This window comes from Pseudomonas sp. GW821-FHT05H12 (assembly GCF_059419385.1).
Genome location: NZ_JBWKRS010000041.1, coordinates 1 through 53704, shown reverse-complemented (window position 1 = coordinate 53704; position 53704 = coordinate 1). Strand labels below are relative to the sequence as shown.

Here is a 53704-nt window from a genome sequence, read left to right as displayed (position 1 = left end):
GCCTGCGATGGCGGTGTGTCAGTCCCCGCATGCTTCACTGACTGACCGCCATCGCAGGCAAGCCAGCTCCCACAGTTGATCTATGTCGTTTTCAAGGACGGGGCTTGCCGCAGGCGGCAGTAGTCCGCCGTTTTTTCGACTCTCGTTCGTCCATCAGATCTTCACACCCGCCCGCAAACCCCCGCCCCGCCTGGATTTCTCCGCCTTTTAAAAAGTTGGTTCGCAAATTGCTTAAGCCTCCTCAGTACAGCGGTGGGCGGCAAGCGTCCGTCAGAAAGAGGAAAGAGCGTGGACAAGTACCTTTATGTGGCAATGACCGGCGCCAGCCAGAATGCTCTGGCGCAGAAGGCCCATGCCAACAACCTGGCGAACATTTCCACCAACGGTTTTCAACGCGACCTGGAACAGGCGCGTTCGATGCCGGTGTTCGGTGACAGCTTTCCGGCGCGGGCGTTTGCCATGACCGAACGGCCGGCCACCGACTTTGCTCCTGGCGCGATGATTGAAACCGGCCGCGACCTCGACGTGGCGGTCAACGGCGATGGCTGGATGGCGGTGCAAACCCCCGACGGCGGCGAAGCCTACGTACGCAGCGCCAGCATGAACGTGGATGCACTGGGCGTGCTGCGGGCCGGCAACGGCATGCCGATCATGGGCAACGGTGGCCCGATTGCCGTGCCGCCCCAGCAGAAAATCGAAGTGGGCGCCGACGGCACCGTCAGCATCCGCGCCATGGGCGAAGGCCCACGGGTGATGGCTGAAGTGGACCGCATCAAGCTGGTCCAGCCCGACCCCAAGAATCTGAATAAAGGCCTGGACGGCACCATCCACACCAAGGATGGCCAGCCTGCCCAAGCCGACGCGAACGTGCGGTTGACCTCGGGTTTCCTGCAGGCGAGCAACGTGAACGCGGTTGAAGAGATGACAGCGGTACTGGCGCTTTCCAAGCAATTCGAGCTGCACATCAAGATGATGAACAGCGCTAAAGAAGACGACCAGGCCATGACCCGCGTTCTGTCGATGAGCTGATTGCGGCCTCGTTGAACCACTAATTTTGCAGCGCAGCGCCAACAAACAGGCGCACGAAGGAGAACAGCATGCTTCCGGCTCTATGGGTTGCCAAAACCGGTTTGTCCGCCCAGGACACCAACCTGACCACCATTTCCAACAACTTGGCCAACGTGTCCACCACGGGTTTCAAACGTGACCGTGCCGAGTTCCAGGATTTGCTCTATCAGATCAAGAAGCAGCCGGGCGCCCAATCGACCCAGGACAGCGAACTGCCGTCGGGCCTGCAATTGGGTACCGGTGTGCAGATCGTCGGCACCCAGAAGAACTTCAGCGCCGGTAACCTGCAACAGACCGGCCAGCCGCTGGACATGGCCATCAACGGCAAGGGCTTCTTCCAGATCCTGCAGCCGGACGGCACCACCACTTACACCCGTGACGGCACCTTCCACCTGGACGCCAACGGCCAGGTCGTGACCGCCAACGGTTTTGCCCTGGAACCGGCCATTGTCGTGCCGAACAACGCCCAGACCTTTACCGTCGGCAACGACGGCACCGTGTCCATCACCGTTGCCGGCAACCCGGCTTCGCAAGTGATCGGCAACCTGCAGACCGCCGACTTCATCAACCCGGCCGGCCTGCAAGCCATCGGTAACAACCTGTTCCTCGAAACCGCTTCCAGCGGCGCGCCGCAAATCGGCACCCCGGGCCTGAACGGCTTCGGCACCACGCTGCAAAGCACCCTGGAAACCTCCAACGTGAGCACCGTTGAGGAGATGGTCAACATGATCACCACCCAGCGCGCCTACGAGATGAACTCCAAGGTGATTTCCACCGCCGACCAGATGCTTTCGTTCGTAACGCAGAATCTGTAACCAAGTCTATGGGGCGCTTTTTCTGGCGCCTGCAACACCGTGAGGTAAGGGTCATGAATCGCTATGTTTCTGTTCTGGCATTGAGTGGGATCGCCGTGCTCGCGGGCTGTGTCGCCCCGACGCCGAAACCCAATGACCCGTACTACGCACCGGTGTTGCCACGCACACCGTTGCCGGCGGCGGCCAACAATGGCTCAATCTACCAGGCCGGTTTCGAACAGAACCTGTACAGCGACCGCAAGGCATTCCGGGTCGGTGACATCATCACCATCACCCTGAACGAGAAGACCCAGGCCAGCAAGAACGCCAACTCGCAGATCGACAAGACCAGCAAGACCGGCATCGGCCTGACCTCGCTGTTTGGCGCCGTGCCCAACACCAACAACCCGTTGGGCAGCGGTGACCTGAGCCTGAGCGCCGGCTACAGCGGCGACCGTGCCACCAACGGCAAGAGCGCGGCGGCGCAAGGCAACACCTTGACCGGTTCGATCACCGTGACCGTGGCCGACGTATTGCCCAACGGCATCATCGCGGTGCGCGGTGAAAAGTGGATGACCCTCAACACCGGCGACGAGTTGGTGCGCATCGCCGGCATGGTCCGCGCCGATGACATCGCCACCGACAACACCGTGCCGTCCACGCGGATTGCCGATGCGCGCATTACCTACTCGGGTACGGGTTCGTTTGCTGATGCGAGTCAGCCGGGCTGGTTCGACCGTTTCTTCCTTAGCCCGCTGTTCCCTTTCTAGGTGATCATCTTGAACCTCAAACAGCTGATGGCAGCGGCATTGCTGTTGTCCCTGAGCGCAGTCGCCCAGGCCGAGCGCCTGAAAGACATCGCCAGCATCTCGGGCGTGCGCTCCAACCAGTTGATCGGCTACGGCCTGGTGGTGGGGCTCAACGGTACGGGTGACCAGACCACCCAGACCCCGTTCACCTTGCAGACCTTCAACAACATGCTGTCGCAGTTCGGCATCAAGGTGCCGCCAGGGTCGGGCAACGTGCAGTTGAAAAACGTCGCTGCCGTGTCGATCAGTGCTGATTTGCCGGCATTCTCCAAGCCGGGGCAGGTGGTGGACATTACCGTGTCGTCCATCGGTAACTCCAAGAGCCTGCGTGGCGGCACCTTGCTGATGACGCCGCTCAAGGGTATCGACGGCAACGTCTACGCCATCGCCCAGGGCAACCTGGTGGTGGGCGGCTTTGACGCCGAGGGCCGTGACGGCTCGAAGATCACTGTCAACGTGCCGTCGGCCGGTCGTATTCCGGGCGGCGCCACCGTTGAACGCACCGTGCCGAGCGGTTTCAACCAGGGCAACAGCCTGACCCTGAACCTCAACCGTTCGGACTTCACCACCGCCAAGCGTGTGGTCGACAAGATCAACGACATGCTCGGCCCTGGCGTGGCGCAAGCCATCGACGGCGGTTCGATCCGCGTAACAGCACCGCTGGACCCAAGCCAGCGTGTCGACTACCTGTCGATCCTGGAAAACCTTGAGGTCGACCCGGGCCAGGCAGTGGCCAAGGTCATCATCAATTCGCGCACCGGCACCATCGTGATCGGCCAGAACGTCAAGGTGTCGCCGGCCGCGGTGACCCACGGCAGCCTGACGGTGACCATCACCGAAGACCCGATCGTCAGCCAGCCTGGCCCGTTGTCCAATGGCCAGACCGCCGTGGTACCGCGTTCGCGGGTCAATGCCCAGCAAGAAGCCAAGCCGATGTTCAAGTTCGGCCCCGGCACCACCCTGGATGAGATTGTCCGTGCGGTGAACCAGGTGGGCGCAGCGCCCGGCGACTTGATGGCGATCCTTGAAGCCTTGAAACAGGCCGGCGCCCTGCAAGCCGACCTGATCGTGATCTAAGGCCATGGCTATGGATATGCGCAAAAGCGGGCTGACCAGCACGGCGGACTCGGGGTCTTACTCCGACCTGAACCGGCTGAACCAGCTCAAGGTCGGTGCCGACAAGAACAGCGATGCGAACATGCGCAAGGTGGCGCAGGAGTTCGAATCGTTGTTCTTGAGCGAGATGCTCAAGTCAGCGCGCTCGGCCACCGAAGCGCTGGGCAAGGACAACCCGTTGAACACCCCGGCGGCCAAGCAGTACCAGGAAATGTACGACCAGCAACTGGCGGTCTCCATGTCACGCGAGGGCGGCGGTATCGGCCTGGCTGACGTGTTGATGCGCCAGATGCAGAAGAACAAACCGGTGGACCCTCAGGCCGCCACTTTGCAAGGCCCCGCAACGGCGGAGCCGGCGAAGAAAGTCGACGTGCCGACCGCGATTGCCGCAGGCACCAAAGCTGATGGCCCGTTGGGTCGCTCCAATGGCCAGCGCCCGCTGTGGGCGTACCGCGTGGCGGTGCCCGAGGGGGGCGTGTCCCATACCAACGATGTGGCGCTGATGAACCAGCGGCGTATCTCCTTGCCGAGCAAGCTGACTGATCGGCTGTTGGCCGGCATCGTGCCGAACACCGACGCCACCACGGTCAACAACGCCGTGCCGCTGCGTAACAGCGCGGCGGCAGACAACGTGATCAACAGTGCCGCGCGCGGGTTTGCCGTCGCGCCAAAAGGCCAGATGCAGGTCTACGGCCGTGCCATTGCCCAGCCACCGCTGGCGCCGGCGAAGAAGGCATTCAGCTCGCAGGATGAATTCGTTGCCACCATGTTGCCGATGGCCAAGGCCGCGGCGGCGCGCATCGGCGTCGATCCGAAGTACCTGGTGGCCCAGGCGGCCCTGGAAACCGGTTGGGGCAAATCGGTGATGCGTGCCGAAGATGGCAGCAGCAGCCACAACCTGTTCGGCATCAAGGCCGGGCAGAGCTGGCAGGGCGGCCAGGCCCGCGCGATCACCAGCGAGTTTCGCGATGGGGCGATGGTCAAGGAGACGGCGCAGTTCCGTTCCTACAACTCCTATCAGGACAGCTTCCACGACTTGGTGACGTTGCTGCAAAGCAATGATCGCTATAAAGAAGTTGTGAAATCGGCCGACAACCCGGAACAGTTTGTACGCGAGTTGCAAAAAGCCGGTTATGCAACCGACCCGGACTACGCCAGCAAGATTTCGCAGATCGCAAAAACGATGAACAGCTACCAGAACTACGCTGCCGCGGGCGCATCCACTCATTTATAAGGTCTGAATCATGAGTTTGCTCAATATCGGGATGTCGGGGCTCAACGCCGCTCAAGGATCGCTGTCGGTCCTGAGTAACAACATTGCCAACGTCAACACCCCGGGATACTCGCGCCAGCAGACCACCCAGAACACCAGTGCGTCGAACCAGTACGGCGGTATCTACATCGGCAGCGGTACGACCCTGGCGGATGTGCGCCGCATTTATAACGATTTCCTCGGTGCTGCCTACCAGAGCAGTACCGCGCTCAACAGCGACGCCACCGCCTATGCCGGCCAGGCTGCTGCGGTCGACAAGACCCTGTCGGACAAGTCCACCGGCATGTCCCCGGCCCTCAGTGCGTTTTTCTCAGCGCTGCAAACGTCCGCCGCCAACCCTTCGGACATTTCCGCCCGGCAATTGCTGTTGACCAGCGCGCAGACCTTGAGCAACCGTTTCAACTCGATTTCCACGCAGCTGACCCAGCAGAAAGAAACGATCAACAGCCAGCTCAAGACCATGAGCGATCAGGTCAATTCGCTGACGTCGTCGATTGCCTCGCTGAACAACCAGATCGCCCAGGCGAGCGGTACCTCCAACAGTGCGCCGAACAACCTGCTGGATGCGCGCAACGAAGCGGTGCGCTCGCTCAATGAATTGATCGGCGTGACGGCCACCGAGAAAAACGGCCAACTGAGCATCACCACCGGTACCGGCCAGTCGCTGGTTGAGGGTGGGATCTCCAACCCGATTTCGGCGGTGCCGAGCAAGACCGACAACAGCCAGTACACCATTCAGCTGAACATGGGCGACACCGCGATGGACATCGGTTCGGTGGTCACCGGTGGCAGCATTGGCGGCCTGTTGCGTTATCGCAGCGACGTGCTGATGCCGGCGATCAACGACTTGGGCCGCATCGCCATTGCCACCGCTGACACCGTCAACCGCCAGCTGGGCCAGGGCCTGGACCTGAACAGTGACTTCGGCAGTTCGTTGTTCGGTGATATCAACAGTGCGGCAGCGATCTCCCAGCGCAGCCAGGCGGCCGCGGGTAACAGCGCAGGCTCCGGCAACCTGAACGTGACGATTGCCGACAGCAGCAAGCTGTCGACCTTCGACTACAAGGTCACTTTCACCAGTGGCAACCAGTACAACGTCGTGCGTTCCGACGGCAAGGCCATGGGGTCGTTCGACACCACCACCACGCCGCCACCGGTGATCGACGGTTTCACATTGGCGCTCGATGGCAAAGGCCCAATGGCTGCCGGTGACAGTTTCAAGGTCAGCCCGACGGCCACCGGGGCCAGCAATATCAGCGTTGAGCTCAAGGACCCGAACAAAATCGCGTACGCCGGGGCACTGGCCGGTAACGCCAGCAAGACCAACACCGGCACTGGCACGTTCACGCCGCCGACCTTGACGCTGCCGATCGATATCAACGGCGGCGCCGATACCGCGCAGTTGCGCACCGGGATCGAAAACTCGATGCCGGTAAAAATGGTCTATGGCGCCGTGGCCGCCGATGGTACGCAGTCGTACAAAATCAGCGACGCTCAGGGCAACCCGATCGGCACCGGCAGCATCATCCCGGGGCAGGCCAACAAGATCACCATCAACGTGCCGATGCGTGATGCGTCCGGCGCGCTGATCCCGGGCAAGAGCTTCAGTTTCGATACCTCGGTGGGCGGTTCGCCAGCCAAGGACGACAGCACCACCTTCTCGTTCAACAGCGGCGCCACCTCCGATGGCCGTAACGCCCAGGAACTGCTGGGGCTGCAGACCAAGGCGACCGTGGGTGCGGTGGATGGCAATGCGGGCATGAGCCTGGTCAGCGCCAACAGCCGACTGGTGTCGCAGGTGGGCTCCAAGGCGGCCCAGGCCAACACTGACAGCACAGCCACCGGCGCGTTGCTGGCGGCGAACAAGGCGGCCAGCAACTCCGTGTCCCAGGTCAACCTGGATGAGGAGGCGGGCGACATGATCAAGTTCCAGCAGTACTACACCGCGTCGTCGCAGATCATCAAGGCCGCGCAAGAAACCTTCAGCACACTGATCAACGCCCTTTAAAGGAGTCTGGAACGATGCGTATCTCTACAGAGCAATATTTCAGCACCAGCTCCAGCGATTATCAGAAGAACTATTCTGGCGTGGTCGCGGCCCAGAACCAGGCGACGACCGGCGTGCGTGTACAGACCGCCGCGGACGATCCTGTGGCGGCCGCTCAGTTGCTGTTGCTGCAACAGCAAAAAGACATGCTGGGCCAGTACACCGGCAACATCACCAGCCTGCAAAACTCGCTGACCAACGAAGAAAGCGTGCTGCAAAGCATCAATACCGCCATGCAAACGGCCCAGGGCCTGGCGTTGCAGGCGGGTAACATGCAGCTCAGCAATGATGACCGCAAGGCAATTGCAGCCCAGGTCGGCGCGATTGAGGACCAGGTGTTGGGCTTGCTCAACTCCAAGGATTCCAACGGCAACTACATGTTCTCGGGCACCAAGACCGATACGCCGCCGTACACCCGCAACAATGACGGCACCTACAGCTATCAAGGTGATGAGACGCCGCTGAGCCTGCAAGTGGGCAGCAACCTGTCGATCACCGCAGGTGACACCGGCAAGACGCTGCTGGAGAGTTCCACCAACGCCGGGCGCACCCAGGCGACGGTGATTCCGCCCACGGTCAATGACGGCAAGGTCTCGATCTCAGCGGGCCTGGTCACCTCGGGCACGGCGTACACCAAGAATTTTGCCGATGGCCAGCCTTACAAGCTGACGTTCGCCAGCAGCACCCAATACAGCGTCACCGACAAAGACGGCAACGACGTGACCTCCGAGATCACCGGCAACGGCACGTTCGATGCCACCAAGGAGGGCGCTTCCAGCGTCAACCTGCGCGGGGTCAAGTTCGATATCACCCTGAACCTGGGGTCGAATGTCTCGACGGGCGCGCCTTCCGATGCCTTGGTGGCGGGCAGGGAATTCACGCTGGAAAGCAAGCCGGACAGCTTCAGCGTTTCGCGCACGGCCAGCAATGCGTCGACGGCGCAGTTGACCGGTGGCAGCGTGACGGACCAGGCGGCGTACTCCAGCACCTTCCCGAACTCGGGTGCGGTCATCAAGTTCACCAGCGGCACCGATTACCAGGTGTTCGCCCAGCCCTACAGCGCCAACAGCAAGGCGATTGCCAGCGGCACCATCGCGGCGGGCGCGACGTCGATCACCACGGCCGGCGTCACCTTCGGCATCAGCGGCACGCCGGGGGCGGGCGACCAATTCTCGGTCGGTGCCACCAGCAACAAGAACATGAATGCCCTGGATACCCTGGGCAATTTGCGCAAGGCCCTGCTGACACCGGCCGATGGCGACCAGGTTGCCAAGAACAACCTCAAGGATGTGTTGAACACCTCCGTCGCCAACCTGGGTAACGCCACGGCGCAGATCGACCAGGTACGCGGCTCGATCGGGGCGCGGCAGAACGCCCTGGATGTGCAGAGTCAGGAGAACACCAGCCTGGGCCTGGCCAACACCTCCACCATGTCGTCGCTGGCGAACGTGGACATGGGGCAGGCGGCAATCGACCTGACCTTGCAGCAAACCATGCTGCAAGCCTCGCAACTGGCCTTCGTGAAAATCTCCCAGTTGAGCCTGTTCAGCCGCATGTAAACGGCGCACAACCAAACGGCCCACCCTGGCAACAGGGTGGGCCGTTGTCGTTTCTGGCGCCAGGAATGTTGCAGGGTTTTGCATAAAGCGCACAAAATTGAGTGACCTGTGAGTCATAAAGCGCATCTTCACTGTATCGTGTGAAAAGGATAAGTCGTCACAGGGTCCTTGCGGGGCGGCTTTCAGCGAGATTTTTACGGGGTTATCCCCTTTATTGTCAGCATCCCCGGCGTAGCCCGAGGGGTGTTCTCCAGCTATTTAGTATTGGGAAGCCACAATGATTGGCATAAAAAGCATCGCCAGTTACGTGCCGGCAGACGGGGTCGACAACTACGCCCAGGGTGCCAAATTCGCCAAGGATGAAGAATTCATCATCGGCAAGATCGGTTCGGCGTTCCTGCCGCGCAAGGATGCTGCGCAGGAAACCTCCGATCTGTGCGTCGAGGCGGTCAACGCCTTGTTTGCCAACAACCCCGAGTTGAAGCGCGAGTCCATCGACGCCGTGATCGTCGTGACCCAGAACGGTGATGAAGAAGGCTTGCCGCATACCGCCGCCATCGTTCAGGACAAACTGGGCCTGCCGACCCACGTGGCCGCGTTCGACATCTCCCTGGGCTGCTCCGGCTACGTCTACGGGATCTACGCGATGAAGGGCTTCATGGAAGCCACCGGCCTGAAAAACGGCCTGCTGATCACCGCAGACCCGTACTCCAAGATCGTCGACCCGGAAGACCGCAACACCACCATGCTCTTTGGTGATGCCGCCACGGCCACCTGGATGGGCGAAGACGCGCCGTGGTTGCTTGGCAAGTCGAAGTTCGGCACCGACGGTTCCGGCGCGCCGCACTTGAAGGTCAGTGATGGCGTGTTTTTCATGAACGGCCGTCAGGTGTTCAACTTTGCCTTGCTCAAGGTGCCGGCACATTTGCACGAGCTGCTCAATGAGTCGGACCTCAAGGCTGACCAGATCGACGCGTTCTGCATCCACCAGGGCAGTGCGGCGATTGTCGACGCCGTGGCCCGGCGTTTCGAAGAGGCGCCGGTGGAGAAGTTCATCAAGGACATGGTCGAGACCGGCAACACCGTGTCGTCGAGCATTCCACTGCTGCTGGAAAAGCACATGATGGACGCCGACTGGAAGCGTGTGGCTATCAGCGGATTTGGCGTGGGCCTGTCGTGGGGCTCGGCGATTCTCTATCGTCCGTGATGCCCAAAGAGTGACGCACACAAAAACGCCCATGATTGAAAAATCATGGGCGTTTTTTATTTGGCGCCAGAAAACCCAGCAATTGCGGGGGTTTGGGCTATCGTAAATGCTTGAATTAAAAGGGGTGGCACGGTGCTAGTAAAAATATTCAAAAAAGTCCTCAAGCAACGTGCATTCACGACGATAACTATTACGAAGGTTCTCTAGGCCACACCCGGCGGTTGCCAGGGCCGGAAGCCGCAGTACACCACCCACGAGGATTTCGTCATGGCATTAACAGTAAACACTAACCTTGCTTCGTTGACCGTTCAGAACAACCTGAACAAGGCCTCCGGCGCACTGCAAACTTCCATGCAGCGTCTGTCTTCCGGCCTGCGTATCAACAGCGCCAAAGACGATGCGGCCGGCCTGCAAATCTCCAACCGTCTGACCAGCCAGATCAACGGCCTGGGCGTTGCGATCAAAAACGCCAACGACGGTAGCTCGATTGCTCAGACCGCTGAAGGCGCAATGCAGCAGTCCACCAACATCCTGCAAAGCATGCGTACCCTGGCTCTGCAATCGGCTAACGGCTCGCCAAGCGCTGAAGACCGTAAGTCGAACCAGGCTCAATACGCAGCACTGACTGCTGAATTGACCCGTATCGCTACCACCACCACCTTCGGTGGCAAGAACCTGCTGGACGGTTCTTTCGGTACTACTTCCTTCCAGGTCGGCGCCAACGCCAACCAGACCATCGACATGAGCATCGGTAACGTTGCAGCCAACAACATTGGTTCGCAGCAACTGAAGAGCCAAGGCATTGCTCCAAGCGCAACTGGCGTTGCTGGCGGCGCGATCGCTGTTACCGGTGGCGGCCAGTCGAAAAACCTGACCATCGCTGCTGGCGCTTCGGCCAAGCAAATCGCTGCTCAGATGAACGGCGCTGTAGGCGGCCTGGCTGCGACTGCCAGCACCGTTGCCCAGTTCACTGTTGACTCCGCTGCCATTGCTGGTGCAACCCCTGCCAGCGCCAACTTCACCCTGGCAGTCGGCGGCGGTACCGCTGTGCAGTTCACTGGCGTGACCAGCACTTCCGACCTGGCTGACCAACTGAAGTCCAACGCTGCCAAGCTGGGCATCACCGTTAACTACGATTCGACCACTCAAGCGCTGTCGGTCAAGTCCGACACCGGTGAGAACCTGACCTTCAACGCTGGCGATCCAGGCGCTGTAGCCGGTATCAAGGTTGCTACCCAGGACGGTTCCGGTAACTTCGGTACTGCTGTTGCCCTGGCCAACACCGCGATCATCGCAACTGGTGCAGTGTCCCTGAACTCCTCCAGCAGCTACTCCCTGAGCGGCGCCGGTGTGACTGGCCTGTTCGCAGCGACTGGTACTGCTGCCAACTCCACCAAAACCACCGTTAACAACACCGACATCACCACTGCTGCCAACGCACAGAACTCGATCGACGTGATCACTCAAGCGATCTCCGACATCGACTCCCAGCGTGCTGGTCTGGGTGCTGTTCAAAACCGTTTCGACAACACCGTTGCCAACCTGCAGAGCATTGCAGACAACTCCAGCGCCGCTCGCGGTCAGATCCAGGACGTTGACTACGCTGCTGAAACTGCTCAGCTGACCAAGCAACAAACCCTGCAACAGGCTTCCACTGCGATCCTGTCCCAGGCCAACCAACTGCCGTCCGCTGTACTGAAGCTGCTTCAGTAATAGCCATCGGTAGATGACTGACGGAAGGGCGCGTTTACGTGCCCTTTTGTCTTTTGCGTGATGAGGAGATTGGACATGGACATGAGTGTGAAGTTGAACCTGTCTTATCCTGCAGTAGCGCCGCAGAGCGCACCTGCTCCCGTGAGCAATGATCCGCAGAAGGCCAAGGTCGATCCTGTGCCTGTGGCGGCTCAACCCCAGCAAGACTCGAAACCGTCCGACCTGGAACAGGCGGTCACGGATATTCGCAAATTCGTCCAGGCTGCCCAGCGCAACCTGGATTTTTCGATTGATGACTCCACCCATCAGGTGGTGGTCAAGGTGATTGCGACCGAAAGCGGCGAGGTGATCCGTCAGATCCCTTCGGAAACCGCATTGAAACTCGCACAAAGCCTTCATGATGCCAGCAGCTTGTTATTTGACGCCAAAGTCTGAGCTGGCATGAATTTTGTTGCTGTAGCTGCCTGAGACGTAGTCCGTCAAGAAAGCGCCAGCCCCGATCAGGAGAAGAATCATGGGTGATATATCCGTCAGCGGCCCGGTAACGGGCATCGATACCCAGTCTATCGTTACCGCCTTGGTGAACGCTGAACAGGCGCCCAAGCAGTCGCAGATCAACAAGCAGACGCAGACGCAGACCGCCCAGCTATCCTCGATCGGCAAGATTCAAGCGGCACTCGATGCGTTCCGCGGCGCCATGGACAACATGGCCAAGGACGCCAGTATCGGCGGCCTGACCGCCACGACTTCGGATAACAACGTTTCCACGGTCACCCTGGGCGCTGGCGCTTCGGCCGGTAGCTATCAGTTGATCGTGACTCAGTTGGCGACAGCTTCGAAGATCTCCACGCAGAACTATGCCGCTGGGGCCAAGAGTGTGGTCAACAGCGGTACCACCGCAACGACCCTGGCAATTTCCCAGTCGGGTCAGAGCTATGGTGTCAGTGTTCCACCGGGCGCCACGCTGCAACAAGTGCGTGATTCCATCAACGCGCAGTACAGCAGTGCGGGGCTGAGTGCCAACATCCTGACTGACTCCAATGGTTCGCGCCTGGTTGTGACGTCATCCAATACCGGTGCCGGTACGGACATTACCCTGAGTGGCAACAGCGGCCTGGAAGCCAATACGTCCGTGGTTGGCGGCGCGCCGGTCAATGCCAAATACACCATTGACGGTGCGGCGCAGGAATCCAAGAGCAATACCTTGAGCGATGCGATCTCTGGTGTGAGCATCAAGTTGACGGCGATTTCGCCTCTGCCGTCGGGTGTCACTGACCAAAATGCTCCTCGTACGGCCTCGACCATCACCGTCACCCGCAGCAACGACACCCTCAAGAGCTCGGTAAAAGGGTTTGTCGACACTTACAACGCCTTGATGACGGCGATCGGTACCGAAACCAAAGTCACCACCAACCCGGACGGCAGCACCACGCCTTCCGCGCTGACCGGCGACGCCACCATGCGCTCGTTGCAACAGGCGTTGCGCAGTGAACTGAACGCCCTGGGTGGGTCGGGCACGTTGAAGTCGCTGGCTCAATTTGGTGTGAACACCGACTCGACCACCGGCAAGCTGAGCATCGATGACAAAGTGTTCGGTGCCGCCATTGCCACCAACCCCACCGACATCGGCGGGATCTTCAACGGTGACAAGGGCCTGTTGGCGCGCATGAAGTCGGCGACCGACAGCTACGCGTTGAGCAACACCGGCGTACTGGCTTCGCGTTCGACAACGCTGACCAACAACCTCAAGGATCTGCAAACCCAGCAGAACGACTTGACCGCGCGTATGGCTGCCCTGAAAACCAGCCTGACCGCCAAGTACACCACGATGAACAACCTGGTGGCCCAGCTCACCAACCAGCGCTCCAGTGTCATGAGCACGCTGAACGCGCTGAACAAGAGCAATTCGGACAGTTGATCCGCCATGAAGCCGCCCGGTGATCCTGCGCCGGGCGCGGCCTTCAGCAGATCGACGGGTTAAAGTTTTGTGTGATCCCGTCGACATATTAGTCAGAGCCCATCCAATTTTGCTGTTGCCTGTCACGAGGTAGAAACATGAATCCCATGCGAGCCCTTCGCCAATACCAGAAGGTCAATTCCCATGCCCAGGTCTCTGAGGCGAGCCCACACCGTCTGGTCCAGATGTTGATGGAAGGCGCGCTGGATCGCATGGCGCAGGCCAAGGGTGCCATGGCTCGTGGTGATATCGCGCAAAAGGGCCTGCTGCTGGGCAAGGCGATCGACATCCTGATCGGCCTGCGCGACGGCCTGAACCCGGAAAAAACCGATGATCCGGCAGCGTTGCAGCAGTTGGATAACCTGTATGCCTACATGACCACGCGCTTGCTTGAAGCCAACAGCAAAAGCGATGTTGCCATGATTGACGAAGTTGCCGGCCTGATGATTACGCTCAAGGAAGGTTGGGACGGTATTGCACCACTGTAGGCCTGTCGGCCTGAGGATCATGTTATGAGCCACGCCCTGCAACGGATTGACGAGACCCGCGAAGCGTTGGTCGACGCCTTGGCCCAACGTAACTGGGACGCGATCGGCGAGCTGGATATGGGCTGTCGTGCGGTGATCGACGAAGCACTGGCCAATGCGCCGGTGGACGAGGATGCACTACGGGAAAAACTGGAAAGCCTGCTGGCGGTTTATCAGCAGTTGCTTGAAGTGACGACCGGCGAGCGCCAGGCGATTTTCGAAGAGATGTCGCAGATCAATCGAGCGGAAAGTGCGTCAAAGGTTTACCATCTGTTCGGCTGAACTGGCTCAGTTAATCCGAATGCGCGTCATAAATTTGACTGCGCGCGATTTTTTGACTTAACTAGTGCTGTTTTCAGATTTCAGACGGTTGTAACGCAGAAAATGCCTACGACCTTCTAGATTGCCCCTACTCGAGGGCATTTGAGTTAACTAGGGAAGTTGCTATTGCATGTGGCGTGAAACCAAAATTCTGCTGATTGATGACGATAGCGTCCGCCGCCGCGATTTAGCGGTGATTTTAAATTTTCTCGGTGAAGAAAATTTGCCCTGCGGTAGCCATGATTGGCAGCAGGCGGTCAGCTCATTGTCGTCGAGCCGTGAAATCATTTGTGTGCTGATCGGGACGGTAAACGCTCCTGGCGCAGTTCTGGGCCTGTTAAAGACACTGTCAACCTGGGATGAGTTCCTTCCGGTGTTGCTAATGGGCGATATTTCTTCCATCGACCTGCCGGAAGACCAGCGCCGCCGCGTGCTTTCCACCCTGGAAATGCCGCCCAGCTACAGCAAATTGCTCGACTCCCTGCACCGTGCCCAGGTCTATCGCGAGATGTACGACCAGGCCCGCGAGCGTGGACGTCACCGCGAACCCAACCTGTTCCGCAGCCTCGTCGGCACCAGCCGTGCGATCCAGCACGTGCGCCAGATGATGCAGCAAGTGGCCGACACCGATGCCAGCGTGCTGATCCTCGGCGAGTCCGGCACCGGCAAGGAAGTGGTCGCGCGTAACTTGCACTACCACTCCAAGCGTCGCGACGGGCCTTTTGTGCCGGTCAACTGCGGGGCCATCCCGGCAGAGCTGCTCGAAAGTGAACTGTTCGGCCACGAGAAGGGCGCCTTCACCGGGGCGATCACCAGCCGTGCCGGGCGTTTCGAGTTGGCCAACGGCGGCACCCTGTTCCTTGATGAAATCGGCGACATGCCGCTGCCGATGCAGGTCAAGCTGCTGCGTGTGCTGCAGGAGCGTACCTTTGAGCGCGTGGGCAGCAACAAGACCCAGAGCGTCGACGTGCGCATCATCGCGGCCACCCACAAGAACCTCGAAAGCATGATCGAGGTGGGCAGCTTCCGCGAAGACCTTTACTACCGCCTCAACGTGTTCCCAATCGAGATGGCGCCGCTGCGTGAGCGCGTCGAAGACATCCCGCTGCTGATGAACGAACTGATCTCGCGCATGGAACACGAAAAGCGCGGCTCGATCCGTTTCAACTCCGCCGCCATCATGTCCCTGTGCCGTCACGGCTGGCCGGGCAACGTCCGCGAGCTGGCCAACCTGGTGGAGCGCATGGCGATCATGCACCCCTACGGTGTGATCGGCGTGGTCGAGCTGCCGAAGAAATTCCGCTACGTCGACGACGAAGACGAGCAACTGGTCGACAGCCTGCGCAGCGACATGGAAGAGCGCGTGGCCATCAACGGCCATACGCCGGACTTCGGTTCTACTGCCATGCTGCCGCCCGAAGGCCTGGACCTGAAGGACTACCTCGGCAACCTGGAGCAAGGCCTGATTCAGCAGGCCCTGGACGACGCCAACGGCATCGTCGCCCGTGCCGCCGAGCGCCTGCGCATCCGTCGCACCACCCTGGTGGAGAAGATGCGCAAGTACGGCATGAGCCGCAAAGAAGGTGATGAACAGGCGGATGATTGACGCCTGTTTTCCAAACCGCTGATTCGTCAGCGGTTTTTTTTCGGCACAAGTATTGCTACAGCCCTCGCAACGTTCCGTTTAACTGACGGTCAGCCAAGCGAGAGAGCATGATGCCCCACGCCGCCCAGCAATCTTCCAGCCCCGCTATCCCGGGGCTCGTTCCGTCCGTAGAGCAGCAAAGCCGCCAAGGCCTGGAACAGGCCTTTTCGCTGTTCAATCAGATGTCGAGCCAATTGACTGACTCCTACAGCCTGCTGGAAGCCCGGGTTTCCGAGCTCAAAGGCGAGCTGGCCGTGGTCAGTGCTCAGCGCATGGAAGAGCTGGCCGAGAAAGAGCGCCTGGCTAACCGTCTGCAGAACCTGTTGTCGTTGTTGCCCGGTGGCGTGATTGTCATCGATGACCAGGGCCGCGTGCGCGAAGCCAACCCGGCCGCCTGCGACATGCTCGGCCTGCCGCTGGAAGGCGAGCTGTGGCGCCACGTGATCGCACGCTGCTTTGCCCCGCGTGAAGACGACGGCCATGAAATCTCCCTCAAGGACGGGCGCCGCCTGTCCATCGCCACCCGTTCCCTGGACGCCGAGCCCGGCCAACTGGTGTTGCTCAACGACCTGACTGAAACCCGTCACCTCCAGGACCAGCTGGCGCGCCATGAACGCTTGTCGTCGCTGGGCCGGATGGTCGCTTCTTTGGCGCATCAGATCCGCACGCCGCTGTCGGCCGCGTTGATCTACGCCAGTCATTTGACTGATGAACAATTGCCAGCCGCCACCCACCAGCGCTTTGCCGGTCGCCTCAAGGAGCGCCTGCATGAGTTGGAGCACCAGGTGCGCGACATGCTGGTGTTCGCCCGGGGCGAATTGCCGCTGACCGACCGCGTCACGCCGGCCGAATTGATGCAGTCGCTGCAGGCTGCTGCCGCCACCCACATCCAGGACGTCAGCGTGCGTTGGCAGTGCGACAGCCACCTCGGCGAACTGCTGTGCAACCGCGACACGCTGGTCGGCGCCTTGCTCAACCTGATCGAAAACGCCACCCAGGCCAGCGGCCCGGGCGCGCGCCTCAAGGTGCACCTGTACAGCCGCGAGCAAACCCTGCGCCTGTGCATCAGCGACAGCGGCAGCGGCATCGACCCGGTGGTGTTGCAGCGCCTGGGCGAACCCTTTTTTACCACCAAGACCAACGGTACCGGCCTCGGCCTGACCGTGGTCAAGGCGGTGGCGCGTGCCCATCAGGGAGAATTGCAGCTGCATTCCCGGTTGGGGCGTGGCACCTGTGCATTGATGACCTTGCCGCTGTTTTCCGGCGCGGCAAGCGCGGAGTAAAGGAATATGGCTATCAAGGTTTTGTTGGTGGAAGACGATCGCGCCCTGCGTGAAGCATTGGCTGACACGCTGCTGTTGGCGGGCCATGACTACCGGGCGGTCGGTTCTGCCGAAGAAGCCTTGGAGGCTGTCGAGCAGGAGGCGTTCAGCCTGGTGGTCAGCGACGTGAACATGCCCGGCATGGACGGTCACCAGTTGCTCGGCCTGCTGCGGGCACGTCAGCCTCAACTGCCGGTGTTGCTGATGACCGCCCACGGTGCGGTCGAGCGGGCGGTAGATGCCATGCGCCAAGGCGCCGCCGATTACCTGGTCAAGCCGTTCGAACCCAAGGCCTTGATCGAACTGGTGGCCCGCCATGCCCTTGGCGTGGTGCCGGCCGTCGAGGGCGAAGGCCCGATCGCCTTCGAGCCGGCCAGTGCGCAACTGTTGGAACTGGCCGCTCGCGTTGCGCGCAGTGATTCCACGGTGCTGATCTCCGGCGAGTCCGGCACCGGCAAGGAAGTGCTGGCCCGTTATATCCACCAGCAATCCAGCCGCGCCAAGCAGCCGTTCATCGCGATCAACTGCGCGGCCATCCCCGACAACATGCTCGAAGCCACGCTGTTCGGTCACGAGAAGGGTTCGTTCACCGGCGCCATCGCGGCCCAGGCCGGCAAGTTCGAACAGGCCGACGGCGGCACCATCCTGCTCGACGAAATTTCTGAAATGCCTCTGGGCCTGCAAGCCAAGCTGTTGCGTGTGCTCCAGGAGCGTGAAGTGGAGCGCGTGGGGGCGCGCAAGCCGATCCAGTTGGATATTCGCGTGGTCGCTACCACCAACCGCGATCTGGCGGGTGAAGTGGCGGCGGGGCGCTTCCGTGAAGATTTGTTTTATCGTCTTTCGGTATTTCCTCTGGCCTGGCGGCCGTTGCGCGAGCGGCCGGCCGACATCATTCCGCTGGCCGAGCGCCTGCTGAACAACCACGTCAAAAAAATGAAGCACGCCCAGGCGCGGCTGTCGGCCGAGGCCCAGGCGTGCCTGATCGGCTACCCGTGGCCGGGCAACGTGCGCGAACTGGACAATGCGATCCAGCGCGCACTGATTCTGCAGCAGGGCGGGCTGATCCAGCCCCAGGACTTCTGCCTGGCCATGGGCAGTGGCGCTGCACCGTTGCCGAGCCTCGCGCCTGCACCGGTCGTCGCCGAAGCCGAGTCTGCCGGTGCCTTGGGCGATGACCTGCGTCGCCGCGAATTCCAGATGATCATCGACACCCTGCGCGCCGAACGCGGGCGCCGTAAAGAAGCCGCCGAACGCCTGGGCATCAGCCCGCGCACCTTGCGCTACAAGCTGGCGCAGATGCGCGACGCGGGGATGGATGTGGAAGCCTACCTTTTCGCCACCTGACAAATACTTAAGCCGACAGGGTTTGTCGGCTTTTCTTACGAGTCGCCACGGATCTGGCACCCTTGTTGCTACCACCCCTAGTAACCGCTGCGTAGTGTCAAAAAATTGCGGGTCGTCGGAGAGAGAAGGTCATGAGCCAGGGTATTGAGTTCAATCGGTTGATGTTGGATATGCGCTCCATGCAAATGGATGCCATGGCTCAACCGAAATCCGTCGCGCCAGCGCCGGAATTGGGCCAAAGCAGTTTTGCCGACATGCTCGGTCAGGCAATCAACAAAGTCAGTGACACCCAGCAAGCTTCCAATCAGTTGGCCACCGCCTTCGAGATCGGTAAAAGCGGCGTGGACCTCACCGATGTGATGGTCGCCTCGCAAAAGGCCAGCGTCTCCTTCCAGGCGTTGACGCAAGTGCGTAACAAGCTGGTTCAGGCTTATCAAGACATCATGCAGATGCCGGTTTAAGGACGAGATTTAAGTCATGGCAGAAGCAGTCGTGGACAACGCACCCGCCAAGGCAGACGGCAAACCGCCGCTGTTTGGCCTGTCGTTCCTGGAAAACCTCTCCGAAATGACCATGTTGCGTCAGGTGGGCCTGATGGTCGGCCTGGCTGCCAGCGTGGCGATTGGTTTTGCCGTGGTGTTGTGGTCGCAACAACCTGATTACCGGCCGCTGTACGGCAGCCTGGCGGGCATGGATTCCAAGCAGATCATGGAAACCCTCGCCGCCGCCGACATCGCCTACACCGTAGAACCCAATTCTGGCGCGTTGCTGGTCAAGGCCGACGACGTGGCCCGTGCGCGCATGAAGCTGGCCGCTGCGGGCGTGACGCCGTCCGATGCCAACATCGGCTTTGAAATCCTCGACAAGGACCAAGGCCTGGGCACCAGCCAGTTCATGGAAGCCACCCGCTACCGTCGTGGCCTGGAAGGCGAGCTGGCGCGCACCATCTCCAGCCTGAACAACGTCAAGGGTGCCCGCGTGCACCTGGCCATTCCGAAAAGCTCGGTGTTCGTGCGTGACGAACGCAAGCCAAGCGCCTCGGTGTTGGTTGAGCTGTTTGCCGGCCGCTCCCTGGAGCCTGGCCAGGTCCTGGCGATCATCAACCTGGTCGCCACCAGCGTGCCCGAGTTGAGCAAGTCGCAAATTACCGTGGTGGACCAGAAGGGCAACCTGCTGTCCGACCAGGCCGAGAACTCTGCACTGACCCAGGCCGGCAAACAGTTCGACTACAGCCGCCGCATGGAAAGCATGCTCACCCAGCGCGTGCATAACATCCTGCAACCGGTGTTGGGCAACGACCGCTACAAAGCTGAAGTCTCCGCCGACGTGGACTTCAGCGCCGTAGAGTCGACCTCCGAACAGTTCAACCCCGATCAGCCAGCCCTGCGCAGCGAGCAGTCGACCAACGAACAACGCACCGCCAGCAATGGCCCGCAAGGTGTGCCGGGCGCCCTGAGCAACCAGCCGCCGTCGCCTGCTTCGGCGCCGCAGACTACCGGTGGCGCTACCGCTTCGGCCGGTGCGGTACAGCCTGGCCAGCCACTGTTGGACGCCAACGGCCAGCAGATCATGGACCCGGCTACCGGCCAGCCAATGCTCGCGCCGTACCCGTCGGACAAGCGTAACCAGTCGACCAAGAACTTCGAACTCGACCGTTCCATCAGCCACACCAAGCAGCAACAGGGCAAGATCAATCGCCTGTCGGTGTCGGTGGTGGTGGATGACCAGGTCAAGGTCAACCCGGCTGACGGCGCGGTTACCCGTGCGCCGTGGAGCGCCGATGAATTGGCACGCTTTACTCGCCTGGTGCAGGACGCCGTCGGTTTCGACGCCAGCCGTGGTGACAGCGTCAGCGTGATCAACATGCCGTTCTCCGCCGAGCGTGGCGAAGTGATCGCCGACCCGGCGTTCTACACCCAGCCGTGGTTCTGGGACATCGTCAAGCAAGTGCTGGGCGTGTTGTTCATCCTGGTGCTGGTGTTCGGTGTGCTGCGCCCGGTGCTCAACAACATCACCGGCAATGGCAAGAAACAGCTTGCCCTGGCAGGTGGCGATGTCGAGTTGGGTGGCATGGGCGGCCTGGACGGCGAACTGGCCAACGACCGCGTCAGCCTCGGCGGCCCGCAAAGCATCCTGTTGCCAAGCCCGAGCGAAGGCTATGACGCTCAGCTGAACGCAATCAAGAGTCTGGTGGCAGAAGACCCGGGCCGTGTGGCCCAGGTCGTGAAAGAGTGGATCAACGCAGATGAGTGATAATCGAGCCGCTGTTGCCAAGCTCACCAAGGTCGACAAAGCCGCTGTATTGCTGCTGTCCCTGGGTGAAACCGACGCCGCCCAAGTGCTGCGCCACATGGGCCCCAAAGAGGTTCAACGGGTGGGCGTGGCCATGGCGCAAATGCGCAATGTGCACCGCGAGCAAGTCGAGCAGGTGATGAGCGAGTTCGTCGAGATCGTCGGCGACCAGACCAGCCTGGGCGTCGGCTCCGACAGCTACATCCGCAAGATGCTCACCTCGGCCCTGGGCGAAGACAAGGCCAACGGCCTGATCGACCGCATCCTGCTGGGTGGCAACACCAGCGGCCTGGACAGCCTCAAGTGGATGGAACCGCGCGCCGTGGCCGACGTGATCCGCTACGAGCACCCGCAGATCCAGGCCATCGTGGTGGCGTACCTCGACCCGGACCAGGCCGGCGAAGTGCTCGGCCATTTCGACCACAAGGTGCGCCTGGACATCATCCTGCGCGTCTCGTCGTTGAACACCGTGCAACCGGCGGCGCTGAAAGAATTGAACACCATTCTGGAGAAGCAGTTCTCCGGCAACTCGAACGCATCGCGCACCACCTTGGGCGGTATCAAGCGTGCGGCCGACATCATGAACTTCCTCGACAGTTCGGTCGAAGGCCAGTTGATGGACTCGATCCGCGAGATCGACGACACCCTGTCCACCCAGATCGAAGACCTCATGTTCGTGTTCAACAACCTCTCCGACGTCGACGACCGTGGCATCCAGGCGTTGCTGCGCGAGGTGTCCTCGGACGTGCTGGTGCTGGCCCTCAAGGGGTCGGACGAAAACGTCAAAGAGAAGATCTTCAAGAACATGTCCAAGCGTGCCTCGGAACTGTTGCGCGACGACCTGGAAGCCAAAGGCCCGGTACGCGTCAGCGACGTGGAAACCGCGCAGAAAGAAATCCTCACCATTGCCCGCCGTATGGCCGAAGCCGGAGAAATCGTTCTCGGCGGGAAGGGCGGCGAAGAAATGATCTAAGGCGCCTCTGATGTCGAACAAAGATGAGGCGCCCAGCGATCTGATTCGCGCGCGGGATGTCGGCGGGTTCGACATCTGGTCGTTGCCCAGCTTCGATCCCCATGTGCCGGAGCCCGAGCCGGAACCCGAGCCCGAGCTGCCGGCGGAGTCCGAGGAAGTGCCGCTGGACGAAGTCCAGCCACTGACCCTCGAAGAGGTGGAGGCCATCCGTCAGGAGGCCTACAACGAAGGCTTCGCCGCCGGTGAAAAGGACGGTTTTCGCAGCACCACCCTCAAGGTCCGCCAGGAAGCCGAAGCCGCACTGAGCGTCAAGCTGGCCAGCCTGGAGCGCTTGATGGGCACGCTGTTCGACCCGATTGCCGAGCAGGATTCGCAGATCGAAAAAGCCATGGTCGGCCTGGTGGAGCATATCGCCCGCCAAGTCATCCAGCGCGAGCTGGTGCTGGATTCCAGTCATATCGAAAGCGTGATGCGCGAAGCCCTCAAGCTGCTGCCCCTGGGCGTCGGCAATGTGCGCTTGTACATCAACCCCCAGGATTTCGAACAGGTCAAAGCCTTGCGCGAGCGCCATGAAGAAACCTGGCGCATCGTCGAAGACGCCTCGCTGCAGCCCGGTGGTTGCCGCGTCGAGACCGAACACAGCCGCATCGATGCGACGGTGGAAACCCGCATCAGCCAGATCATGGCCAAGCTGTTCGATCAACTTCACGAACAGGCCCTGCACCCGGCCGAGCCTGACCTGAGCGTTGAACTGGACGCCCCCGATGCGCCTTGATCGCACCAGTTTCGCCAAGCGCCTGAGCGGTTACGCCGAGGCCACCGAGCTGCCCGGTCAGCCGATCCTCGAAGGGCGCCTGTTGCGCATGGTCGGCCTGACCCTCGAAGCCGAAGGCCTGCGCGCCGCCATGGGCAGCCGCTGCATGGTGATCAACGACGACAGCTACCACCCGGTACAGGTCGAGGCCGAGGTGATGGGCTTTTCCGGCAGCAAGATTTTCCTGATGCCCGTGGGCAGCCTGGCGGGCATTGCCCCCGGTGCGCGCGTGGTGCCGTTGGCCGACACCGGCCGTTTGCCGATGGGCATGAGCATGCTCGGCCGCGTGCTCGACGGCGCTGGCCGTGCGCTGGACGGCAAGGGCGGCATGAAGGCCGAAGACTGGGTGCCAATGGACGGCCCCACCATCAACCCGCTCAACCGTAACCCCATCAGCGTGCCGCTGGACGTGGGCATTCGCAGCATCAACGGATTGTTGACGGTCGGCCGTGGCCAGCGTTTGGGCCTGTTCGCCGGTACCGGCGTGGGTAAGTCGGTGTTGCTGGGCATGATGACCCGCTTTACCGAGGCCGACATCATTGTTGTGGGGCTGATCGGCGAGCGGGGCCGCGAGGTGAAGGAATTCATCGAGCACAGCCTGGGTGAAGAAGGCCTCAAGCGCTCGGTGGTCGTGGCCTCGCCAGCGGACGATGCGCCACTGATGCGCCTGCGTGCGGCGATGTATTGCACGCGCATCGCCGAATATTTTCGCGACAAGGGCAAGAACGTCCTGTTGCTGATGGACTCGCTCACCCGCTTCGCCCAGGCCCAGCGGGAAATCGCCCTGGCCATCGGCGAGCCGCCCGCTACCAAGGGTTATCCGCCGTCGGTATTCGCCAAGCTGCCCAAGCTGGTGGAACGTGCCGGTAATGCCGAGGCCGGGGGCGGCTCGATCACCGCGTTCTACACCGTATTGTCTGAAGGCGACGACCAGCAGGACCCGATTGCCGACTCGGCGCGGGGCGTGCTCGACGGCCACATCGTGCTGTCGCGGCGCCTGGCTGAAGAAGGGCACTACCCGGCCATCGATATCGAAGCCTCCATCAGCCGGGTGATGCCGGCCGTGGTGACGCCGGAACACATGACCCGTGCCCAGCACTTCAAGCAATTGTGGTCGCGTTACCAGCAGAGCCGCGACTTGATCAGCGTCGGCGCCTACGTGGCCGGTGGTGACCGCGAGACCGACCTGGCCATTGCCCTGCAACCGCAGTTGGTGACCTACCTGCGCCAGGGCCTCAACGACAAGATCAGCATGGGCGAGAGCGAAGCGCACCTGGGTACGATCTTCGCCCCGGCGCCAGGCGGTTAAGCCATGGCCAGCACTCGTTCGTCGCGTCTGGCCCCAGTGGTGGACATGGCCGAAAAGGCCGAGAAAACCGCGGTGCAACGCCTGGGGTATTTCCAGGGCCAGGTCCGCCTGGCTGAAAGCAAGCTGGGCGACCTGGAGCGCTTTCGCGGCGAGTACCAGCAGCAGTGGATCGAACGCGGCAGCAAAGGCGTGTCCGGCCAGTGGTTGATGGGCTACCAAGGCTTTCTCAATCAGCTGGAAACCGCAGTCGGCCAGCAGCGCCAGAGCCTGGCCTGGCACCAGAACAACCTCGATAAAGCCCGTGAAAGCTGGCAAGCCGCGTTTGCCCGCGTCGAGGGCCTGCGCAAACTGGTACAGCGCTACATCGACGAAGCCCGCGCCATCGAAGACAAGCGCGAGCAAAAGCTGCTCGACGAACTCTCCCAGCGCCTCCCGCGCCAATCCCAGTTCTGACCATCACCTGTGGGAGCTGGCTTGCCGGCGATAAAGGTTTATCAGGCGCTGATGAGCCAGCCGATAGACCGCCATCGCCGGCAAGCCGGCTCCTACAGTTGATTTGTTGTGTTGCTCAGATGCGGTTCGCCTGCTAAACCTTGTGTCATTGCCAATGACAAGGAGCAGTCGCATGTCAGTCGAGTCAGAAGTATCCCTGGACGGGAAGAAGTTGACGATCGCGATCAAGGGCCGGTTCGATTTCGGCAGCCACCAGACGTTTCGCGATTCCTACGAGCGCTTCTACAAAGTGCCGGAGTTGTACGTCGTCGATTTGAAAGAAACCACCTACATGGACAGCTCGGCGCTGGGCATGCTCCTGCTGCTGCGCGACCACGCGGGTGGGGATGAGTCGGAAGTGCGGGTGGTCAACAGCAATTCCGATGTGCGCAAGATCCTCGCCATTTCCAACTTCGACAAACTGTTCGACATCAGTTGAGCGCCCTGGCCCCCGTCCCGGAACCGCTCACGATCCTGATCGCCGAAGACAGCGCGGCGGACCTGCTGTTGCTGTCGACGATTGTGCGGCGCCAGGGCCACCAGGTGCTCACGGCCACCAATGGCCTTGAAGCGGTCGAAGTGTTTACCCGCGAGCGTCCGCAACTTGTGTTGATGGACGCGTTGATGCCGGTGATGGACGGCTTCGAGGCGGCCCGCCGGATCAAGCAGTTGGCAGGCGAAGAGCTGGTGCCGCTGATTTTTCTGACCTCCTTGCGCGAAAGCGAAGCCCTGGCCCGCTGCCTCGATGCGGGCGGCGATGACTTCCTGCCCAAGCCCTACAACCAACTGATCCTGGCGGCGAAGATCAACGCCATGGACCGCCTGCGGCGCTTGCAGGCCACGGTGTTGCAGCAGCGTGACCTGATCGCCAAGCACCATGACTATCTCCTGCACGAGCAGCGCGTGGCCAAGGCAGTGTTCGACAAGGTCGCGCACTCGGGCTGCATCAACGCGGCGCCGAATATCCGCTACCTGCAATCGCCCTATGCGCTGTTCAACGGCGACCTGTTGCTGGCGGCTTATACGCCGTCCGGTGACATGCACGTATTGCTCGGCGACTTCACCGGCCACGGCTTGCCGGCAGCCGTCGGCGCCATGCCTTTGGCGGAAGTGTTCTACGGCATGACCGCCAAGGGCTACGGCCTGGCGCAGACCCTGCGCGAGATGAACGCCAAGCTCAAGCGCATCCTGCCGGTGGACATGTTCTGCTGTGCCACGCTGTTGTGCCTGAGTGCCCAGCGGCGCGTGGTCGAGGTGTGGAACGGCGGCATGCCTGAAGGCTATGTGCATGAAGTTGCCACCGGCAAGCGCACGCCGCTGGAGTCGCGGCATTTGCCGTTGGGGGTGTTGTCGGCGCAAGCGTTTGATGACAGCACCGAGGTGTGGCCCATGGCGTTGGGCGACCGGGTGTTTTTGCTGTCTGACGGCGTGCTGGATACCGCTGACGCCAATGACCAGTTGTTTGGCGTCGAGCGCCTGCAGCAAGTGTTTGCCGCCAACCGCGAGCCCGACCTGCTGTTCGAAGACATCGAGCAGGCATTGGCCGCGTTTCGCGGTGAAGTGCGCGATGACGTCAGCCTGGTCGAGATCACCTTGCAGCCCGGCCAGTCGTTGCGCACGGCGCAACCGCTGTATGCCGACAGCGGCCAGTCGTGCCCGCTGGACTGGTCGGTGAGTTTCGAATTCCGCGGGCAGACCCTCAAAAGCTACAACCCGCTGCCGTACCTGCTGCAACTGTTGCTGGAGATCCATGGCCTGCGGGAGCAGAGCGGGGCGCTCTACAGTGTTATGGCCGAGCTGTATTCCAATGCGCTGGAGCACGGCGTGCTGGGCCTGGACTCCCGGCTCAAACGCGATGCCCAGGGGTTTGCCCACTATTATCGCCAGCGCAATGAGCGCCTGGCGCAACTGGACAGCGGTTATGTGCGGGTGCATGTGCAGGTCGTGCCGACCGCTACGGGCGGCAGGATGTCGCTGCGCATCGAAGACAGCGGACCCGGGTTCGACGTGGAACAGGTACTGGCCCGGCCGCTGGATGTTGACCGTTTGTCAGGCCGGGGCTTGAGCCTGGTGCGTCAACTGAGCAGCGATGTACGCTGGTCCGATGGTGGGCGCAGTGTCTGCGTGGAGTTTTGCTGGGGGGCTCTGGCATAATCCGCCGATTCTTGATCAAGGAGCGAGCAAGTGGCTGAGATTCATCTGGACCCGGACGTGCTTTCGGGTTTGCAGGAAGTCATGGAAGGCGAGTACCCCAAGTTGCTCGATACCTTTCTCGACGATTCGCAAAAACGTATCGAGGCGCTGCGCAAGGCGCGGGATGATGCCAAGGCGTTGGGGCGGATTGCCCATAGCTTCAAGGGCAGCAGTGGCAACCTGGGGGCGGTGCGGTTGGCGCAGTTGTGTCAGCGGTTGGAGGCTGAGTCGGCGGGGGCTGCGGCGGACCTGGGGGATTTGGTGGATCAGATTGATCATGAGTTTGCTTTGGTTCGGCCGCTTTATGAGTCGGAGCGGGGGCGGTTTGGGGTTTGACTCTGTGTACATATCCGTTGCTGCGGTAACGGCTGCTTAGGGTTCCGCTCTTACAGCGGGTCACTTTTGGAAGAGCGCCAAAAGTAACCAAAAACGCTCTGCCCCAACACTCGGCACCTCGCCTAGGCTCGGTGTGCCCTCACTCCGGCTTTGGAGCGTGGGCCGCCGCGATGGGCCATCCTTGGCCCAGCGCGGCTAACCCGGCGTCCTGCCGGGTTACCCACGCTCCAAAGCCTGCGTTCGGCTAGCGTGTTTGACGGGGCGCCCCAGATCAAAGTCAAAAGCAAACGCGGCGGCCTGGTAGCCGACCGGTAGCGTTGTTGATCGCATTCCCCTGTAGGAGCCGGCTTGCCGGCGATGCAGACACCTCGGTGATTCAGGCACACCGAGTAGATGCCATCGCAGGCAAGCCAGCTCCCACAGTGGGTCGCGTTTGCATCTGCCTTTGCCTTTGCTCCACACCACTCAAGCCGGCTGTCAGGCCGCTGTGCTCTTGCTTTTGATCTTGATTTTGATCTTAGGCGGCCCCCCAAATCACTGGCGGATTACGGGCACACCGAGCCTAGGCGAGGTGCCGAGTGTTGGGGCAAGAGCCCTTTTGGTTACTTTTGGCTGGGCCGGCATTCCGGGCTCTTTTCCAAAAGTGACCCGCTGTAAGGGCGGAACCATAAGCCGCCATCACCCCAATAACGGATATGCCCCCCAACAACCCAAAACCTGGCCCGACTCTTGCTCTACCTCCCAATACTGCATCCCCGATCCCCAATGCAGTGGAGACCTTTACCTATGCCAGTCGCCCCGAACACCCTCCTTCAGGCTGCCCCCGCAGCCAAGCCTCAAGCGCCCGCCGCTACACCTCCGGCAGCGGCTACGGCCCCACAGGACAAGGGCCCTGGCTTCGCTCAGGTGTTCGCCAGCCAAGGCACCAAGCCGACGGTAAAGACCGACGACACCCCGTCCAAACCTTCTCGTGACAAGACCTCTGACGCCAGCGCCAAGCCTGCTGACAACAGCAGCAAGCCTGCCGCCAGCACGCCAGCGGTTGCCGATAGCGGCAAACCCTTGCCTGCCACGCCACCGGCCAAGTCCGATGACAGCGCCAGCAGCGACGACGACAAACCCACCGACCCGTCCCTGGTGCAGCAACCTCTGGTTGACCCCGTCGTCGACCCGGCGCTGATTGCTACCGTTACCCCTGTGGCCGTGCCGGTTCCGGTGCCCGCAGTAACCCCGGCGCCGGCCGCTGCACCAGATGAAAAGGCTCAGCCCGTGGTTGCCCCGCCCGTCGCAGCCACCGACGAAACCAAGCAACCTGCTTTCGACCCTTCTGCCGACCCGCTGGACTCAATGCCCGCCGTACGCCTGGCGATGGAGCAGGGCGGTCACGTCTCCGCAAGCAGCCAGACGCCGCAAAAAGCCACGCCTGCGCCGACGCAGGACCAACCGACCGCCGCGCAGAACTTCGCCGCAGGCCTGGCCAACATGGTCGACCAGCAGGCCGCCAAGGACAGCACCGACACCGGTGGCGACAAGACCTTCACCAGCCTGATCGACGGTGGCCTCAAGGACTTGAAGGACGCCAGCAGCGACACCCGTGTCGATGACTTCGCCAACCGCTTGGCGGCGCTGACCCAGGCCGCCACGCCGAAAACCGCGAACGCCTTGCCGCCCGTGGCCAATGCGCCGCTGGCCATGCACCAGAGCGGCTGGACCGAAGAAGTGGTTAACCGCGTGATGTACCTGTCCAGCGCCAACCTCAAGTCGGCCGAGATCCAGTTGCAGCCGGCAGAACTCGGGCGCCTGGACATCAAGGTCAACATGGCGGCCGACCAGCAGGCCCAGGTCACCTTCATGAGTGGCCATGCGGTGGTGCGTGAAGCGCTGGAAAGCCAGTCCGGCCGCCTGCGTGAGATGTTCGCGCAGCAGGGCATGGGGCAAGTGGACGTCAACGTTTCCGACCAGTCCCGTGGCTGGCAAGGTCAGGGCCAAGAGCAACAACAGCAAAACCAGGCCCGTGGCGTGAGCGGCAGCGGTGGCCGTGGTGATGGCGGCGATGCGGCGGACCACGCCGAAGTCGCAGCGGCCGTCGCGCCGGTCACCACCACCGTGATTGGCTCCAGCGCCGTCGACTACTACGCCTGACCCAGGCAACCGCGAACTGTAGGAGCCCGCTTGCGGGCGATAGCGTCCTTAAGGGCCCCATCGCCGGCAAGCCGGCTCCTACAGTTTTGTTGCGCGTACGCTTCCAGACAACTCTGGCATAACACTTGCTCTTGCCTTTCCGTAGATCTATGAATCCCCGAATAGTGACGGATTATTGGCATGGCGAAGAGCGACGACGCAGCAAAACCCCCTGCAGGTAAAGGCAAGCTCAAGCTTATCTTGTTGATAGTGCTGGGCCTGGTCCTGGCCATCGGCGCGTCGGTGGGCGGCACCTGGTACATCATGCACAGCAGTGCCAGCAAACCGGCCCCTGCCGCCGAAACCGCCACCAACGTCAAGCAACCGGCAATCTTCGAGCCGATGCTTCCGGCCTTTGTCGCCAACTTCAATCAGAACGGTCGTCAACGCTACCTGCAGGTGAGCATCACCTTGCTGGCACGTAACCAGGCGGACCTGGATGCGCTCAAAGTGCACATGCCGGTGATCCGCAACAACCTGGTGATGTTGTTCTCCGGGCAGAGCTTCGACAGCCTGGCCACTCCGGTAGGCCAGGAAATGCTGCGCCAGAAGGTCACTGCCAGCGTGCAGGAAGTGGCCCAGAAAGAGCTCGGCAAAGTCGTGGTCGAGCAGGCGCTCTTCACTAACTTCGTATTGCAGTAGGATCACGACATGGCCGTGCAAGACCTGCTGTCCCAGGATGAAATCGACGCGCTGTTGCATGGCGTCGACGATGGTCTGGTACAGACCGAAATGGCTGCCGAGCCCGGCAGCGTCAAAAGTTATGACCTGACCAGCCAGGATCGTATCGTCCGTGGACGCATGCCGACCCTGGAGATGATCAACGAGCGTTTCGCCCGCTACACCCGTATCAGCATGTTCAACATGCTGCGCCGTTCGGCGGACGTGGCGGTGGGCGGCGTGCAGGTGATGAAGTTCGGTGAATACGTGCACTCGCTGTACGTGCCCACCAGCCTCAACCTGGTCAAGATCAAGCCGTTGCGCGGCACTGCGCTGTTCATCCTCGACGCCAAGCTGGTGTTCAAGCTGGTGGACAACTTCTTCGGCGGCGACGGCCGTCATGCCAAGATCGAAGGGCGTGAGTTCACCCCGACCGAACTGCGTGTGGTGCGCATGGTGCTGGAGCAGGCCTTCATCGACTTGAAGGAAGCCTGGCAGGCGATCATGGAAGTCAATTTCGAGTACATCAACTCGGAAGTGAACCCGGCCATGGCCAACATCGTCGGCCCCAGCGAAGCCATTGTGGTGTCGACCTTCCATATCGAGCTCGATGGCGGTGGCGGCGACCTGCACGTGACCATGCCGTACTCGATGATCGAGCCGGTGCGCGAAATGCTCGACGCCGGTTTCCAGTCCGACCTCGACGACCAGGACGAACGCTGGGTCAAGGCCCTGCGCGAAGACCTGTTGGATGTCGACGTACCGCTGAGCGCCACCGTGGCCCGTCGCCAGTTGCGCCTGCGCGACATCCTGCACATGCAGCCGGGTGACGTGATCCCTGTGGAACTGCCGGAAGAACTGATCATGCGCGCCAACGGCGTGCCGTCGTTCAAGGTCAAGCTCGGTTCCCACAAGGGCAACCTGGCGTTGCAAGTGGTCGAGCCGATCAACCGTCGCTGATCCGCCCTAATTTATTGATGAATTTTCGCTGCGCCGAGGACATGTAATGGCTACCGAACACGAAAACACTTCCGCCGAAGACCAGGCCCTGGCTGACGAATGGGCTGCGGCCCTGGAAGAAACCGGCGATGTCGGCCAAGACGACATCGACGCACTGCTGGCTGCCGATGCCGCCACTGCACCGGCTGGCAACCGCCTGGCGATGGAAGAATTCGGCAGCGTGCCGAAGAACAACGACCCGGTGAGCCTCGATGGCCCGAACCTTGACGTGATCCTCGACATTCCGGTGTCAATCTCCATGGAAGTGGGCAGCACCGAAATCAACATCCGCAACCTGCTGCAACTCAACCAGGGTTCGGTGATCGAGCTTGATCGCCTGGCCGGTGAGCCACTGGACGTGCTGGTCAACGGCACCCTGATCGCCCACGGCGAGGTGGTGGTGGTCAACGAGAAGTTCGGCATCCGCCTGACGGACGTGATCAGCCCGAGCGAACGCATCAAGAAGTTGCGCTGATATGAAGTATTCGATGGCGGGACTGTTTCTGGCGCTGCCATTGAGCGCCCTGGCGGCCGAGCCGGTGGCGCAAGCCGCGACGGCAGCGGCACCCGTGGTGAGCAGCGGCATTGGTGGGCAATTGACCCAACTGGTGCTGGGCTTGCTGCTGGTGGTTGGCCTGATCTTCGTGCTGGCCTGGCTGATGCGCCGCGTGCAGCGCATCGGGCCGGGCAACGGCCAGGTCATCGAGATGATCGGCTCGCGCGCCCTCGGCCCGCGGGACCGGTTGGTGCTGGTGCAAGTGGGCGATGAGCAGATCTTGCTTGGCATCACGCCGGGCCGCATCACCCCGTTGCACGTGCTCAAGACGCCGGTGGAAGTGGCCCAGACCCAGGCCGCCACACCCGAATTCGCCCAGCGCCTGATGGAGTTGCTGGGCAAGGATCAGAAGGATAAGAAGTAATGCGCGTTTTATTGACGCTCATGCTGTTGCTGGCTGCGCCGATGGCGATGGCCGCCGACCCGTTGTCGATCCCGGCGATTACCCTGGGCACTAACGCGGCCGGGGCCCAGGAGTATTCGGTCAGCCTGCAGATCCTGCTGATCATGACGGCGCTGAGTTTTATCCCGGCGTTCGTCATGCTGATGACCAGCTTCACGCGGATCATCATCGTGTTCTCGATCCTGCGTCAGGCCCTGGGCCTGCAACAGACGCCGTCGAACCAGATACTCACCGGCATGGCCTTGTTCCTGACGCTGTTCATCATGGCGCCGGTGTTCGACAAGGTGAACCAGCAAGCCCTGCAACCTTACCTGGCGGAAAAACTCACCGCCCAGGACGCCATCGACAAGGCTCAGGGCCCGATCAAGGACTTCATGCTGTCGCAGACCCGTTCCAGCGACCTTGAACTGTTCATGCGCCTCTCCAAGCGCACCGACATCGCCACGCCAGACCAGGCGCCGCTGACGATCCTGGTGCCGGCGTTTGTCACGTCTGAATTGAAGACCGCGTTCCAGATCGGCTTCATGATCTTTATCCCGTTCCTGATCATCGACCTGGTGGTGGCGAGCGTGCTGATGGCCATGGGTATGATGATGCTGTCGCCGCTGATTATTTCGTTGCCGTTCAAGATCATGCTGTTTGTGCTGGTGGACGGCTGGGCGCTGATCATCGGCACCCTGGCCAGCAGTTTCGGCGGGGTATAGCGCGATGACGCCAGAAGTTGCGGTCGACTTGTTCCGTGAAGCGCTGTGGCTGACCACCATGATGGTGGCCGTGCTGGTGGTGCCCAGCCTGTTGGTGGGCCTGCTGGTGGCGATGTTTCAGGCCGCGACCCAGATCAACGAACAGACCTTGAGCTTCCTGCCGCGTCTGCTGGTGATGTTGATCACTCTGATCGTTGCCGGCCCGTGGCTGGTGCAAACCTTTATGGAATACATCCTGCAGCTGTACGGCAGTATTCCGCAGTTGATCGGCTGACCCCATGCAGTCTGTGCTGGCATTGACCGACACCCAGATCAGCACCTGGGTGGCGTCATTCATCTTGCCGATGTTCCGTGTCACGGCCGTGCTGATGACCATGCCGGTGTTCGGCACCACCCTCGTGCCGCGCCGTATCCGCCTGTATTTCGCGTTCGCCATCACCGTGGTGATCGTGCCCGGGTTGCCGCCGATGCCGCCGGTGAATGCCCTGGACCTCAGTGCCTTGTTGCTGATTGCCGAGCAGATTTTGATCGGGGCGCTGCTGGGGTTCTCGCTGACGTTGTTTTTCCAGGCGTTCGTGATTGCCGGGCAGATTATCTCGATCCAGATGGGCATGGGCTTCGCGTCCATGGTCGACCCCACCAACGGCGTGTCGGTGGCGGTGATCGGGCAATTCTTGACCATGCTGGTGACCTTGATTTTCCTGGCCATGAACGGCCACCTGGTGGTGTTCGAGGTGATGACCGAGAGCTTCACCACCTTGCCGGTGGGGTCCGGACTGGTGGTCAGCCACTTCTGGGAGCTGGTCGGCCGGCTCAGTTGGGTGCTGGGCGCATCGTTGCTGCTGGTGCTGCCGGCAATCACTGCGTTGCTGGTGGTCAACATCGCGTTCGGTGTCATGACCCGTGCGGCGCCGCAGTTGAACATCTTCTCTATCGGTTTCCCGTTGACCCTGGTGCTGGGCATGGGGATTTTCTGGATCGGCATGGCCGACATTCTCAATCAGTATCAACCGCTGGCGACCGACGCCTTGCAGTTCTTACGTGATATGGCACGGGCGCGTTGAGCCATGGCCGAGAGCGAGAGTGGTCAGGACAAGACAGAAGACCCCACGGAGAAACGTAAAAAGGACTCCCGGGAAAAGGGCGAGATTGCCCGCTCCAAAGAACTCAATACCCTGGCGGTGATGCTCGCCGGTGCCGGTGGCCTGCTGATCTACGGCGGTGGCCTGGCGTTGGACCTGATGGAGTTGATGAAGCTCAACTTCTCCCTGCCCCGCGAAGTGCTGCTCAGCCCAGGCGCCATGGGGCTGTACCTGTTGCACTCGGGGAAGATCGCGATTCTGGCGGTGCAGCCGGTGCTGATTACGCTGCTGCTGGCCGCACTGATCGGCCCGGTCTCCCTCGGCGGCTGGTTGTTTGCGCCCGGCAGCATGGCGCCCAAGTTCAGCCGTATGAACCCCGGGCCCGGGCTCAAGCGCATGTTTTCCAGCAAGGCGCTGGTGGAACTGCTCAAGGCCTTGGCCAAATTCATTCTGATCCTGTTTGTGGCGCTGACGGTGTTGTCATCCGACATTGATGATTTGCTGCGCATCGCCCATGAACCGCTGGAGTCGGCGATCATTCACAGCGTGCAATTGGTGGGCTGGAGTTCGCTGTGGATGGCCTGCGGGCTGATCATCATTGCCGCCGTGGATGCGCCGATCCAGCTGTGGGAAAGCCACAAGAAGCTGCTGATGACCAAGCAGGAAGTGCGCGACGAACACAAGGACCAGGAAGGCCGCCCAGAGGTCAAGCAGCGCATTCGCCAGCTGCAGCGCGAGATGTCCCAGCGCAAGATGATGGCCGCAGTGCCCGACGCCGATGTGGTCATCACCAACCCGACCCACTATGCCGTGGCGCTCAAATACGACCCGGAGAAGGGCGGCGCGCCGATGCTGCTGGCCAAGGGCAGTGACTTCACCGCGCTGAAGATCCGCGAGATTGCGGTGGCCAACGACATCCTGCTGCTGGAATCGCCTGAGCTGGCGCGGTCGATCTTCTACTCCACCGACCTGGACCAGGAAATCCCGGCCGGGCTGTACCTGGCCGTTGCCCAAGTGCTGGCGTACGTCTATCAGATCCGCCAATACCGCGCGGGCAAGGGCAAGCGCCCGGACCCGCTCAAAGACCTGCCTATCCCCCCAGAGCTGCGCCGCGACTCCTGACAACCCGCTCACTACAATTTACCGTTCGTCGTTGATGGGGGGCGACCTGTCAAGGTTGACAGTGGTCGTTGGCATGGCTTCGCGGTTTGATAGTGCTGCAAGTTCTTAAGCGGCGGTCGGGAGTAAGGCAATGGCGACGGGCACGGTCAAATGGTTCAACGCGGCAAAGGGCTTTGGGTTCATCACCTCGGACGATGATCAGAAAGACTTGTTCGTACACTATTCAGCCATTGAGTCCGACGGATTCAAGACGCTGGAGGAGAACCAAAAAGTTGAGTTCAGCGTTGTGGAAGGCCCCAAAGGCCCTCAGGCCGCGAAGGTGCATCCACGCTGACGGGTGAGCAAAGACGCCAGTCGTGTATTCCTCAAGCAAAAGTTGGAAGGCTTCTTGCAATACCGCCTGCAAGTCGCTTTTCGGCGTCAAAAGTTTGCTTCAAGGAAACGAGGAATACCGGTGGTGGATCGCTCTCAAATGCTCGGCACGGCCCGCAGCACCCTGACTGACCTTTCGCGAGGCAATCTGGGTGTGCCGTTGTTGTTGCTGGTGATGCTGGCAATGATGATGTTGCCGATGCCGCCGTTCCTGCTGGACGTGTTCTTCACCTTCAACATTGCGCTGTCGGTGGTGGTGCTGCTGGTCTGCGTATACGCCCTGCGGCCCCTGGATTTCGCGGTCTTCCCGACCATCCTGCTGGTGGCGACCCTGCTGCGCCTGGCGCTCAACGTGGCGTCGACCCGGGTGGTCATGCTGCACGGCCAGGACGGCCATGCCGCTGCAGGTAAGGTGATCCAGGCCTTCGGTGAGGTGGTGATCGGCGGCAACTACGTGGTCGGTATCGTGGTGTTTGCGATCCTCATGATCATCAACTTCGTGGTGGTCACCAAGGGTGCCGGGCGTATCTCCGAGGTGAGCGCACGGTTTACCCTCGACGCCATGCCCGGCAAACAGATGGCCATCGACGCCGACCTCAACGCCGGCCTGATCGACCAGAACCAAGCCAAGGCCCGCCGCCTGGAAGTGGCCCAAGAGGCTGAGTTCTACGGTTCGATGGACGGTGCCAGCAAATTCGTACGCGGTGACGCCATTGCGGGCCTGTTGATTCTGTTCATCAACCTGATCGGCGGCATGGCCGTCGGTATCTTCCAGCACGGCATGACCTTCGGCGATGCGGGCAAGGTGTACGCCTTGCTGACCATCGGTGACGGTTTAGTGGCGCAATTGCCATCACTGTTGTTATCTACAGCAGCGGCCATCATGGTGACCCGTGCTTCGGGCTCCGAAGACATGGGCAAGCAGATCAGCCGTCAGATGTTCGCCTCGCCCAAGGCGCTGGCCGTGGCGGCGGGCATCATGGCGATCATGGGCATCGTGCCGGGCATGCCCCACGTGTCGTTCCTCAGCATGGCGGCCATGGCCGCTGGCGGTGCCTACCTGTTCTGGCGCAAGCAAAACCAGGTCAAGGTGCTGGCCCAGCAGGAAATCGCCCGTCAGCAGGATTTGCTGCCTTCCCCGGCCCGCGCCCAGGAAACCAAGGAGCTTGGCTGGGATGACGTGACCCCGATCGACATGATCGGCCTGGAAGTGGGCTACCGCCTGATTCCGCTGGTAGACCGCAACCAGGGCGGCCAACTGCTCGCCCGGATCAAGGGTGTGCGCAAGAAACTGTCGCAAGACCTGGGGTTCCTGATGCCCACTGTGCACATTCGCGACAACCTCGACCTGGCCCCGAGCGCCTACCGCCTGACCCTGATGGGCGTGATCCTCGCTGAAGCGGAGATCTACCCGGACCGCGAGTTGGCGATCAACCCCGGCCAGGTGTTTGGCTCGCTCAACGGCATAACCGCCAAAGATCCGGCTTTTGGCCTTGACGCGGTGTGGATCGAAGTCAGCCAGCGCAGCCAGGCCCAGTCCCTCGGTTATACCGTGGTAGACGCTAGTACCGTGGTCGCGACCCACCTCAACCAGATCCTCTACAAGCACTCCCACGAGCTGATCGGCCACGAAGAAGTCCAGCAATTGATGGGTTTGCTGGGCAAAGCCTCGCCAAAACTCGCCGAAGAACTGGTGCCGGGCGTGCTGTCGCTGTCGCAATTGCTCAAGGTGCTGCAGGCGCTGCTGGCCGAGCAAGTGCCGGTGCGCGACATCCGCAGCATTGCCGAGGCCATCGCCAACAATGCCGCCAAGAGTCAAGATACTGCCGCCCTGGTGGCCGCCGTGCGCGTCGGATTGTCGCGTGCAATCGTGCAAAGCATTGTAGGGATTGACTCCGAGCTGCCTGTGATCACCTTGGAACCAAGGTTGGAACAAATATTGCTCAATAGTATTCAGAAGGCAGGACAAGGCCAGGAAGAGGGCGTTCTGCTGGAGCCAAGCATGGCTGAGAAGCTGCAGCGTTCGTTGATCGAAGCCGCGCAGCGCCAGGAAATGGCAGGCCAGCCGATCATTCTGCTGGTGGCCGGCCCCGTCCGAGCGATGTTGTCGCGATTTGGGCGCCTGGCAGTACCGAATTTGCACGTTTTGGCTTATCAGGAAATTCCTGACAACAAGCAAGTGACTATCGTCGCGACAGTAGGGCCCAACGGCTGAGGGTAGTGGGTTATGCAAGTTAAGCGTTTTTTCGCCGCCGATATGCGTCAGGCCATGAAACTGGTTCGTGATGAATTGGGCGCCGACGCCGCGATTATCGGAAACCGCCGCATTGCCGGTGGTGTCGAGCTGACGGCTGCCCTGGATTACACCCCCCAGGCGCTGGCGCCGCGTGTGCCGAACATGGAACTCGAAGACGAGCTGCGCAAGACCGCTTCGCGCATTGTGTCGGCCCAGGCTGAACTGAGCATGCGTGGCGACAGCGATGCCACCACCAATCGCCAACTGTTCGCCGGCCTGCCGCTGACCGCTGCCGAGCCGTTGGTAGAACCGACCTTCAAAGAACCACCGCGTCCTGCTGCGCCAGCCCCGGCCCCCGCAGTCGACCCGCGTGTGTTCGACTCGATGCGTTTTGAACTCAATGGCCTGCGTGAGCTGCTGGAAGTCCAGCTTGGTTCGCTGGCGTGGACCCAGCTGCAAGGCAGCAAGCCGCAACAGGCCAACCTGTGGCGCCGCCTGCAACGTATCGGCTTGTCCGGCCCGTTGTCCCGCGACCTGCTGGCCCTCACCGCCGAAGTCGAAGAGCCTCGCCAGGCCTGGCGCATGTTGCTGGCCCACCTGGCGCGCATGATCGTCACCCTGGAAATCGAGCCCCTGGAAGAGGGCGGTGTGATCGCTATGGTCGGCCCTGCCGGCATGGGCAAGACCACCACCCTGGCCAAACTGGCCGCGCGTTACGTGCTCAAGTACGGCGCGCAGAACATCGCGCTGGTGAGCATGGACAGCTACCGTATTGGTGCCCAGGAACAGCTCAAGACCCTGGGGCGTATCCTCAATGTGTCGGTGACCCACGTCGACCCGGGCCAGTCCCTGGCCAATGCCCTCGACCCCCTGTTGCGCAAGCGCGTGGTGTTGATCGATACCGCTGGCCTGCAAGCCAGCGACCCGGCGTTGCGCATGCAACTGGAAAGCCTGGCCGGGCGTGGCATCAAGTCGAAGAATTACCTGGTGCTTGCAACCACCAGCCAGAAACAGGTTCTTACCGCTGCGTATCACAGCTACAAGCGCTGCGGCCTGGCCGGTTGCATCCTGACTAAACTCGATGAAACGGCGAGTCTGGGCGAGGTGTTGAGCCTGGCCATCAGCCACGAATTGCCGGTTGCCTACCTGACCGACGGGCCGCGGATCCCGGATGATCTGCATCTGCCGCGCCGTCATCAGTTGGTCAGCCGTGCAGTCAGCGTGCAAATGCAAGAAGAGCCTAGCGAGGAAGCGATGGCCGACATGTTCGCTGACCTTTACCACAACCCGGCAAAACGGGTCGGTTGAGGGCAGCATGAACACCGTGAAATGTATCTACATCGATGGTCTGCAAGCGATTCACGCGGCCAAGCCATGTAGCCTGCGTCTAAGCAAGACAAGGTAAAGAAATAAAATGGGCAGCATGCATCCCGTACAGGTGATCGCGGTGACCGGCGGCAAAGGTGGCGTCGGGAAAACTAACGTGTCAGTGAATTTGTCCCTGGCCCTGGCAGAGCTTGGCCGTCGCGTCATGCTGCTGGATGCTGACCTGGGGTTGGCGAACGTCGACGTTCTGCTGGGGCTGACACCCAAACACACCCTCGCCGATGTGATCGAAGGCCGTTGTGAGCTGCGCGATGTGCTGCTCCAGGGCCCCGGTGGCATTCGGATCGTGCCGGCCGCCTCGGGCACCCAGAGCATGGTGCACCTGAGCCCGGCGCAGCATGCCGGCCTGATCCAGGCCTTCAGTGATATCGGCGACAACCTCGACGTGCTGGTGATCGACACCGCCGCCGGGATCGGCGAGTCCGTGGTCAGCTTCGTGCGCGCGGCGCAAGAAGTGCTGCTGGTGGTCTGCGATGAACCCACCTCGATCACCGACGCCTACGCCCTGATCAAACTGCTTAACCGTGACTACGGCATGAACCGCTTCCGCGTGCTGGCCAACATGGCCCAAAGCCCTCAGGAGGGGCGAAACCTGTTCGCCAAGTTGACCAAGGTCACGGATCGCTTCCTCGATGTCGCCTTACAATACGTCGGCGCAGTTCCTTATGACGAGTGTGTACGCAAGGCCGTGCAAAAGCAGCGTGCGGTCTATGAAGCGTTCCCTCGTTCGAAGTGCGCACTGGCGTTCAAGGCCATTGCCCAGAAGGTCGATACCTGGCCGTTGCCCGCCAACCCGCGGGGGCATCTGGAGTTTTTCGTCGAGCGATTGGTGCATCAGACGAGCGCAGGACCCGTGCTATGACAGCGACTGGCTACAACGCGTACAAGAAGTCTGCCCGTGACAGCCAGGGCGAGTTGATCGAGCGCTACGCGCCGTTGGTCAAGCGTATCGCCTATCACCTGCTGGCACGCCTGCCGGCCAGCGTCCAGGTCGAAGACCTGATCCAGGCCGGCATGATCGGCTTGCTCGAAGTGTCGACCAAATACGACGCGAGCAAGGGTGCAAGTTTTGAGACGTATGCGGGTATCCGTATCCGTGGCGCGATGCTCGACGAAGTGCGCAAAGGCGATTGGGCACCGCGTTCGGTGCACCGCAATACGCGCATGGTCAGTGATGCAATTCGCGCAATTGAAGCAAAAACCGGTCGTGACGCTAAAGATCATGAAGTTGCGGCCGAACTCCAATTGAGTCTCGATGATTACTACGGGATTTTGAACGATACCTTGGGCAGCCGCCTGTTCAGTTTCGACGACCTGTTGCAGGACGGCGAACACGAAGGGCTGCACGAGGACGGCGCGAGTGCACATCTCGAGCCGTCGCGTGACCTGGAAGATGAACGCTTCCAGGGCGCGTTGGCGGACGCGATCGCCAATTTGCCGGAGCGTGAGCGACTGGTGTTGGCGCTGTACTACGACGAAGAGCTGAACCTCAAGGAAATCGGTGAGGTCCTGGGGGTCAGCGAGTCGCGTGTCAGCCAGCTGCATAGCCAGTGCGCAGCCCGCTTGCGGGGGCGATTGGGAGAGTGGCGAGCGCGCTGACAGGCAGTGTGGGGACACTGCAGACGCTACCGTGAAAGCCCACGCTTTCGCGGGTTCGTACCGTGGTGCCCTGGGCAGTCCTTTTTGTGTAACGCCTGTTGATTGAAATGGCGCGTCCAGGTGCTGGGCGCGTTTAAGACTGCTTGGAGGTCGAATTGGACAAGAACATGAAAATCCTCATCGTTGATGACTTCTCAACGATGCGGCGGATCATAAAAAACCTGTTGCGTGACCTTGGGTTCACAAACACGGTCGAGGCGGATGACGGCATTACGGCAATTCCGATCCTCAACAGCGGGAGCATCGACTTTCTGGTAACCGACTGGAACATGCCGGGCATGACCGGTATCGATTTGCTGCGCCACGTGCGTGCTGATGAAAAACTGCGCAGCCTGCCTGTGCTGATGGTGACCGCCGAAGCCAAGCGTGAGCAGATCATCGAAGCCGCCCAAGCCGGGGTAAACGGTTACGTGGTCAAGCCATTCACTGCGCTGGCCTTGAAAGAGAAGATCGAGAAAATCTTCGAACGCATCGGTCATTGATGCTGCCACGGGGGAGCTATGGAGCATAAAGAAACGTCACAGGGAGACTTCGAGTCGACCCTGAAAAAGCATGCTCACCAGTTGGTCGACAGCCTTGAAAAAGGCCAGTTTGGCGACGCGGTGCAGTTAATCCATGAGCTCAACCAGACCCGTGACCGCGGCCTGTACCAGGAAGTGGGCAAGCTCACGCGCGAGCTGCACAGTGCGATCGTCAATTTCCAGATTGACCCGCACATGCCCCAGGCCGAAGAGATTTCGCAAATCACCGATGCCACCGAACGCCTGTCCTACGTGGTCAGGCTGACTGAGGCGGCGGCCAACCGCACCATGGACCTGGTGGAGAACGCCACGCCCCTGGTCAATGGAATGGCCAATGAAGCCCAGGCCCTCAGCGTTGACTGGGGCCGCTTCATGCGTCGGGAAGTGGGCGCGGAAGAGTTTCGTGAATTGGCGCGTCGGGTCGACGGCTTTTTGTCGCGCAGCGAGCAGGAAAACCGCACGGTTTCCAGCAACCTCAACGACATTCTGCTGGCCCAGGATTACCAGGACCTCACCGGCCAGGTGATCAAGCGTGTGACCCAATTGGTCACCGAAGTGGAAAGCAACTTGCTCAAATTGGTGCTTATGGCAGGCCAGGTTGATCGCTTTGCCGGTATCGAACATGACCGCGCAGCGATCCTCTCGGAAAAAGATCCACAAAAACATCTCGCCAAGGGTGAAGGTCCGCAGATTCATGCCGATAAACGTGAAGACGTTGTATCGGGTCAGGATGATGTTGATGACCTGTTATCCAGTTTAGGCTTCTAAGGAGCACCCACATGAGCTTCGGCGCCGATGAAGAAATCCTTCAGGATTTCCTTGTAGAGGCCGGCGAAATTTTAGAGCAACTGTCCGAACAACTGGTCGAGCTGGAAAGCCGGCCGGATGATGCGAACCTGCTCAATGCAATTTTTCGCGGTTTTCACACTGTAAAAGGGGGCGCCGGCTTCCTCCAGCTCCATGAGCTGGTGGAGTGCTGCCACATCGCCGAGAACGTGTTCGACATCCTGCGCAAGGGTGAGCGTCACGTTGACTCGGAATTGATGGACGTGATTCTCGAAGCACTGGATGCGGTCAACGGCATGTTCAGCGAAGTGCGCGACCGTGCACCGATTACTGCCGCCACTCCGGAACTGCTGGCCGCCCTGGCGCGGCTGGCAGAACCTGCCGACACCTCGGCCGCACCCGTTGCGGCTGCGGCGCCCGAGCCTGTGGTGGAAGCCGAGCCGGACGTGACGGACAGCGAGTTCGAACAGCTGCTCAACTCCCTCAGTGCCGTCAAGGCCGAGGCTGAGGCCCCGGCGGCTGCGGCGGCTGAAGTCGCGGCACCGACCAGCGAAGACATCACCGACGCAGAGTTCGAGTCACTGCTCGACCAATTGCATGGCAAAGGCCAGTTCGCGGCCGACGCCGTGGCGCCTGCCGCCGCGCCAGAAGCGCCGGCGGCCTCCGCCAACACCGACATTACCGACGACGAATTCGAAGCGTTGCTCGACCAACTGCACGGCAAGGGCACCTTTGTGGCCGACGCCTTGCCGGAAGTCGCTGCAACCGCCGCCGCGCCGGCCGATGACGGGCTGATTTCCGATCACGAGTTCGAGTCCCTGCTGGACGAATTGCACGGCAAAGGCAAGTTCTCCGAAGTGGCCCCGGCCGCTGCGGTAGCAACGGCCGCACCGGTAGCTGCCAAAGCCGCCGCGCCTGCTGCCAAGCCCGCTCCGGCCCCTGCGGCCGCTGCTGCACCTGCGCCTGCACGGGCGGCTGCCGCGCCGGTGGCCGACAAGCCGGCCAGTGAAGCCGAAACCACCGTACGGGTTGATACCGCACGCCTGGACGACATCATGAACATGGTCGGCGAACTGGTGTTGGTACGTAACCGCCTGGTGCGCCTGGGCCTGAGCAGCGGCGATGAAGCCATGCAAAAGGCCGTGTCGAACCTGGACGTAGTGACCGCCGACCTGCAGACCGCCGTGATGAAAACGCGGATGCAGCCGATCAAGAAAGTCTTCGGCCGCTTCCCGCGCCTGGTCCGCGACCTGGCACGCCAGCTCAAGAAAGAGATCAACCTGGAACTGGTGGGTGAAGAAACCGACCTCGACAAGAACCTGGTCGAGGCCCTGGCCGACCCGCTGGTCCACTTGGTGCGCAACGCTGTCGACCACGGCGTGGAAACCCCGGAAGAACGCGAAGCGTCGGGCAAATCGCGCAATGGCAAGGTGATCCTGGCCGCCGAGCAAGAAGGCGACCACATCCTGTTGTCGATCACCGATGACGGCAAGGGCATGGACCCGGCGATCCTGCGCAATATCGCGGTCAAGCGTGGCGTGATGGACAAGGATGCCGCCGACCGCCTGACCGACACCGAGTGCTACAACCTGATCTTCGCCCCGGGCTTCTCGACCAAGACCGAGATCTCCGACGTGTCCGGCCGTGGCGTGGGCATGGACGTGGTGAAGACCAAGATCAGCCAGCTCAACGGCTCGATCAACATTTACTCGACCAAGGGCCAGGGCTCGAAGATCGTGATCAAGGTGCCGTTGACCTTGGCGATCATGCCGACCCTGATGGTGATGCTGGGCAACCAGGCGTTCGCCTTCCCGCTGGTCAACGTCAACGAGATCTTCCACCTCGACCTGTCGCGCACCAACGTGGTGGACGGCCAGGAAGTGGTGATCGTGCGCGACAAGGCGTTGCCACTGTTCTACCTCAAGCGCTGGCTGGTGGCATCGGCCAAGCATGAAGAGCAGCGCGAAGGCCATGTGGTGATTCTCTCCGTGGGCACCCAGCGTATCGGCTTTGTGGTCGATCAACTGGTGGGCCAGGAAGAAGTGGTCATCAAGCCTTTGGGCAAAATGCTGCAGGGAACCCCGGGCATGTCGGGTGCGACCATCACCGGTGACGGCCGGATCGCGCTGATTCTCGATGTTCCGAGCATGCTCAAGCGTTACGCCGCTCGGCGTATTTGATTCTGGTGGGGCAGGGCGGTATTGCCCGCCCCGCCTAACGGAGTGTTTATGGCAGTCAAGGTCCTGGTGGTGGACGATTCGGGTTTCTTCCGCCGCCGCGTCTCGGAAATTCTTTCCGCCGACCCAACGATCCAGGTGGTCGGCACGGCCACCAACGGCAAAGAGGCGATTGATCAAGCCATTGCGTTGAAGCCGGACGTGATCACCATGGACTACGAGATGCCGATGATGGATGGCATCACCGCAGTTCGGCACATCATGCAGCGCTGCCCGACCCCGGTGTTGATGTTCTCCTCGCTGACCCACGAAGGCGCCCGGGTGACCCTGGATGCGCTGGACGCCGGCGCGGTGGACTTCCTGCCGAAGAACTTCGAAGACATCTCGCGCAACCCCGAGAAGGTCAAGCAGATGCTGTGCGAGAAGGTGCACAGCATTTCCCGCAGTAACCGTCGCAGCCTGTTCAGCACCCCCGCGCCTGCGCCAACCCCGGCTCCCGCAGCGGCCCCGACCAGCGCGTTCGGGCGTCCTGCGCCGGCACCGGTTGCGCGTCCTGTTGCGCCTGCACCGGTGCGGGCTGCTGCGCCGGCTGCCGCTCATTCGCCTGCGCCCAAGCGCAAAGCCTACAAGTTGGTGGCCATCGGCACGTCCACGGGCGGCCCGGTTGCCCTGCAACGTGTGCTGACCCAGCTGCCGGCCAACTTTCCGGCGCCGATCGTGCTGGTGCAACACATGCCGGCCGCGTTCACCAAGGCCTTCGCCGAGCGCCTGGACAAGCTGTGCCGCATCAGCGTCAAGGAAGCCGAGGATGGCGACATCCTGCGTCCTGGCCTGGCGCTGCTGGCCCCGGGTGGCAAGCAGATGATGGTGGACGGCCGTGGCGCGATCAAAATCCTGCCGGGCGATGAGCGCCTCAACTACAAGCCTTGCGTGGATATCACCTTCGGTTCGGCAGCCAAGTCCTACGGCGACAAAGTTCTGGCGGTGGTGCTCACCGGCATGGGCGCCGACGGCCGCGAAGGCGCGCGCCTGCTCAAGCAGGGCGGCAGCGCCATTTGGGCCCAGGACGAAGCCAGCTGCGTGATCTATGGCATGCCCATGGCCATCGTCAAGGCTGACCTGGCCGATGCGGTCTACAGCCTGGACGACATCGGCAAGCATCTGGTGGAGGCCTGCCTCTGATGGATGTGTTGAGCCTGATCGGCATCATCATGGCGTTTGTCGCGATCATCGGCGGCAACTACCTCGAAGGTGGCCACCTCGGCGCCTTGGCCAACGGCCCGGCCGCGCTGATCGTGATCGGCGGCACCGTGGGCGCGGCACTGTTGCAATCGCCCCTGAGCTCGTTCAAGCGCGCCATGCAGATCCTGGTGTGGATCATCTTCCCGCCACGTGTGGACCTGCCAGGCGGCATCGACCGTGTGGTCAACTGGAGCCTCACCGCGCGCAAGGAAGGCCTGCTGGGCCTGGAAGGCGTGGCCGATGCGGAGCCCGACAGCTACGCGCGCAAAGGCCTGCAGTTGCTGGTCGACGGCGCCGAACCGGAAGCGATCCGCAGCATCCTGGAAGTGGATTTCTACACCCAGGAAAGCCGCGACATCAACGCCGCCAAGGTCTTTGAAAGCATGGGCGGCTACGCGCCGACCATCGGCATCATCGGTGCGGTGATGGGCCTGATCCACGTGATGGGCAACCTCGCCGACCCTTCGCAGCTGGGCAGCGGCATTGCCGTGGCGTTTGTCGCCACCATCTACGGTGTGGCCAGTGCCAACCTGGTGTTGTTGCCGGTGGCGAGCAAACTCAAGTCGATTGCCATGCGCCAGTCGCGTTATCGCGAGATGTTGCTGGAAGGTATTTTGTCGATTGCCGAGGGCGAGAACCCGCGCTCCATCGAATTGAAGCTTCAGGGCTTCATGGATTGATGAACATGCACCCTGTAGGAGCCGGCTTGCCGGCGAAAGTCGTCAACGATGACGCGGGTTGCCGGGCACCCTGCGGTGTGCTCGGGTTTTTCGCCGGCAAGCCGGCTCCTACAGGGGATTTGTGTTGCCGGGGGAGGTGCCTGTGAGCCGTCGCCGTCGCGAACCTGAAGAACACGTCAACCACGAGCGGTGGCTGGTGTCCTATGCGGACTTCATCACCTTGCTGTTCGCGTTTTTTGTGGTGATGTATTCCATTTCGTCGATCAACGAAGGCAAGTACAAAGTCATTTCCCAGGCGCTGATCGGTGTGTTCAACGATGCTGACCGCGCCCTCAAGCCGATCCCCATTGGTGAAGAGCGGCCCAAGACCGTGACCCCGGCCAAGCCGCTGGTCAACGACAGCGACGAAACCGCAGCCGGCGTGGGGGGCACCAGCGACCCGCTGAAAAGCATCGCCGATGACATCAGCGCCGCCTTTGGCGACCTGATCAGCTCCAACCAGATGACCGTGCGCGGCAATGAGTTGTGGGTCGAGATCGAGCTCAATTCCAGCCTGCTGTTCGCCAGTGCCGACGCGATGCCCAGCGACCAGGCGTTCACTATCATCGACAAGGTGGCGGCGATCCTCAAGCCGTTCGAAAACCCGATCCATGTGGAAGGCTTTACCGACAATTTCCCCATCAGCACCGCGCAGTACCCGACCAACTGGGAGCTGTCTTCGGCGCGTGCGGCAAGCATCGTGCGCATGCTCGCGATGCAGGGGGTGAACCCCGGGCGCCTGGCGTCGGTGGGCTACGGTGAGTTTCAGCCAGTGGCCAATAACGCCACGGCCGAGGGCCGCGCGAAGAACCGCCGCGTGGTGCTGGTGGTGTCGCGCAACCTCGATGTGCGCCGCAGCCTGACGGGCACGGGGACGGCAAATGCGACACCGGATGCGGCGTTGAAGCGGGCTGGCACACAAACTGCACCGGCCCCTGCAAAGCCGCCGGTTCGTTCGGGCAACGTCAATTCTCCGTCACCGGCTCAATAACCCTATGCAATGTCTCGGTCGCGCCTGTGCCCACCGGGAGGAACCAACCGAATGAGAGTCTGGGCAGTTGCCAATCAAAAAGGTGGGGTCGGCAAGACCACCACCTCCATCGCCTTAGCCGGCTTGCTGGCCGAGGCGGGCAAGCGTGTGGTTGTGGTCGACCTGGACCCCCACGGCTCCATGACCAGCTATTTCGGCTACGACCCGGATGCGCTGGAACACAGCAATTACGACCTGTTCCTGCACAAAGGAAGCGTACCGGCCGACTTGCCGGGGCAATTGCTGCTGCCCACCAGCAACGAAAGCATTTCCCTGCTGCCGTCCAGCACCGCCCTGGCCACCCTTGAGCGCCAGTCGCCCGGGCAGAGCGGCCTGGGCCTGGTGATCGCCAAGACCCTGGCGCAACTGTGGCAGGACTTCGACTACGCAATCATCGACAGCCCACCGTTGCTGGGCGTGCTGATGGTCAACGCCTTGGCAGCGAGCCAGCAGTTGGTGATTCCGGTGCAGACCGAGCACCTGGCCGTCAAAGGCCTGGAACGCATGGTCAGCACCCTGGCGATGATCAACCGCTCGCGCAAGCAGGCGCTGCCATTCAGCATCGTGCCGACCTTGTTCGACCGCCGCACCCAGGCGTCCCTCGGTACGCTGCGCGTGTTGCGCGATGCCTACCCGGACACCATCTGGAACGGCTACATCCCGGTGGACACGCGCCTGCGTGACGCCAGCCGCGCAGGCCTCGCGCCGTCGCAGTTCGACCCGAAAAGCCGTGGCGTGCTGGCCTATCGCGCGTTGCTCAAGCATCTGCTGTCCCAGCAGCTTGTGGCGCAGGTGGCGTGATGAACCGTCCCGTCGAACTCAAGACCCGGCCGCAACTGGCACTGGAGTCCTACCTGGACGCCTTGCTGCAGGACGCGACCGCTGAAGAATTGCCCGAGCCGATCCTGGTGCTGGAGCCGGCCGTCGAACCAGAAAGCACGTTGGATGAATTCCAGCTGGCGGTGCTGGAAGAACAAGCGCGTGACGCCCAAGTGGTTGTCGCGCCGGTTGTGGTGCCGATCGTCCCCGTGGTGGTGGCGCCTGTAGCGCCCGTGGTGGTCGAGCCCGTGGTCGAGGTGCACCTGCCGCCGAGCATCACGCCGCCACCTGTGACGGGCGACGACCGACCGTCCTGGGCCGCCGAGCCGTTCGAATGCCTGCTGTTCGATGTCGCGGGCCTGACCCTGGCCGTGCCGCTGGTGTGCCTGGGTTCGATCTATTCTCTGGAAGGCCAGGAACTGACACCGCTGTTCGGGCAGCCGGAGTGGTTCCTCGGCATCCTGCCGAGCCAGGCCGGCAACTTGAAAGTCCTCGATACCGCGCGCTGGGTCATGCCCGACCGCTACCGTGATGACTTCCGTCAGGGCTTGCAGTACGTGATCTCGGTGCAGGGCTACGAGTGGGGGCTGGCGGTTCATCAAGTCAGCCGCTCGTTGCGCCTGGACCCGAACGAAATCAAATGGCGCAGCCACCGGGGCCAACGGCCTTGGCTGGCAGGCACCGTGATCGAACACATGTGCGCGTTGCTCGACGTCGCCGAGCTGGCCGAGCTGATCGCCAGCGGCGCCGTCAAATCGATGCCACTGAACAAACACAGTTGATTGAACAATAAGGGTCGCATGCGAATGCGGCCAATGAAGCACACACGCCGTGTCATGCGGCATTTGAAGGGGTCAGGGGTATGAATAAATCAGCGTCCGCACAAGGTTTGGATGATCCGATCCTGCAATGGGTGACCTTCAAACTGGACAACGAGTCCTACGGCATCAACGTGATGCGCGTGCAGGAAGTGCTGCGCTACACCGAGATCGCGCCGGTACCGGGTGCGCCAAGCTATGTGCTGGGCATCATCAACCTGCGTGGCAACGTGGTGACGGTGATCGACACCCGCCAGCGCTTTGGCCTGGTGCCGACTGAAGTCAACGACAACACCCGTATCGTCATCATCGAAGCCGACAAGCAAGTGGTCGGGATCATGGTCGACAGCGTGGCTGAAGTGGTTTACCTGCGCCAATCGGAAGTGGAAACCGCGCCGAACGTGGGTAATGAAGAATCCGCCAAGTTTATCCAGGGCGTGTGCAACAAGAACGGCGAGCTGCTGATTCTGGTTGAGCTGGACAAGATGATGAGCGAAGAAGAATGGTCGGAACTGGAGAGCATCTGATTGTTCCTTGAGGCGGCGGTGATCGTCCTGGCCCTGTTGTGGGCCGGGACGCTGGCATTTGTGCTGCGCTATGTGCGTCAGCAGCGGGAATTGGCTTTGCAGCAGGCCGAGCGTGATGCCGTGCGGGACCGACGCCTGGTGGAGTTGGCCAAGCGGGTTGATCACTTCCAGCAGAGTGCGGTGAAGGTCGGGGACGAGGTGCACGAGTTGCGCGCGATCCTGGGGCCGTTGCCGGATAAGTTGGCGCAGATTGAACAGCGTGATCCGTCCAGCCTTTCGTTTGCGCAGGCGGCGAAATTGGTGGGGATGGGGGCGACGGTGGATGAGTTGACGCAGTCTTGTGGGTTGACTCAGGCTGAGGCGCAGCTGATGAGTAAGCTTCACAAGAGCTGACCGAGTACATATCCATTACTTAGGTAGCGGCCGCCTATGGTTCCGCTCTTACAGCGGCTCACTTTTGGAAAGGCCCAAAAGTAAGCAAAAGGCCTTTGCCCCAACACTCGGCACCTCGCCTAGGCTCGGTGTGCCCTCACTCCGGCTTTGGAGCGTGGGCCGCCGCGATGGGCCATCCTTGGCCCAGCGCGGCTAACCCGGCGTCCTGCCGGGTTACCCACGCTCCAAAGCCTGCGTTCGGCCAGCGTGTTTAACGGGGCGCCTCAGATCAAAATCAAAAGCACACGCGGCGGCCTTAGAGCCGACCGGTGATGTTTGCCGACCGCATCCCCCTGTAGGAGCCGGCTTGCCGGCGATGCAGACACCTCGGTGAATCAGGTACACCGCGTTGATGCCATCGCAGGCAAGCCAGCTCCCACAGGATGTCGCGTTTGCCGGGATTTTAGCGTCATCGTTGACGACCATCGCCGGCAAGCCGGCTCCTACAAATATGGGTGTGGGGCGGGGTTACACGGCAACGCGGGAGGTAGAACCAATGACCTTTTCCAGCACACTGAAATCAATCCAGTCACGCACATCGAAGCGCCTTGGAATGAAATGCCAGCGAAACAGAAAATCCGTGAAATCCTGCAACGCTTCAATCGACCGCGAGTCCAGGGTGGTACGCAACCGCCGATGCGCATCCTCGCCATACGCCGCCGTCACCCAATACTCACTGGTGTTCAGTTCCTTGGCCAGAAAGCGTCGGGTCTCATCCGGATTGGCCCAGGCCCATTGCTCGGTGCGCAACACGGTGTCGACGATTTTCACGCTGGCATCAAAGTGTTCCTGCAGCAGGTTGATGTCCACCGTGAGGGTGCGCGGCGTGCCGTTGTTGCTGCGGATCAGCGGGTCGGGGTGGGAGCCGGTGTCGACCACCACGTGCAGCCCAAACTCGTTGGCCAGGTGCACGGCATGGGCGCCCTTGAGGAAGATCGCGTCGATATCGCCGCGCAGCAGGCCGATCAGTTCGTTATTGCGCCGGCTGAAACGGCTGACGCCCAGGCTGACTTCGGGGCCGTACACGTAAGAAGTCTGGTTGTCGCTGTAGGTGCCGCCGTAGGGGTAGTCCACCAGCTCCACATCGCTGACGTTCAAACCTTCCAGCTTCAGCGCGTTTTCCAGGCCACGCAGGGCCTGGGCGCGGGTGAAGTCGATCTGCACGTTGGCCCATTTGGGCAGGCCGAAGCGGCGGTTCTTCAAGTCGCGCACGCTCTTCACACCGCTTTCGGCGGTGGTCAGGATCAACTGCACTTCGTCGCTCCACGACAGCCCCAGCACGCGGGTCTCGACGCCACTGGCATAGGCCCAGATCGCCGGGATGTTGCCGCCATGGCGCACCGAGTTTTGCAGGTGATGGTCGTAGTGGGCTTCGCGCACTTCCCGTTCAGTGGATTCGCGCAACGATTGGATGTTGGTGCCGTAGGGCAGGAAGGCTTCGGCCAGCCGCCCGGATTGCACGGCAATGCCCAGCCCGGTGGGCACCGGGCTGTGGGTGTACCAGAGGGTATCGAGTGGTTTGCTCATAAAGGTCTTCGTTCAACTCCATGAAATTTCGACGCTGCCCGACCTGTAGGAGCCCGGCTTGCCGGCGATGGGGGCCATGAGTACGCCATCGCCGGCAAGCCGGGCTCCTACAGGGTTAGCTGGCGAGTGCGGTGTTGCCGTCTTGCAGCGCATGCAGCGGCCGTGCATCGATCCATTCGCGCACGTCGAAGGTGTTGGGAATAAAGCGCCAGCGGTGCAGGAAGTTCGTGAAGTCCTGCAGGGCGGCGATGGCTTGTTCGTCCAGTTCGGTGCGCAGGCGCAGGTGCGCATCTTCGCCGTAGGCGGCAGTCACCCAGTACTCGCTGCTGTTGGTTTCCCGCGCCAGGTAGCGGCGGGTGTCTTCGGGGTGGGTGTGGGCCCATTGCTCGGCACGCAGCACCGAGTCGAGGATGCCGGTGGCCACGTCGAAATGCTGCTCCAGCAGGTTCAGGTCCACCGCCAGGGTGCGCGGTGTGCCGTTGTTGCTGCGGATCAGCGGGTCGGGGTGGGAACCGGTGTCGATCACCGTGTGCAGGCCGAAATCATGGGCATGCTGGGCCGCGCTGGCGCCCTTGAGGAAGATCGCATCGACTTCGCCGCGCAACAGGCCGATCAGTTCCAGGTTGCGCTCGCTCACTTGTGTATTGACCGGCGTGCCAGCCACATTGCGCACCGCGCTGTCGCTGAACGTGCCGCCGTAGCGGAAGTTGACCAGCTTCACATCGCCCACCTTCAAGCCTTCCAGCGACAGGGCGTTTTCCAGGCCACGCAACGCCTGGGCACGGGTGAAGTCGATCTGCGCGCCGGCCCAGTCCGGCAGGCCGAAGGTGCGGCCCCTGAGGTCTTTGACGGTCTTGATGCCGCTGTCCTGGCGGGTCAGGATCAGTTGCACCTCATCGGCCCAGGACAAACCGATCACACGGGTCTCGCGGCCTTGGGCACGGGCCCAGATCGCCGGGATATTGCCGCCGTGGCGTACCGAGTTTTGCAGGGTGTGGTCGAAGTGCGACTCGCGCACGGCCTTGTCGTTGGACTCGCGCAGGGACTGCACCTCGGTGCCGAGGGCGCCGACGGTGTCTTGCAGCCAGCCTTTCTGCACAGCGATGCCCAGGCCGGTGGGCACCGGGCAACGGGTGTACCAGAGGGTGTCGAGGGGTTGCGTCATCACAGGTTCTCCCGCAGCGCTCAGGCGCTGGCTTTCAAGGGTTGCAGGGCCGGGCGTTGGTGCACCAGCGGCAAGACTTCCTGGCCAATGCGCAGGGCTTCTTCCAGGTGCGGGTTGCCGGCGAGGATAAACGTCGAGAAGCCGGCGTCGCGGTATTCCACCAGGCGCTCGGCGATGTTTTCGTGGCTGCCCACCAGGCCGACCGTGGGGCCCGGCTTGGCCTTGGCAAAACCGGCCCACAGGTTGGGGCCGATGATCAGGTCGTCAAAACGGTCGACGTTCTGGTGGTAGGCGGTCTGCCGCGCAGCACCCACCGAGTCCGAACCGCTGGTAAACCCCTTCGCCACGGCACTGGGCTTGCCTTCGAGCTTGTCGAACTGACGGCGCAGGTCTTTCCAGGCCAGCTCTTCGGTCTCGCGGGCGAACAGGTCGACCCGCAGGCCAAACCGCACGCTGCGACCCTGTTTGTCGGCCAGCTCACGCACGCGGTCGATGTGCGGCTTGAGTTTGTCGATGGGCTCGGCCCAGTTCAGGTACACGTCGGCGTGCTTGGCGGCCACACCGAGGGCGGCGTCCGAAAAGCCGGAGAAATACACCCCGGGCTTGCGCTCGTTCTGCAGGCCGTGGGGCAGGGCGCCGTTTTCGAGCTGGTAGATATCGCCGTCGTAGGAGAACTTTTCGTTGGCCCACAGGCCCTGGATGATGTCGAGGAATTCGCCGGTGCGCTTGTAGCGCAGGTCGTGTTCCAGGAAGTCGCCATTGGCGCGCTGGCTGGCGGGGTTGCCGCCGGTGATGATGTTCCAGTCCAGGCGGCCACGGCTGAGGTTCTGCAGGATCGCGGCCTGCTGGGCGGCGTAGGCGGGCAGGGTCCAGGTGGCCTGGAAGGCGATCAGGAACTTGATGCGCCGGGTTTCCCGGGCCAGCGCGGCGGCGGCAATCCACGGCTCGGGGCCGGTGGGCAGCAGCGCACCTTCGAACCCGGCGAGTTCGGCGGCCTTGGCGACTTGGGCGATGTAGTCGATGTAGGTGAAGTCGTCGGGCTCGCCGTTGGGCAGGCGGCCAGGGGCGATGTGGCCGGGGCGGTAGTGGGGGTTGCCGCGGTTGTGTTTGTCGGTGGTGAGTTGCGGGCCGTCGGTGCCCAGTGGCAGGCGCCAGAAAAATTCAGTGCTCATGGGTGCTCCTGATTCGGTCGTGCGAGGTGCGAGGGACCTGATGGGGGGATGTGTGCAACGGGCATGCCATGGGGGCTGGGAGCCGTGGGGGCTCGGGTTGGCGGGGGAGTTGGGGGTGGGGGTGCTGCTGGAGCAGCAGTGGGGCAGCAGTGGGTGTTGGGGGTGAAGCAGTGGCTTGTTTTTGGGGTGGGAGTACATATCCGTTTTTTGGGTGATGGCGGCTTATGGTTCCGCCCTTACGGCGGGTCACTTTTGGAAAAGAGCCCGGAATGCCGGCCCAGCCAAAAGTAACCAAAAG

General features: G+C 61.7%; 52 protein-coding genes. 49 read left to right on the top strand and 3 right to left on the bottom strand.

Annotation, left to right across the window (positions count from 1 at the left end; genetic code table 11):
* Positions 1-288 precede the first annotated feature (288 nt).
* The 49 genes from AC07SU_RS26820 to AC07SU_RS26580 all read left to right on the top strand — a co-directional run bounded on the left by AC07SU_RS26820 (position 289) and on the right by AC07SU_RS26580 (position 49503).
* Entirely contained in the window at positions 289-1029 is a 741-nt protein-coding gene (locus tag AC07SU_RS26820) for a flagellar basal body rod protein FlgF (RefSeq protein WP_176996205.1), read from the top strand.
* A 68-nt stretch (positions 1030-1097) separates the two neighbouring features.
* A complete protein-coding gene (flgG, locus tag AC07SU_RS26815; RefSeq protein ID WP_176996204.1) occupies positions 1098-1883 on the top strand; it encodes a flagellar basal-body rod protein FlgG in 786 nt (261 codons plus the stop codon).
* A 53-nt stretch (positions 1884-1936) separates the two neighbouring features.
* Complete coding sequence (flgH, locus tag AC07SU_RS26810; protein ID WP_176996203.1) at positions 1937-2632, top strand: flagellar basal body L-ring protein FlgH; 696 nt, start codon at positions 1937-1939, stop codon at positions 2630-2632.
* A 27-nt stretch (positions 2633-2659) separates the two neighbouring features.
* Complete coding sequence (locus AC07SU_RS26805; protein WP_176996377.1) at positions 2660-3748, top strand: flagellar basal body P-ring protein FlgI; 1089 nt, start codon at positions 2660-2662, stop codon at positions 3746-3748.
* Between the two features lie 4 nt (positions 3749-3752).
* Positions 3753-5021: a flagellar assembly peptidoglycan hydrolase FlgJ gene (gene flgJ / locus AC07SU_RS26800; protein ID WP_494998756.1), complete on the top strand. Its 1269-nt coding sequence runs from the start codon at positions 3753-3755 to the stop codon at positions 5019-5021.
* A gap of 10 nt (positions 5022-5031) precedes the next feature.
* Entirely contained in the window at positions 5032-7068 is a 2037-nt protein-coding gene (flgK, locus tag AC07SU_RS26795) for a flagellar hook-associated protein FlgK (RefSeq protein WP_494998755.1), read from the top strand.
* Between the two features lie 14 nt (positions 7069-7082).
* Positions 7083-8666, top strand: a complete 1584-nt coding sequence (locus AC07SU_RS26790) for a flagellar hook-associated protein 3 (protein ID WP_176996200.1) — start codon at positions 7083-7085, stop codon at positions 8664-8666.
* Between the two features lie 277 nt (positions 8667-8943).
* Positions 8944-9873 (top strand): ketoacyl-ACP synthase III, encoded by a 930-nt coding sequence (locus AC07SU_RS26785; protein ID WP_176996199.1) that lies wholly within the window; start codon positions 8944-8946, stop codon positions 9871-9873.
* Between the two features lie 267 nt (positions 9874-10140).
* Positions 10141-11586, top strand: a complete 1446-nt coding sequence (locus tag AC07SU_RS26780; RefSeq protein WP_494998754.1) for a flagellin N-terminal helical domain-containing protein — start codon at positions 10141-10143, stop codon at positions 11584-11586.
* Positions 11587-11661: 75 nt separating this feature from the next.
* Positions 11662-12021 (top strand): flagellar protein FlaG, encoded by a 360-nt coding sequence (locus AC07SU_RS26775; RefSeq protein ID WP_176996197.1) that lies wholly within the window; start codon positions 11662-11664, stop codon positions 12019-12021.
* A gap of 79 nt (positions 12022-12100) precedes the next feature.
* On the top strand, positions 12101-13504 hold the full coding sequence (fliD, locus tag AC07SU_RS26770) for a flagellar filament capping protein FliD (protein WP_494998753.1): 1404 nt from the start codon (positions 12101-12103) through the stop codon (positions 13502-13504).
* A 137-nt stretch (positions 13505-13641) separates the two neighbouring features.
* On the top strand, positions 13642-14031 hold the full coding sequence (fliS, locus tag AC07SU_RS26765) for a flagellar export chaperone FliS (protein ID WP_176996195.1): 390 nt from the start codon (positions 13642-13644) through the stop codon (positions 14029-14031).
* A 24-nt stretch (positions 14032-14055) separates the two neighbouring features.
* Complete coding sequence (gene fliT / locus AC07SU_RS26760) at positions 14056-14352, top strand: flagellar protein FliT (protein WP_176996194.1); 297 nt, start codon at positions 14056-14058, stop codon at positions 14350-14352.
* Between the two features lie 169 nt (positions 14353-14521).
* Complete coding sequence (locus AC07SU_RS26755; protein ID WP_135310053.1) at positions 14522-15997, top strand: sigma-54 dependent transcriptional regulator; 1476 nt, start codon at positions 14522-14524, stop codon at positions 15995-15997.
* Positions 15998-16107: 110 nt separating this feature from the next.
* A complete protein-coding gene (locus tag AC07SU_RS26750) occupies positions 16108-17319 on the top strand; it encodes a sensor histidine kinase (protein ID WP_494998757.1) in 1212 nt (403 codons plus the stop codon).
* Positions 17320-17325: 6 nt separating this feature from the next.
* Positions 17326-18702, top strand: coding sequence for a sigma-54-dependent transcriptional regulator (locus AC07SU_RS26745; protein WP_494998752.1), 1377 nt, complete (start codon positions 17326-17328; stop codon positions 18700-18702).
* A gap of 131 nt (positions 18703-18833) precedes the next feature.
* Positions 18834-19163, top strand: a complete 330-nt coding sequence (gene fliE, locus AC07SU_RS26740; protein WP_016972029.1) for a flagellar hook-basal body complex protein FliE — start codon at positions 18834-18836, stop codon at positions 19161-19163.
* Positions 19164-19179: 16 nt separating this feature from the next.
* Complete coding sequence (gene fliF / locus AC07SU_RS26735; RefSeq protein WP_176996192.1) at positions 19180-20955, top strand: flagellar basal-body MS-ring/collar protein FliF; 1776 nt, start codon at positions 19180-19182, stop codon at positions 20953-20955.
* On the top strand, positions 20948-21967 hold the full coding sequence (fliG, locus tag AC07SU_RS26730; protein WP_016972027.1) for a flagellar motor switch protein FliG: 1020 nt from the start codon (positions 20948-20950) through the stop codon (positions 21965-21967). Before fliF ends, fliG begins: the two co-directional genes overlap by 8 nt.
* Before the next feature lie 10 nt (positions 21968-21977).
* Positions 21978-22742, top strand: a complete 765-nt coding sequence (fliH, locus tag AC07SU_RS26725) for a flagellar assembly protein FliH (protein WP_176996191.1) — start codon at positions 21978-21980, stop codon at positions 22740-22742.
* On the top strand, positions 22732-24090 hold the full coding sequence (gene fliI / locus AC07SU_RS26720; RefSeq protein WP_176996190.1) for a flagellar protein export ATPase FliI: 1359 nt from the start codon (positions 22732-22734) through the stop codon (positions 24088-24090). The genes fliH and fliI overlap by 11 nt, the downstream gene beginning before the upstream one ends.
* 3 nt (positions 24091-24093) lie before the next feature.
* Positions 24094-24543, top strand: coding sequence for a flagellar export protein FliJ (gene fliJ / locus AC07SU_RS26715; protein ID WP_176996189.1), 450 nt, complete (start codon positions 24094-24096; stop codon positions 24541-24543).
* Between the two features lie 172 nt (positions 24544-24715).
* A complete protein-coding gene (locus tag AC07SU_RS26710; protein ID WP_494998751.1) occupies positions 24716-25021 on the top strand; it encodes an STAS domain-containing protein in 306 nt (101 codons plus the stop codon).
* Positions 25018-26736 carry an ATP-binding SpoIIE family protein phosphatase gene (locus AC07SU_RS26705; RefSeq protein WP_494998750.1) on the top strand — a complete coding sequence of 573 codons (1719 nt, stop codon included), beginning with the start codon at positions 25018-25020 and terminating at the stop codon, positions 26734-26736. The genes AC07SU_RS26710 and AC07SU_RS26705 overlap by 4 nt, the downstream gene beginning before the upstream one ends.
* A 30-nt stretch (positions 26737-26766) precedes the next feature.
* On the top strand, positions 26767-27111 hold the full coding sequence (locus tag AC07SU_RS26700) for an Hpt domain-containing protein (RefSeq protein WP_176996186.1): 345 nt from the start codon (positions 26767-26769) through the stop codon (positions 27109-27111).
* Positions 27112-27897: 786 nt separating this feature from the next.
* Positions 27898-29253, top strand: coding sequence for a flagellar hook-length control protein FliK (locus tag AC07SU_RS26695; protein WP_494998749.1), 1356 nt, complete (start codon positions 27898-27900; stop codon positions 29251-29253).
* A 180-nt stretch (positions 29254-29433) separates the two neighbouring features.
* Positions 29434-29934, top strand: coding sequence for a flagellar basal body-associated protein FliL (fliL, locus tag AC07SU_RS26690; protein WP_176999083.1), 501 nt, complete (start codon positions 29434-29436; stop codon positions 29932-29934).
* A gap of 9 nt (positions 29935-29943) precedes the next feature.
* The gene (gene fliM / locus AC07SU_RS26685) at positions 29944-30912 is read left to right on the top strand and encodes a flagellar motor switch protein FliM (protein ID WP_105523143.1); all 969 of its coding nucleotides are present in this window, start codon (positions 29944-29946) and stop codon (positions 30910-30912) included.
* Between the two features lie 46 nt (positions 30913-30958).
* Complete coding sequence (gene fliN, locus AC07SU_RS26680) at positions 30959-31426, top strand: flagellar motor switch protein FliN (protein WP_003192941.1); 468 nt, start codon at positions 30959-30961, stop codon at positions 31424-31426.
* Between the two features lies 1 nt (position 31427).
* Positions 31428-31871 (top strand): flagellar biosynthetic protein FliO, encoded by a 444-nt coding sequence (fliO, locus tag AC07SU_RS26675; protein ID WP_176999082.1) that lies wholly within the window; start codon positions 31428-31430, stop codon positions 31869-31871.
* Entirely contained in the window at positions 31871-32614 is a 744-nt protein-coding gene (gene fliP / locus AC07SU_RS26670) for a flagellar type III secretion system pore protein FliP (RefSeq protein ID WP_176999081.1), read from the top strand. The genes fliO and fliP overlap by 1 nt, the downstream gene beginning before the upstream one ends.
* A 4-nt stretch (positions 32615-32618) precedes the next feature.
* On the top strand, positions 32619-32888 hold the full coding sequence (gene fliQ / locus AC07SU_RS26665; protein WP_003214552.1) for a flagellar biosynthesis protein FliQ: 270 nt from the start codon (positions 32619-32621) through the stop codon (positions 32886-32888).
* Between the two features lie 4 nt (positions 32889-32892).
* Complete coding sequence (fliR, locus tag AC07SU_RS26660; protein WP_494998748.1) at positions 32893-33678, top strand: flagellar biosynthetic protein FliR; 786 nt, start codon at positions 32893-32895, stop codon at positions 33676-33678.
* A 3-nt stretch (positions 33679-33681) separates the two neighbouring features.
* A complete protein-coding gene (gene flhB, locus AC07SU_RS26655) occupies positions 33682-34818 on the top strand; it encodes a flagellar biosynthesis protein FlhB (RefSeq protein ID WP_176999079.1) in 1137 nt (378 codons plus the stop codon).
* Positions 34819-34948: 130 nt separating this feature from the next.
* The gene (locus AC07SU_RS26650) at positions 34949-35152 is read left to right on the top strand and encodes a cold-shock protein (protein WP_176999078.1); all 204 of its coding nucleotides are present in this window, start codon (positions 34949-34951) and stop codon (positions 35150-35152) included.
* A gap of 138 nt (positions 35153-35290) precedes the next feature.
* Positions 35291-37405, top strand: a complete 2115-nt coding sequence (flhA, locus tag AC07SU_RS26645) for a flagellar biosynthesis protein FlhA (RefSeq protein WP_218172831.1) — start codon at positions 35291-35293, stop codon at positions 37403-37405.
* A 12-nt stretch (positions 37406-37417) separates the two neighbouring features.
* The gene (gene flhF, locus AC07SU_RS26640; RefSeq protein ID WP_494998747.1) at positions 37418-38734 is read left to right on the top strand and encodes a flagellar biosynthesis GTPase FlhF; all 1317 of its coding nucleotides are present in this window, start codon (positions 37418-37420) and stop codon (positions 38732-38734) included.
* A 106-nt stretch (positions 38735-38840) separates the two neighbouring features.
* Positions 38841-39674, top strand: a complete 834-nt coding sequence (gene fleN, locus AC07SU_RS26635) for a flagellar synthesis regulator FleN (protein WP_003192912.1) — start codon at positions 38841-38843, stop codon at positions 39672-39674.
* The gene (gene fliA, locus AC07SU_RS26630) at positions 39671-40411 is read left to right on the top strand and encodes an RNA polymerase sigma factor FliA (RefSeq protein ID WP_135292003.1); all 741 of its coding nucleotides are present in this window, start codon (positions 39671-39673) and stop codon (positions 40409-40411) included. The genes fleN and fliA overlap by 4 nt, the downstream gene beginning before the upstream one ends.
* Positions 40412-40578: 167 nt before the next feature.
* Positions 40579-40953 carry a chemotaxis response regulator CheY gene (locus AC07SU_RS26625; RefSeq protein ID WP_005790040.1) on the top strand — a complete coding sequence of 125 codons (375 nt, stop codon included), beginning with the start codon at positions 40579-40581 and terminating at the stop codon, positions 40951-40953.
* Between the two features lie 18 nt (positions 40954-40971).
* Positions 40972-41760: a protein phosphatase CheZ gene (locus tag AC07SU_RS26620; protein WP_176999075.1), complete on the top strand. Its 789-nt coding sequence runs from the start codon at positions 40972-40974 to the stop codon at positions 41758-41760.
* A gap of 11 nt (positions 41761-41771) precedes the next feature.
* The gene (locus tag AC07SU_RS26615; RefSeq protein WP_494998746.1) at positions 41772-43958 is read left to right on the top strand and encodes a chemotaxis protein CheA; all 2187 of its coding nucleotides are present in this window, start codon (positions 41772-41774) and stop codon (positions 43956-43958) included.
* Positions 43959-44006: 48 nt separating this feature from the next.
* Entirely contained in the window at positions 44007-45137 is a 1131-nt protein-coding gene (locus tag AC07SU_RS26610) for a protein-glutamate methylesterase/protein-glutamine glutaminase (protein WP_176999073.1), read from the top strand.
* Entirely contained in the window at positions 45137-45877 is a 741-nt protein-coding gene (locus tag AC07SU_RS26605) for a flagellar motor protein (protein WP_010208778.1), read from the top strand. Before AC07SU_RS26610 ends, AC07SU_RS26605 begins: the two co-directional genes overlap by 1 nt.
* A 142-nt stretch (positions 45878-46019) precedes the next feature.
* Positions 46020-46907, top strand: coding sequence for a flagellar motor protein MotD (gene motD, locus AC07SU_RS26600; RefSeq protein ID WP_176999072.1), 888 nt, complete (start codon positions 46020-46022; stop codon positions 46905-46907).
* 51 nt (positions 46908-46958) lie between these two features.
* Positions 46959-47747, top strand: a complete 789-nt coding sequence (locus AC07SU_RS26595) for a ParA family protein (protein WP_016976611.1) — start codon at positions 46959-46961, stop codon at positions 47745-47747.
* Positions 47747-48547, top strand: a complete 801-nt coding sequence (locus AC07SU_RS26590) for a CheW domain-containing protein (protein WP_494998745.1) — start codon at positions 47747-47749, stop codon at positions 48545-48547. The genes AC07SU_RS26595 and AC07SU_RS26590 overlap by 1 nt, the downstream gene beginning before the upstream one ends.
* 80 nt (positions 48548-48627) lie before the next feature.
* Entirely contained in the window at positions 48628-49110 is a 483-nt protein-coding gene (locus AC07SU_RS26585) for a chemotaxis protein CheW (RefSeq protein ID WP_010564003.1), read from the top strand.
* Complete coding sequence (locus AC07SU_RS26580) at positions 49111-49503, top strand: DUF2802 domain-containing protein (protein WP_176999070.1); 393 nt, start codon at positions 49111-49113, stop codon at positions 49501-49503. It begins immediately after the preceding gene.
* Positions 49504-50010: 507 nt separating this feature from the next.
* Here AC07SU_RS26580 and AC07SU_RS26575 read toward each other — a convergent pair.
* The 3 genes from AC07SU_RS26575 to AC07SU_RS26565 all read right to left on the bottom strand — a co-directional run bounded on the left by AC07SU_RS26575 (position 50011) and on the right by AC07SU_RS26565 (position 53406).
* Entirely contained in the window at positions 50011-51069 is a 1059-nt protein-coding gene (locus tag AC07SU_RS26575; protein WP_176999103.1) for an ABC transporter substrate-binding protein, read from the bottom strand.
* A gap of 115 nt (positions 51070-51184) precedes the next feature.
* The gene (locus AC07SU_RS26570) at positions 51185-52234 is read right to left on the bottom strand and encodes an ABC transporter substrate-binding protein (protein ID WP_494998744.1); all 1050 of its coding nucleotides are present in this window, start codon (positions 52232-52234) and stop codon (positions 51185-51187) included.
* Between the two features lie 20 nt (positions 52235-52254).
* Entirely contained in the window at positions 52255-53406 is a 1152-nt protein-coding gene (locus AC07SU_RS26565; RefSeq protein WP_494998743.1) for an LLM class flavin-dependent oxidoreductase, read from the bottom strand.
* Between the last annotated feature and the right edge of the window lie 298 nt (positions 53407-53704).

Excerpts from the sequence above, each read along its gene's own strand:
- AC07SU_RS26750 (WP_494998757.1), top strand. The coding sequence starts at position 16,108 with ATGCCCCACGCCGCCCAGCAATCTTCCAGCCCCGCTATCCCGGGGCTC.
- AC07SU_RS26780 (WP_494998754.1), top strand. The coding sequence starts at position 10,141 with ATGGCATTAACAGTAAACACTAACCTTGCTTCGTTGACCGTTCAGAAC.
- AC07SU_RS26620 (WP_176999075.1), top strand. The coding sequence starts at position 40,972 with ATGGAGCATAAAGAAACGTCACAGGGAGACTTCGAGTCGACCCTGAAA.
- AC07SU_RS26710 (WP_494998751.1), top strand. The coding sequence starts at position 24,716 with ATGTCAGTCGAGTCAGAAGTATCCCTGGACGGGAAGAAGTTGACGATC.
- fliA (WP_135292003.1), top strand. The coding sequence starts at position 39,671 with ATGACAGCGACTGGCTACAACGCGTACAAGAAGTCTGCCCGTGACAGC.
- AC07SU_RS26590 (WP_494998745.1), top strand. The coding sequence starts at position 47,747 with ATGAACCGTCCCGTCGAACTCAAGACCCGGCCGCAACTGGCACTGGAG.
- AC07SU_RS26585 (WP_010564003.1), top strand. The coding sequence starts at position 48,628 with ATGAATAAATCAGCGTCCGCACAAGGTTTGGATGATCCGATCCTGCAA.
- fliJ (WP_176996189.1), top strand. The coding sequence starts at position 24,094 with ATGGCCAGCACTCGTTCGTCGCGTCTGGCCCCAGTGGTGGACATGGCC.
- fliQ (WP_003214552.1), top strand. The coding sequence starts at position 32,619 with ATGACGCCAGAAGTTGCGGTCGACTTGTTCCGTGAAGCGCTGTGGCTG.
- fliG (WP_016972027.1), top strand. The coding sequence starts at position 20,948 with ATGAGTGATAATCGAGCCGCTGTTGCCAAGCTCACCAAGGTCGACAAA.
- fliT (WP_176996194.1), top strand. The coding sequence starts at position 14,056 with ATGAGCCACGCCCTGCAACGGATTGACGAGACCCGCGAAGCGTTGGTC.
- fliL (WP_176999083.1), top strand. The coding sequence starts at position 29,434 with ATGGCGAAGAGCGACGACGCAGCAAAACCCCCTGCAGGTAAAGGCAAG.
- AC07SU_RS26775 (WP_176996197.1), top strand. The coding sequence starts at position 11,662 with ATGGACATGAGTGTGAAGTTGAACCTGTCTTATCCTGCAGTAGCGCCG.
- fliS (WP_176996195.1), top strand. The coding sequence starts at position 13,642 with ATGAATCCCATGCGAGCCCTTCGCCAATACCAGAAGGTCAATTCCCAT.
- AC07SU_RS26565 (WP_494998743.1), bottom strand. The coding sequence starts at position 53,406 with ATGAGCACTGAATTTTTCTGGCGCCTGCCACTGGGCACCGACGGCCCG.
- AC07SU_RS26695 (WP_494998749.1), top strand. The coding sequence starts at position 27,898 with ATGCCAGTCGCCCCGAACACCCTCCTTCAGGCTGCCCCCGCAGCCAAG.
- flhA (WP_218172831.1), top strand. The coding sequence starts at position 35,291 with ATGCTCGGCACGGCCCGCAGCACCCTGACTGACCTTTCGCGAGGCAAT.
- flhF (WP_494998747.1), top strand. The coding sequence starts at position 37,418 with ATGCAAGTTAAGCGTTTTTTCGCCGCCGATATGCGTCAGGCCATGAAA.
- fliM (WP_105523143.1), top strand. The coding sequence starts at position 29,944 with ATGGCCGTGCAAGACCTGCTGTCCCAGGATGAAATCGACGCGCTGTTG.
- AC07SU_RS26610 (WP_176999073.1), top strand. The coding sequence starts at position 44,007 with ATGGCAGTCAAGGTCCTGGTGGTGGACGATTCGGGTTTCTTCCGCCGC.
- fliN (WP_003192941.1), top strand. The coding sequence starts at position 30,959 with ATGGCTACCGAACACGAAAACACTTCCGCCGAAGACCAGGCCCTGGCT.
- AC07SU_RS26595 (WP_016976611.1), top strand. The coding sequence starts at position 46,959 with ATGAGAGTCTGGGCAGTTGCCAATCAAAAAGGTGGGGTCGGCAAGACC.
- flgK (WP_494998755.1), top strand. The coding sequence starts at position 5,032 with ATGAGTTTGCTCAATATCGGGATGTCGGGGCTCAACGCCGCTCAAGGA.
- fleN (WP_003192912.1), top strand. The coding sequence starts at position 38,841 with ATGGGCAGCATGCATCCCGTACAGGTGATCGCGGTGACCGGCGGCAAA.
- AC07SU_RS26650 (WP_176999078.1), top strand. The coding sequence starts at position 34,949 with ATGGCGACGGGCACGGTCAAATGGTTCAACGCGGCAAAGGGCTTTGGG.
- fliE (WP_016972029.1), top strand. The coding sequence starts at position 18,834 with ATGAGCCAGGGTATTGAGTTCAATCGGTTGATGTTGGATATGCGCTCC.
- AC07SU_RS26570 (WP_494998744.1), bottom strand. The coding sequence starts at position 52,234 with ATGACGCAACCCCTCGACACCCTCTGGTACACCCGTTGCCCGGTGCCC.
- AC07SU_RS26785 (WP_176996199.1), top strand. The coding sequence starts at position 8,944 with ATGATTGGCATAAAAAGCATCGCCAGTTACGTGCCGGCAGACGGGGTC.
- fliR (WP_494998748.1), top strand. The coding sequence starts at position 32,893 with ATGCAGTCTGTGCTGGCATTGACCGACACCCAGATCAGCACCTGGGTG.
- flgJ (WP_494998756.1), top strand. The coding sequence starts at position 3,753 with ATGGCTATGGATATGCGCAAAAGCGGGCTGACCAGCACGGCGGACTCG.
- fliF (WP_176996192.1), top strand. The coding sequence starts at position 19,180 with ATGGCAGAAGCAGTCGTGGACAACGCACCCGCCAAGGCAGACGGCAAA.
- AC07SU_RS26605 (WP_010208778.1), top strand. The coding sequence starts at position 45,137 with ATGGATGTGTTGAGCCTGATCGGCATCATCATGGCGTTTGTCGCGATC.
- fliP (WP_176999081.1), top strand. The coding sequence starts at position 31,871 with ATGCGCGTTTTATTGACGCTCATGCTGTTGCTGGCTGCGCCGATGGCG.
- flhB (WP_176999079.1), top strand. The coding sequence starts at position 33,682 with ATGGCCGAGAGCGAGAGTGGTCAGGACAAGACAGAAGACCCCACGGAG.
- AC07SU_RS26790 (WP_176996200.1), top strand. The coding sequence starts at position 7,083 with ATGCGTATCTCTACAGAGCAATATTTCAGCACCAGCTCCAGCGATTAT.
- AC07SU_RS26615 (WP_494998746.1), top strand. The coding sequence starts at position 41,772 with ATGAGCTTCGGCGCCGATGAAGAAATCCTTCAGGATTTCCTTGTAGAG.
- flgH (WP_176996203.1), top strand. The coding sequence starts at position 1,937 with ATGAATCGCTATGTTTCTGTTCTGGCATTGAGTGGGATCGCCGTGCTC.
- fliI (WP_176996190.1), top strand. The coding sequence starts at position 22,732 with ATGCGCCTTGATCGCACCAGTTTCGCCAAGCGCCTGAGCGGTTACGCC.
- AC07SU_RS26625 (WP_005790040.1), top strand. The coding sequence starts at position 40,579 with ATGAAAATCCTCATCGTTGATGACTTCTCAACGATGCGGCGGATCATA.
- AC07SU_RS26745 (WP_494998752.1), top strand. The coding sequence starts at position 17,326 with ATGGCTATCAAGGTTTTGTTGGTGGAAGACGATCGCGCCCTGCGTGAA.
- flgG (WP_176996204.1), top strand. The coding sequence starts at position 1,098 with ATGCTTCCGGCTCTATGGGTTGCCAAAACCGGTTTGTCCGCCCAGGAC.
- AC07SU_RS26805 (WP_176996377.1), top strand. The coding sequence starts at position 2,660 with ATGGCAGCGGCATTGCTGTTGTCCCTGAGCGCAGTCGCCCAGGCCGAG.
- AC07SU_RS26575 (WP_176999103.1), bottom strand. The coding sequence starts at position 51,069 with ATGAGCAAACCACTCGATACCCTCTGGTACACCCACAGCCCGGTGCCC.
- fliD (WP_494998753.1), top strand. The coding sequence starts at position 12,101 with ATGGGTGATATATCCGTCAGCGGCCCGGTAACGGGCATCGATACCCAG.
- fliH (WP_176996191.1), top strand. The coding sequence starts at position 21,978 with ATGTCGAACAAAGATGAGGCGCCCAGCGATCTGATTCGCGCGCGGGAT.
- fliO (WP_176999082.1), top strand. The coding sequence starts at position 31,428 with ATGAAGTATTCGATGGCGGGACTGTTTCTGGCGCTGCCATTGAGCGCC.
- AC07SU_RS26755 (WP_135310053.1), top strand. The coding sequence starts at position 14,522 with ATGTGGCGTGAAACCAAAATTCTGCTGATTGATGACGATAGCGTCCGC.